The organism is Salipiger bermudensis, assembly GCF_019801965.1.
GTDB classification, from domain to species: domain Bacteria; phylum Pseudomonadota; class Alphaproteobacteria; order Rhodobacterales; family Rhodobacteraceae; genus Salipiger; species Salipiger bermudensis_A.
Genome location: NZ_JAHVIA010000011.1, coordinates 1 through 56,027, shown reverse-complemented (window position 1 = coordinate 56,027; position 56,027 = coordinate 1). Strand labels below are relative to the sequence as shown.

The window sequence follows — 56,027 nt, the reverse complement described above, 5'->3', positions numbered from 1 at the left end:
CGCCCAGAGCAGGGCCGAGAGCAGGAAGGTGACGGGGAGCGCGAGCTTCATGCCATGCGCTCCAGCGCCTCGGCGGCGAGCCGGGCAAAGCGCAGCGCCGCCGGAACCGCGCCGAACGGATTGACCGGGGGCAGGACCTCGAAGCGCCCCTCGGCCACCGGCGCGAGCCGGTTCCACAGCACCGAGCGCCGCAGCCCCGGCGCCGCCTCGGGCGGGATCGGACCGACCGAGAGGATGCGCGCCTCGGGGCGGGCGGCAAGCCGCTCGAGCGGGGTCGGCGCGGCGAAGCTGAACTCGGTGGGTGCGGTCCAGGCGTTCTCGAGCCCGAGGAGCGTCGCGACATTGCCGAACATGCTGTCGGGCCCGAAGGCGCGGAAATGCCGCGCGTCGCCGATCTGGACGATATAGACCGGCCGGTCGCGCAGCGGCGCTAGCCGCGCGCGCAGGGCCTCGAGCGTCTGAATGGCATCGCGTTCGACCGCGCGCGCCGCCGTCTCGCGGCCAAGCCTTTCGGCCAGCGCGTGCGTCGCGGATACCGCGAGGGGGACGGGCGATTCACCGGTATAAACGGCGTGTGACATCACCGGCGCGATGGCCTCCAGCCGGGGCGCGATCTGCGCGTACCACGGCGAGGTCAGGATCAGCGTCGGGCGGGTGAGCTGCAGCAGCTCGAAATTCGGCGACCCGCGCAGGCCGAGATCGGTGACGCTCTCGGGGACGCTCGGCTCGATGGCGTCGGCGCGAAAGCGGATCAGCTCGCAGGCGGCGACCGGCGTCACCCCGAGCGCCAGCGCCGACTCGAGCATCGCCCAGTCGATCGCCGCGACACGCTCCGCTTTCGCGCCGGCCGAGAGCGCGGGCGCCGCGGCGAGGGCCAGCGACGACAAAGCGCCGCGCAAAACCGCGCGGCGCTTCAGGGTTGGTACAAAAGAGATCACCACTTCCAGGTCAGGCGGGCCTGCACGGTGCGTCCGTCGCCGTAGTAGCAGCCGAAGGAGCCGCAATTGGCGACATAGGCCTCGTCAAAGAGGTTCGACACGTTGACCGACAGCCCGAGATCCTCGGTCAGGGCGTAGGAGGCCTGAAGGTCGACCAGCGTCACGTCCTCGAGATCGTAGCTGTTGGCCGCATCACCGTAGCGCGCGCCGATGTAGCGCACGCCGCCGCCGAGTTGCAGGCCATCGAGCGTGCTGCCGGAGGCGAACTCGTAGTTCAGCCAGAGGCTCGCATTGTGCTCGGGCGCGTTGGCCAGCGCGTTGCCGGCGTTGTCGCCGCTCAGCACCTTGGTGTCGTTCCACGTGTACTGGCCGCGGATGTTCCAGCCCTCTGCCAGATCGGCGGAGCCTTCGAGCTCGATGCCGCGCGACAACACCTCGCCCTCCTGCCGATAATCACCGATGCCGTTGCTGTCGGTATAGGCCGAGAGCACGTTCTCCTGCCGCAGGTTGTAGACCGCCGCGGAGAAGAATCCGTCGAAGCTGAGCGGCTGGTACTTCACGCCCGCCTCCCACTGCCGCCCGCGGGTCGGCTCGAAGGCCGTGCCGCTGTTGTCGGTGCCGATCTCGGGATCGAAGGAGGTGGCATAGCTCAGGTAGGGCGCAAGGCCGTTGTCGAACACATAGGAAATGCCGGCGCGACCGGTGGTGGCCTCGTCATCCTGATCGACCGACGAGCTGCCGGCGAAGTTGGTGTAGGTGCTGCCGGTCTGGCTGGTCCAGTCGTGGCGCAGGGCGATACTGGCGCGCCAGTTTCCCAAGGCCATCTCGTCCTGTGCGTAGAGGCCGATCTGCTCGAGCGTCAGGTCGTCGGCCGAGACATACCACGCATCGCTCAGGTTGGCGCCACCATAGCTCGGATCCGAGTAGCTGATCGAATCCGCGTACTTGAAGCCGCTCTCGCTTTCGACACCGTAGCGCCGTGCGTCGAGGCCAAGCACTAGCGTGTGCGCGACGGCCCCGGTGTCGAAGCGACCGTTCAGGCGCAGGTCGAGATTGCGGGTGTAGCTGTCTTCCGAGGTGGTGTTGGCGCCTCTGTTGATGGTGTCGCCATCCGCGTCGAGCCCGCTGACATAGAAGCCGGTATAGTCCCAGTCGAACTTCTGGTAGCGGAAATTGGCCTCGACCGACCACGCTGCGTTGAGCTCGTGACGGGCGGAGAAGCCGAGGTTGAGCATTTCGCGCTCGCTCTCGTCATCGCTCGGGTCGCCCGCATAGAAGCTGCGAAGGTCCTCGTCATCGACCTCGCCGACAAGCCCGTAGGGCACGCCCGCCGGGGTGATCGGGCTGTCCTTCAGCCAGGAGCCCAGGAATTCGATCTGGCTGGCGGCGGTCGGTGCCCAGCGGGTGGCGAGGCCGATATACTTGCGTTCGTTGGTCAGCTCTTCGACGTCTTCCTCGCTGTCGCGCGCGACGGCGGTGATGCGGGCGGCGAAGGTGTCGGAGAAGGCGTGGTTGTAATCGACGAAACCCTCCGTGGCCTTGGGATCGCCGATGCCGACGCCGAGCTCACCGAAGCTGAGGAATTGCGCCCGCTTCTGGATCTGGTTGATCACCCCGCCGGGAATGCCGGCGCCGTAGAGTGCCGAGGACGGCCCCTTGAGCACCTCGACGCGCTCGAGCGAGTAGATCTCGAAGGCCGGCGCGCCGAGATCGCGGATCAGGCGCAGCCCGTTGAGATATTGCGCGTCCGAGCCGTCGAAGCCGCGGATGGTCGGCGCATCGAAGCGCGGGTCGGTGCCATAGGGCTGCGCCGTCAGGCCGGCGGTGTAGCCCAGCGTGTCGCCCAGCGTGGTGGCGCCCTGATCCTCGATCTGCTCGCCGGTGATCACCGAGATAGATTGCTGCGTCTCGAGGATCGGCGTGCCGGTCTTGGTGGCGGTGGCGGCGGTGCTGGCGACGTAGCCGGGCACCGGATCGGAGGGATCGGCGCTGCCGTCGACGACCAGCGTGCCGAGGTCGTAAAGGTCTGCGGTGGATTGCGCCGTGGCGGCACTGGCCAGCGCCAGAAGGCTTGCGCCCGCGACGAGGGCGGCTCGAATGGGATGGGTCATGTCACTGTCCGGAGCGTTGCTGTTATTTCCCGATCAAATAGATCGGATATTAGTGGCCTGCTTGTATGGGACCGGCGGGCTTTGAAGCATCCGGGACAAATCTGCGCCGCCGCCACTCGCCCGGGGTTTCGCCATGCCGGGCCCGGAAGGCCCGCGTGAGATGGGCCTGATCGGCAAAGCCGCAGGCGGCGGCGATCTCGGCGAGGCTCAGCTTCGCGTCGGGCATCATCGCCTCGGCGGCATCGATCCGCAGCGTCATCAGCCATTTCTGCGGCGTCTGGCCCCGGCTGGCGCGGAAGCCGCGGGTCAGCCAGCTCTCCGACAGACCCGCCACCTCGGCCAGCTCGGCGCTGGTGATGCGCCGGTGCAGCGCCGCGCGGGCGTGGGCCTCGAGGCGCTGGAGGAGATGCGGCGGCAACCCGCCGCGCTCGCCACCGGGGGCGGGCGGGCCGAGATCGAGCACCTCCGAGAGCAGCGACGAGAGCAGACCATCGCTCGACAGATCGGGGCGCAGCGGACGCTCGACCTCGTCGGCGATCATCCGTGCCAGCGCCTCGATCATCGGCGTGGCGCGCGCAAGGCGGGGTGTCGTCAGAGCCTCGCGCGGCTGGTCGCGGAGGCGCTGGCGCAGGGGGCCTGAATCGAGGTGAAGGTCGAGATGCGCGAAACTGCCGCCGGTCTCGAAGCGGCTCCAGAGCGGCACATGCGCCGGAACGTACATCACCGAGACATCGCCCTGCCACGGCTCGCCGTCAGAAGCCCGCAGCTGCAATCCCTCGCCGCCGCCGAGAAAGACCACGAGCCGGGGATCCGGGGCGCTGTAGAAGCCACCGCCGCCAGCCTCGCCATGCACGTGCCAGACATCCGCGATCACCCCCGGCCACCTCCGCCAACGGAGCGGACGCAGCGTGCGGATGGCACGGGTTTCGGCGGTCATGCGGGGCATGAAGGTCATTGGGAGGCGCTCGGCAGGGAGGTTGGATGGCAGCCTGGCGGACCGTCCTGCGGCTTGCTGAGCGACACCCTGATCGCATTTCTTAGTGGAATAGTCAAGTAATGCGCCGACGCCCCACGGCTGGCCTCCGGACCGATGCAGATGAAAGAGCTCCGGCACAGGCCCGGCGTCCTGAGATCAATCCCGACGCTGGGTCGCGCGACAACCTGCGCCGCTCTGCATGGCCCGCGGTCAGGACCAGTAGGCGGCGGAGACGAATTCCCCCTTCTGCAAGCCCTGCTCCGGCAGCCAGGCGCGCGCGTCGAGCGCCTGGGCCTTCTCCCCCGCAAAGAACACGTAGCGATCCGCAGCCGGCACACTCAGCGCCTTGAGCGCGGCGAGCGGCGTCTCGTCGCCGCCCCGCAACACCCAGCGCAGCGACACGCCCTCGGGATGGCGCACGGGCTGGATGTCGGCGGCCTCCGGCACGAAGAGCACGGCCTCGCCACGGGTGTCGGCGGGCATCGCCTCGAGGATGCGGATCATCACCGGCATCGCGGTCTCGTCCCCGACGAGCCCCATCCAGCCGGCCATCTCGGGGATACCGCCACCGCCGGGGCCGGTCATCGCGATCTCGGTGCCGGGAGCGATCCGGTCGCACCAGTCCGTCACCCGCCCGCCCTCGTGGCGGAACACGTCGAAGGTCATGCGGGCGGCGGCCCCTGCGCGCTCGATGGCCCGCGTGGTGTAGACCGGCCGATGCCAGGCCGTCATGCCGCCGGGCCAGCGCGTGGCGCCGCTGGCGTCGGTCTCGGGCCAGCCCGCGCCCTCGGGGCCGAAGAGCAGGCGGAAATGCAGCCCACCCTCGGCGAAACGCGCCAGGTCCGGCCCCTCCATCACCACGCGACTGTAATTCGGCGACAGGCGCCGCGCCGAGACCACAGTTGCGCGCGACTGGTTGCCCGGCTGGCGCCCCGCCAGATCCTCCTGCCAGCGCGGCACGACGCCATGCTCCGCGAGCCGTTCGGCCAGCAGATCGCGCGCGAGCTGCAGCGCCACCGCGTCGGGGCTGTCCAGCCGCAGCCGCGTGCCGGCGCCGTCCGGCGTCACCGTCAGGGAGCCGCGCGGCAGCGCGATGGTGAGGCTGTCAGCGGTCTCGGTGACGGGCCGTTCGGCCCGCGCAGCAAGGCTGCGGAAGGTCGAGATCGCGGTGGGACTGTCGATTTCAAGCGTGGCATCGGCGCGCTGCATGGGAACCTCGGCGGATCTGTCATCGCGCCGCCGCGGTCACAGATGATGCGGGCAGGGCGCTGACGTCATGTTGGGGAGAGGGGGATCACGAGGGATCCAGCTGGGCACGGCCTGGCTCGGCGCAATCTCGTCGAGCGGGCGGAGCGTGTCAAGCGATGCGGGTTGCCCAAACGCAAAGAGGCGGGCCCCTTCGGGTCCGCCCTTGCGTGGCTACGTCCCTGGCTGCCTTGGCTTGGTGGCGACGTCGCTGCCTTTGAAAGGTCGCTGCGTAGCTGCCGAGCTGGGTCGCTTGGTGCGTTGCTCTTGGGCCCTGACTACGCCCCGGCACGGGAGCCGTCAAGAGAAAAGCGAGCAAAAACAATTAGTTGAGTTATTTTGTCGGGCTTTACAGCCAGGTATTTAAATCAGGGCTCATGGCCGGAAGCTGGCGCGTGCGAATTTCTCTTTCGGCTCAAATCCCTAGCCGTCCCCTCCGAAGCGGACGGGCGCGACCGGCGCGGCACCGGTGGAGCGCCGCGCCGGTCTCGTCTCGGCAACCTCCGGACAGTTGCAGCCGCCATGCGGCTCTGGCACAACCTCGGAACCGGCCACGCCGAGGGCTCGATGCCTCACGCGACGCCCCGTAAGCAGGGCCGTACAAGGCCCGCACCGCACCGCTGCTCCCGACAGAGAGAGGACACCCCGATGCCGTCTGCGAAGGATCAGCTTCCGGTTCACCTGCTGACCGGCTTCCTGGGGGCAGGCAAGACCACCCTTCTGAACCGGATGATGGCAGATCCGGCGCTGCGGGACACCGCGCTCGTCATCAACGAGTTCGGGTTGGTCCCGGTGGATCATGATCTCGTGCGCGAGGGCCGGGAACGGCCGGTGGTGACCACCGCAGGCTGCATCTGTTGCACCGTCGGCAGCGATCTGCGCGCCTCGCTCGAGCAGTTGCTGCACGGCCGCAAGACCGGTGAACTGCCGCCCTTCCGCCGGGTCATCGTCGAGACCACCGGGCTCGCCGATCCGGCGCCGATCATCAACAGCCTGATTCCCGGCGGCATCGACGCGCGCTCGCTGGCCGATCACGCGGTGGCGCGCGCCTTCCGGCTGTCGGGCGTGATCGCGGTCGTCGATGTCGAGGGCATCGGGGCCGCGCTGGCGGCGCATCCCGAGAGCGTGAAGCAGATCGCCTTCGCCGACCACGCCATTCTCACCCGCACCGATCTCTGCCCCGCAGGCGACTGGCCCGAGCGGCTGCGCGCGCTCAACCCCGCGATCGAGCTTCATGATGCGGCGGATCCGGGCTTTGATCCGGCGCGGCTGCTGACCCCCGGAAGCTATGCCGCCTTCGGCAAGGGAGAAGGCGTCACGCGCTGGCTCGCGGCAGATCGGCGGTCGGGCGCGCATCCCGACGGCGCGCATTTTCACGGCCTGAACCGCCACGGATCGGTGCTTGCGGTGCCGCTGACCTGCGAGAGCCCGCTGCGGCCCGCGGAGCTGCAGCGCTTCCTGTCGCGGGTCACCGCGGCGCCGGACGCGGGCCTGCTGCGGATCAAGGGCCTCGTGGCGCTGCAGGACGATCCGTCCCGCCCGGTGGTGGTCCATGTCGTCGGCCACCGGATCTACCCGGTGCGGCGTATCGAGCACTGGCCCGACGGCGTGGCGGAGAGCCGTCTGGTGGTGATCGGCACGGCTCTGGACGAGGATGCCCTGCGCAGGGACTTCGCGGCGCTCTGCGGGATTGCGTCGGGCTCAGCCAGCCTGCACCTGGCGCTCCGGCGCCCCTAGACGGAGGCGGGCGCCGCCGGATCGCGGCGCCCCTCCCGGGTCACTCGAGGCAGTCGCTCAGGCTGGTCGCAAGGTTTCGCAGCACCTGCGGGTAGAGATCCGGGCCGGGCGTCAGCTCGGTGCCCAGCGGGTCCATCACGCCGGTCCGGGCATCGGTGCCGCGGAACACGGTGGCGATCAGGTTGGCATCGTATTGCGGCTCGCTGAAAGCGCAGGTCACGCCCAGCTCGGCAACCTTGCCCTGGATCTCCTCGATGCGCGCCGGGCTCGGATCCGAGGCATCGGCAAGGGTGATCGAGCCGGCGGCGGGAATGTCGAAGCGGGTCTCGAAATACTGGTAGGCATCGTGGAAGACCACGAAGTTCTCGCTGCGAAGCGGCGCGAGCGTCGCGGTGATTTCGCCGATGAGGGCCTCGAGCTCGGCCTTCCCGGCCTCGGCATTGGCGGCGTAGGTGCCGGCATTCTCCGGGTCGAGCGCCGAAAGCTCTGCCGCGATCACATCGAGCCAGACCTTGCCATTTTCAGGGTCGAGCCAGGCATGCGGATCGTTGCCATGATGGTCATGATCATGGTCTTCATGCTCTGCATGGTCCTCATGATCATGGTCTTCGTGATCGTGATCGTCGTGCTCCGCATGGTCGTCATGATCATGGTCGTCATGATCGTGATCGTCATGCTCGGCGTGCTCCTCATGGTCATGGTCGTCATGATTATGATCGTCGTGTTCGGCGTGCTCCTCGTGATCGTGGTCATGCGCCTCGAAGGTCACGCCTTCGCGGAACGCCAATTCGGTCGTGCCGTCAGTCTCGATCAGTTCCACCACCCGGGCATCCGACGCAAGCGCCTCGATCGATCCGGCCATCCACGGCACCAGCGCCTCGCCGATCCAGAACACCGCGTCGGCCTGGTCCAGAGCCCTTGCCTCGGAGGGGCGCAGCGAATAGCCGTGCGGCGACGCGCCGGGCTGCACCAGCAGATCGGGGCTGCCGAGATCGCCCATCACGATCGACACCAGCGAGTGGACCGGCGGGATATCGGTTGCGACCGACGGCACGTCGGCGCCGGCCGCGCCGGCCAGACCGAGGGCGGAAACGGTCCCGAGGAAGAAGGAAGAACGCATGGGATACTCCGCGTTATGTTGTAACATCGTGACGACCCGTATATGGAATACTATAACATAGCAAGACGGGTCTTCGAGGGCGCAGAATGGAATCGGTCGGAATGACGGCGCATGATCACGGAAGCTGCAAAGCCGAACGGCTCGCGGCCGCGCATGGCTTTTGCGATGCGCACCGCCTGCATTTCACCGCGGTACGGCGGCGCGTCTTCGAGATCCTGCTCGACGAGCACAAGGCACTCGGCGCCTACGACATCCTCGCCCGTCTGAAGGCGGAAGGCTTCGGCTCGCAGCCCCCCGTCGCCTATCGAACGCTCGACTTTCTCGTCAAGCACGGCTTCGTGCACCGGATCGAACGGCTGAACGCCTATGTCGCCTGCGTCCATCCTTGCGAGACCCACGACCCGGCCTTCATGATTTGCCGGCTATGCAACACCGTGGCCGAGACCAGCGCGCTGCCGTCGCGCGGGATGCTCGGCCCGGCGGCCCGCGAGGCCGGTTTCGAGATCGAGCAGACCGTGGTCGAGGCCATCGGGGTCTGCCCGAGCTGTCGTGCGGAAGGAGTGGCCGGATGAGCCTGTTTGAATTTTCCAATGTCACGCTGCGGATCGGCGACACGACAATCCTGACGCATGTCTCCATGCGGATGGAGCCCGGCGAGATCGTCACCATCGTCGGGCCCAACGGCTCGGGAAAGTCGACGCTGCTGCGGCTTCTGATCGGCTCGCTCGCGCCCACCGGCGGGCGCATCAGCAAGGCGCCGAAGCTGCGCATCGGCTATGTGCCGCAGCGGCTGGCCATCGACCCGACGCTTCCGATGACCGCGGCAAACCTGCTGGGGCTGCGCCGCAAGGTCAGCACGGCGGAGATCTCGCAGGCGCTGGAGGAGGCCGGGGTCGGCGGGCTCGAGCGGCGGCAGGTCAGCGACCTGTCGGGCGGCCAGTTGCAGCGGGTGATGTTGGCGCGGGCGCTGCTCGGTGCGCCCGAGCTTCTCGTGCTCGACGAGGCCACGCAAGGGCTCGACCAGCCCGGCACCGCCGCCTTCTACCGGCAGATCGAGGACGTGCGGCGCAGCCGGGGCTGCGGCGTCCTGATGGTCAGCCACGACCTGCACGTGGTGATGAGCACGAGCGACCGGGTGATCTGCCTCAATGGCCATATCTGCTGCGAGGGCGAGCCCAGCCACGTGGCCTCCGCGCCGGAATACCGGGCGCTGTTCGGCGAGGGCACGCGCGGGGCGCTGGCGCTCTACACTCACCATCACAACCACCGCCACGACTGTGGTGCGAGCGAGGCGGCAGAATGAGCCTGTTGGACGATTTCATGATCCGCGCGGTGCTGGCGGGGCTTGGCCTTGCGCTCGCGGCGGCGCCGTTGGGCTGTTTCGTGGTCTGGCGGCGCATGGCCTATTTCGGCGACGCCACCGCGCATGCGGCGATCCTCGGCGTGGCGCTGGCGCTCGGCTTCTCGGTATCGATCTTCAGCGGCGCGCTGGTGGTGGCGCTGATCATGGCGCTGACCGTCTCGACGCTCAGCGGCCGGGGCTTCGCGATGGACACGATCCTCGGCGTTCTGGCGCACTCGGCGCTGGCCTTCGGACTGGTGGGCGCCTCGTTCCTGAGCGGCGTCCGGATCGACCTGATGGCCTATCTCTTCGGCGACATCCTCGCGGTGATGCCCTCCGATCTGGTGGTGATCTGGGGTGGCGCCGCGCTGGTGGTCGGGCTCATCACCTGGCGCTGGTCGGCCCTGCTGACGGCGACGCTCAACCCCGATCTCGCCCGCGCCGAAGGCATCGATCCCGACCGCGAGCAGCTGGTGCTGACGCTGGCGCTGGCGATCACCGTGGCGGTCGCGATCAAGGTGGTGGGCGCGCTGCTGATCACCGCCATGCTGATCATCCCGGCCGCGGCGGCGCGGCCCTTCAGCCGCTCCCCGGTGAGCATGGCCGGGTTGGCGCTGGTGATGGCGGCGGTCTCGGTGATCGGTGGCGTGCAGGCGTCCTACCAGCTCGATTCCCCGACCGGACCGACCATCGTCTGCGTCGCGGCAACGCTCTTCCTGCTGTCGCTCTCCACCTCACGGCTGGGCCGGCACCACTAGCGCCGGCCCCGGGCTCAAACCGTCCGGGCCCCGGAGGCCGGTCGATAGGCGGTGTCCCGCCGCAGCGTGGCGCGCTCGACCTCGCCGAGATGGGCGAGCGCCGCATCGGTATCGCCACCATGGCGCGCCAGCGCGCGCTGCCAGAGCCGCAGCGCCGAGCGCGGCGACCAGGGCAGGGCGGCCTGCGCCAGCCAGCGGCGCAGGTCCGGGGGCAGACGGTCGAAACGCGCCATCGCATCGCCTTGCCGGCTGCGCCGCTTCAGGCTGCTGCGCAGGTTGCTGATGCGCGCAGCCATCAGGCCGCCTCGGTAGCGCGACGCCAGCCCGGGAAAGGATCCTCGAGCGTTGTCCAGAGCTCTGGCGTGAAGCCGGTATCCGCCTTCACCAGCGCCGCATCGAGCGCCGCAGTGATCGCCGCCCTGTCCATCCCCGCGCCGATGAAGACCAGCTCCTGACGGCGGTCGCCGAAGGGCTCCTGCCAATGCTGTTCGAGATAGGCGCGCGCCTGCGGATGATCCGGGCGGCGGCTTTCCGGCACCGTCGCCCACCACATGCCCATCGGCTTGATGGTGCTGAGCGCACCGGCCAGCGAGAACTCCGCCAGCCAATCGGGCCGGGTGGCGATCCAGAAATGCCCCTTGGCGCGGATCACCCCCGGCAGCGGCCCGTTCAGCACGTCGTGGACCCGCTGCGGATGGAACGGCCGGCGCGCCCGGTAGACGAAGGAGGAGACCCCGTATTCCTCAGTTTCGGGGACATGGTCATTGAAGCCGTAGAGCTCCTTGGCCCACATCGGGTGCAGGTGCGCCTTGTCGAAATCGAAGAGCCCGGTGTCGAAGATGCGCTCCTGCGGCACCCGGCCGTAATCGGCCTCGATGATCTGCGCGTCGGGGTTCAGGGAGGTGACAATCAGGCGGGCGGCATCGCGCCGCTCGGGACCGGCGTCGCCGGCCTTGTTCAGCACCACGATGTCGGCAAACTCGATCTGGTCGACCAGCAGGTCGACAAGCGTGCGCTCGTCCTCGCTGCCCAGGGACTCGCCGCGGTCGCGGAGGAAATCGTGGCTGGCATAGTCCGACAGCAGGTTCACCGTGTCGACCACTGTCACCATCGTGTCGAGTCGCGCCACGTCGCTCAGGCTCGCGCCGGTCTCGTCGCGGAAATCGAAGGTCGCCGCCACCGGCAGCGGCTCGGCGATGCCGGTGCTTTCGATCAGCAGGTAATCGAACCGGCCCTCCTCGGCGAGCCGGCGCACCTCGACCAGCAGGTCGTCGCGCAGGGTGCAGCAGATGCAGCCATTGGTCATCTCGACCAGCTTTTCTTCCGTCTGGCTGAGATCGGCGCCGCCTTCGCGCACCAGATCGGCATCGATGTTCACCTCCGACATGTCGTTGACGATCACCGCGACGCGGCGACCCTCCCGATTGTTGAGAACCTCGTTCAGCAGGGTGGTCTTACCGGCCCCGAGAAAGCCGGAAAGAACGGTGACAGGCAGGCGCGAATCCGGAGCGGGCATCGAAGTCTCCTACGTTATGCAATGTTATATCATAACGTATACACCTGCGACGGACGCGCTCGCAACCCGGTTTGTGATTCCGATGAGCGAAGCCACGCTTGAGGATGCCCGCACCTGTCCACGCCACGGCAACAAGATCCGGATCATCGCCCGTAAGACGCATTGCCGAGCGAGCAACTGCGGCGCGCTGCGCGCTTGCCGATGCGTGAAAGGGCGGCCCCGGAGGGTCGCCCTTTTCCTCACCTGGCCCTTTTCCTCAGCTGGGATGTCGAAGGCCGGCCCGGCCAAGATGCCTCCGCATGGCGGAGCTCGCGCGCTAGATCAGCAGCACGTCCGCATCGGTGACGACCGAGTCGTAGAACGTCACCGTGGTGGCGCCGTAGGTCATCACCGTGTTGTCGCCGACATAGGAGAAGGCCACGACATCTGCGATGTCGACCCCTCCGGGAGCTTCGGTGAGATAGACCTGATCGAGCCCCTCCTCGAAATCGAAGACCTTGTCGTTGCCGTCGTCGGCATCGAACACAAAGACGTCCATCCAGCCTTCGTCATCGTCGCCGGGCGCGCTGTTGCTGAATTGCGGATTGTCTCCGTAGAGAACATCGTCTCCGTCGCCGCCGATGATGGTGTCGTTGCCGTCCTGACCGTAGAGCCGGTCATTGTCGGAGCCGCCCATGAGCGCGTCGTCGCCATCGCCGCCATAGAGACGGTCCTCTCCCTGACCGCCCAGCAGGACGTCTTCGCCCGCGCCGCCTTCGAGACGGTCATTCGATGATCCGCCGTCGAGAGTGTCGTCGCCCGCGCCGCCTTTCAGGAGATCACGGTTGGCACCTCCGAAGATCAGGTCGTTGTCATCATTGCCGAGAATGGTGTCGTTGCCGCCGCCCGCGAAGACGGTGTCGTTGCCCTCGAGCGCGTCCAGACGCTGCGGCCGCGAGTCGAGCTCGATGTAATCATCCCCGGGCGTCGGCGGAAATCCGGGCGGTGGGGGAATGATGATGATTGGGTCAGTTGCCATGACAGGTCCTCCTCTTCATGAAGCGGCCCGGCCTCGATCCCGTCACGCGCGAGACCGTCCATATGCAGGAGCCGTGCACGCTGGCGCGAGTTTACCACCACCGCGGCTATTGTTTCTTGATGCGGCGCAATGACGGGTATTTATCAGCACTGTTTTTCAGAGACGCCGCGCCTCATCGGTGCGGGCTGATGTCTGGCAGCCCTGCTGGGCCCCTACTCCGACAGGGCGGGCCGCCCCCTTGCGCCGGAAATAGCCCGCTGAAACACCATCCGAGCAAATCCAGAGCGTGCTTTCGGGAGCGCCGAGACTATTAGATGCGTCAATTTTCTACCCCAGCATTATCATAGCCGGATATATTCCCGGCTCGCCGCGACTGTCTTAGGCTCTGTCTCGCAACACGAGAGGAACCAAGATGGGCGCGCTTGACGGCATCCGAGTACTGAGCTTCAACCACTTCCTGTCCGGCCCCGCCGCGGCGCAGCATCTGGGCGATATCGGCGCCGACGTGATCACCGTCGAACCGCTGGGCGGCGCGTTCCAGCGCAACTGGGCGGTGGCCAACCGCTTCGTCGATGACACCTCGGTCAACCACATCACCACCGGGCGCAACAAGCGCTCGATCGCGGTGGATCTGAAATCGCCTGAGGGCATCGCCACGGTAAAGCGCCTGATCGAGACCGCCGACGTGGTGATGGAGAACTTCCGCCCCGGCACGCTCGACAAGCTGGGCCTGTCGGAAGCCGAGATGCGCAAGGTGAACCCGCGCATCATCTACGCCACCACCACCGGCTACGGCGTCGACGGCCCCTATGCCAAGCGCCCGGGGCAGGACGTGCTGCTGCAGGCGATGACCGGGCTTGCCGCCCATACCGGCAGCATGGAGAGCGGCCCCGTCGCCGTGGGCTCGGTGCCGATCGACCACCACGCCGCAGCACTGACCGTCGCCGGCATCATTGCCGCGCTCTTCGAGCGCGAGCGCACCGGCACCGCGCGGCGGGTCGACGTTAACATGCTGCAGGCCGCGATGGACCTGCAGGGCGAGTCGATCACCGCGTGGATGAACGGCGCCGACCGCGCCGGGCCGCGCGGCGAGGAGGGCATGGCCAACTGGTTCAGCCCCGCACCCTACGGCATTTACGCCGCCAGGGATGGCCACGTGATGATCTCCATGTCGACTCCGCCGCAGCTCGCCGGCGCGCTCGAGCTGCCTGCACTGGCCGAGCTCTCCGCCGATGACGGCTTTTCCAAGCGCGGCGAGATCTCGCGGATGGTGGCCGAGGGCATGGCCCGGCTCAGCCTCGACGAGGCGGTTGCCAAACTCACCGAGGCCGGCGTCTGGCACGAGGTCGTGCAGGATTACGATGGGCTCAAGAACAACCCGCAGGTCGATCACCTCGCGGCCTTCACCGAAACCCCGAGCGCCGGCGGCACGCCGCTGGTCATGCTCTCGCACCCGGTGCGCTACGACGGCGAGACCCCGCCGGTGCGGCTCGCCCCGCCCGCGCTTGGCGGGCAGAGCCGCGAGGTGCTGGCCGAGGCCGGCTTCGAGGCGGGCGAGATCGACCGGCTGATCGCCGAGGGCGTGATCGTGCAATCAGACAAGATGCGCGGCTGAGCCCGCGCCAAGAGACCAACAGGAGCAGACAAGATGGATTTCGCAATCTCCGACGAGATGAAGATGGTCACCGACGCGGTCGGCCGCTTCGTGCGCGAGAAGGTGCAACCCCTCGAGCAGGAAACTGAAGAGGCCGCCAAGATCCCGCCCGAGAAGCTGGCGGCGGTGAAGGCCGAGGCGCAGCAGCTGGGCTTCTACGCCATGAACATGTCGGAAGAGGTCGGCGGCGCGGGGCTCGGCGTGCTCGACATGTGCCTCGTCGAAGAGCAGCTCGGCCAGACCTCGGACGCGCTGATCCGGCGCATCTTCGGGCAGGTCTACCCGATGCTCGAGCAGTTCGAGGGCAAACTGCGCGACAAGTATCTCTACCCCACCGTCAAGGGCGACAAGATCTGCGCCATGGCGATCACCGAGCCGGGCGCCGGCTCGGACGCGGCGGCGATCAAGACCAACGCCTATCTCGATGGCGATGAGTGGGTGCTGAACGGCACCAAGCACTTCATCTCGGATGGCGACATCGCGGATTACGTCATCGTCATGGCGCTGACCGATCCCGAGAAGGGCGCCCGTGGCGGCATCAGCCTGCTGATCGTCGACAAGGGCACGCCGGGCTTCAGCGTGGCGCGCAATCAGGCGATGATGGGCCACCGCGGCTACGGCCATGCCGAGCTGAATTTCGATGATGTGCGCATCCCGAAAGGCAACGTGCTGGGCGAGGTCGGCAACGGCTTCAAGGTGATGATGGCCAATGTGGGCGGCATCCGTCTCGGCCATATCGGCGCCCGCGCCGTCGGCATGGCGAGCCGCGTGCTCGAGATGATGCGCGAGCACGCCGCCACACGGAAGCAGTTCGGCCAGCCGATCGGCGATTTCCAGATGGTGCAGCAGATGATCGCCGACAGCGCGATGGAGATCTTCGCCACCCGCATGATGGTGCTCAACACCGCCTGGGAGCAGGATAACGGGCTCGACCCGCGTGACAAGGTGTCGATGGTCAAGGTGCAGGCTTCCGAGATGCTGGGCCGGGTCGCCGATCGCGGCATCCAGGTCTTTGGCGGCTACGGCTTCACCAAGGAGCTGCCGCTCGAGCGCATCTACCGCGATGCCCGCGTCACCCGCATCTATGACGGCACCTCCGAGGTGCACCGCATGCTCATCGCCCGCTCGGTGATCAAGCGCGGCCTGACCCTCTGAGCCAAGGAGCCTCTCGCATGACCGATCTTCCCGCCAAAGGCGATGCCATCACCTTCCGCAAGACCATGACCGTGGCCGAGCAGGGCTTCTTCACCGGCATCACCGGCAACATGACCAAGACCCATGTCGACCGCGCCCACGCCAAGGGCGCGGGGCTGACCGACATGTCGGTTTTCGAGCTTGCCGCCGCCGGCCTTCTGACCACCGCGCTTGGCCGCCTCGCCGGCCCCGCCTGGCGCATCGGTGACTTCTCGGTGGCCTTCGGCCGGGCCTTTCCGGTCGGCAGCTCGATCGCCGCCACCGCGACCGTCACCGAGGCCACACCCCAGGCCATCGCCTGCGATCTGAGCATCGCCGTCGAGGGTGACGAGGTCATCACCGGCAGCGCGCGCATGGTGCCGCTGGGGGCCTGAGCATGTATGACATCCGCAATATCGACGAGCTGGAGGTGGGCGACCGCGTCTCCGTCTCGAAGACCATCACCGAGGCCGATGGCGCGATGTATATCGCCGCCACAGGCGATTTCGGACCGGTGCATGTCGATGAAGGCTATGCCTCGACCACCCGCTTCGGGGAGCGCCTTGCGCCCGGAATCCTTGTCGCCGGCATCTGCACCTCGGTGCTGACCGCCGAACTGGTGGGCACCGTGGGCGTGTCGATCCGCGACAGCTTCTGGTTCACCGGCGCGGTGCGCTACGGCGACACCATCACCTTCGACATCTGGATCTCCTCCAAGGACGAGGAGAACCGCACCGTCGACTGGCAGGCCTCGGCCAAGAACGAGGAGGGCGTCGAGGTAATGAAAGCCGACGCCACGCTGAAATTCCCGAGAAAGAGAGTCACCGCATGACCATCACGGCCAAGGATCTTCGCGGCATCACCGTTGCCACCGTGCTGCCCTTCGACGAGCAGGGCGCCATCGACTGGGACGGCTACGCCGCCGTGCTCGACCACTGCGCAAAGCCCGAAACCACCGACTGCGTCTTCGTCAACGGCCACGCCGGTGAAGCCACCGCGCTCACCGACGCCGAGAAGCTCGAGGTGATCAAGCGCACCCGCGCGCAGATCTCCAAGGACCAGCCGCTGCTCGCCGGCGTGGTGCCGACCGGCATCCCCGACGCTCTGCGCCAGGCCGAGGCGCTGCGCGAGGCGGGGGCCGACGTGGCGGTGATCTTCCCGCCCGAGGCGCTGGGGGGCGGCAACGCCAACACCTCCGCCGCGGTGAAGATGTACGAGCTGCTGGCCCGCGAGCTGCAGATGCCGCTGTCGCATTTCCAGTTCCCCATCGCCTCCGGCTTCGGCCTCGCCACGCCGGTGCTGGCCGAGATCGCCCAGATCCCCGAGGTGGTGGCGATCAAGGAAGGCTCGGCGACGCTGCTGGCCTATGACGAGAACCGCCGCGCGGTGCAGGCCGCCGATGGCAACACCGCCATCCTGCCGTCGAACTTCCACTGGTTCTTCGCCCAGGTGGCGCTTGGCGGCGACGGCATCCTGTCGGGTCTCGCGAGCCTCGTGCCGGGCCTGCTGGCCGACCTGTGGAAAGCCTCGGAAGAGATGGACCTCGCCAAGATGCGCGCCGCCAATGACCGGCTCTACCCGGTGGTGCGCGCAATCTACGGCCCGGCGCCGGTGATCGACATGCATACCCGCATGAAGGACGGGCTGCAGATGCTCGGCGTGATCAAGAACGCCGACCCGCGCCTGCCGCTTCTGCCGCAATCCGAAGAGGTCCGCGAGGGCGTGCGCAAGGCGCTGATCGCGGCCGAGGTGCTGTGATGGGCGCGGCGGAGAATGGCGGGCTCTATGCCGCCACCATCTGCCCGATGACCGAGGAGGGCGCGCTCGACCGCGCCAGCCTCGAGCGGCATTTCGAAACCGTCCTGTCCGATCCCGGGCAGGCGGGGCTTCTGCTGAACGGCCATGCGGGCGAGGGCATCCACATGTCGCGCAGCGAGCAGGCCGAGGTGGTGCGCATCGCCCGCGAGGTCGCGGGCAAGCGCCGCATCCTCGCCGCGGTGAGCGGCGAGAACACAGCATTCGCGGCGGCCGACGCGCAGGCCGCGCTCGATGCCGGGGCCGATGCGGTGATGGTCTTCGCACCGTTCTCCTGGGCGCTCGGCGCCGACCCCCGCGCCATCGTTGCCCATCACAAGGGCATCGCCGAGGCCACCGGCGCGCCGGTCTACCTGTTCCAGGGCTCGGTGGGCTCGTTCAAGCTCGCCTACACCCCCGACGTGCTGCGCCGCCTGCTCGAGATCGACAGCGTTGCCGGCATCAAAGAAGGCAGCTGGGAGACCAAGTCCTACGAGGTCACCCGCCGCATCGCCCGCGAGATGCGCCCCGACGTGGCCGTCATGGCCTCGGGCGACGAGCATCTCTTCCCCTGCTTCATGATTGGCAGCGACGGCTCTGCGGTCAGCCTCTCGGCGCTTGTGCCCGAGCTGATCACCGCGCTCGATACCTCGGTCCGGCAAGGCCTCATCGCTCCGGCGCAGGAGATCCACGCCGCGCTCTTCGGCCTTGCACGCCTGATCTACGCCGCGCCCGGCCATCTTGCCGCCGCGCGCCTCAAGGCCTGCCTCGCCGAGCTGGGCCGCATCGACACCCCCGCCTGCCGCGCCCCGACCCCGCGCATCGAGAGCGACGAGCTCGACGCGCTGATGACCGCGCTGCGCCCCTGCCTGGAGCTGATCCCATGAGCCAATTGCAAACCCATATCGTCTTTGTCGATGTCGACCCGGAAGACGAGGCCGCCTTCGACGAATGGTACGAGACGGTGCACCTGCCCGACATCCTCGCCTGCCCCGGCTGGCTCGATGCGCGGCGCGAGAAATGCCTCGAGGGCGGGCCGCGCCACGTGGCGATCTACACGATCACCGGGCCGGAAGCCTATGAAACGCCCGAGTTCAATGCTATCAAGGGCTTCGGGCCGTTCAGCGACAAGGTGCGCAATTTCACGCGCATCCGCCTGACGCAGAGCTGAGCCGCCCTTTGGGACAGGGGAAACCGATCGGGGACATGCTGAACCTCCGTCAGCTCGAGATTCTCCGCGCCGTCGTGCAGTTTCGCACCACCGTCGGCGCCGCGGAGCGCCTCGGCATGTCTCAGCCCTCGATCTCCAACACCATCCGGCACATCGAGACGGTGCTGGGATTTCCCCTGTTCGAGCGCATCAGCAACCGGCTCTCCCCGACCGAGGAGACGCTGATCCTGCTCGAGGAATCCGAGCCGCTCTTCCTGCTGCGCGACGCGGTCAACCAGCGCGCCGCCGACCTGCGCATGGGCAAGATCGGCCGCATCCGCGTGGCTTCCACCGCCGAGCTCAGCGAGGCGGTCCTGCCGCGCGTCATCGCCGATTACGCCCGCGAGTTTCCCCGCATCCAGATCTCGCTCGAGACCCGCCCGCTCGACAGCGTGCTTCAGGTGGTCGAGAACGGCGTCGCCGACGTGGCCTTCGCGATCTCGCCCTACGAGCGGCAGGCGATGACCTACGAGCCGATCGAGACGCTGCAGGCGGTGGTGCTCTGCGACGAGAACGATCCGGTGGCCAAGCTCGACGTGGTGGCGCCCAAGGATCTCGTCGAGCGCCCGATGGTGGGCCCGCAGGTCGCCAACCGGATCGGCCTGATGATGGCCGACAGCTTCCGCGCCAAGGGGCTGGACTACCGCCCGACCATCGAGACCCGCTTCATGAACGCCGCCGCGCGCATCGTCCGCGATGGCTGGGGCGTGGCGCTGGTCGACGAGCTCTCGGCCTATACCGCGATGCGGCCGGGGCTGGTGGTCCGGCCCTACAGCGCCGACATGAGCTTTGAGCTCTCGGCGGCGATGCCCAAGAGCAAGAGCCCGTCGCGGCAGACCAAGCGCTTCATCAAGGCCTTCCGCGAGCGGGTGGCCCTGCGCCTCGCCGAGGTGCGGGCCGAGAGCCGCCGCCCGGTCAGCGACTGACCTTTCCTCTCAGCCGCCCAATCAGCGCCGCGCCGCCCTCGAGGATCAGGTTGGTCTCGTTGGTGGCGACGATGGCACGGGCGCCGAGCGCCAGCGCGTGGCTTTCGACCAGCGCCTCCGGCAGCCCCATCACCCCGAAGCCGCAGCCGTGCCGTGCCGCCGCGCTCGCGATGCGCTGAAAGGCCTCCAGCAGGGCAGGGTGGTCGATCTGCCCGCGCAGCCCGATGCCGTCGGCCAGATCGTTGGTCCCGATCATCAACATGTCGATGCCCGGGGTCGCGGCGATCTGATCGACTGCGGCCAAAGCAGGCGCACTTTCGATCATCGCGATCACCTCCACGTTGCGCTCGGCCCGCTCCACAAGCTCTTTTGCGGGAACCAGCGCGTAATCCAGCGCCGGCAGCGGGCCGGGCAGGGCGCGGCCCCCGCGCGGGGCGAAGCGGCAGGCTCGCGCAACCCGCTGCGCGTCCTCGGGGCTGTCCACATGCGGGACGATCACGCCCGAGGCGCCGCAATCGAGAACCCGCGCGATATCGGGGGAATTCGGCCCGGTGACCCGCCCAAGCACCGGCAGACCGGCGGCAAGCCCCGTCGCCGCCATCTGCCCGAGCTCTCCCAGACCGATGGGCCCGTGCTCCATGTCGGCGACGACGAAATCGAATCCCGCCCCGCGCGCCATGAGAACCGCCTCGGCGCGGCCCAGAACGCAGAAGGCGAGGCCGTAGGCCGGCGAGGTGGCGTTTTCATCCTGCCCGAGATTTGATCTGATGCTCATAAGGTGCTCTATTTTTGATCTGATGATTTTTGCGCTGGCATGAGGGTAGATCAGATTTTTCCGCGATATTCGGAAAAACGGCGGAATAAATACTTCCTATAAGGATATTTATAGCCCCCTGCCTTCATTGCCTCGCCCGGCCCGGTAACCTCCCCTGAAACCGGCGTCGGTGACGACGGGAACGACATCCGTTACCCGCGACCCCGTCGAGACAACAAGGAGGTGCGTCCATGCAAGACCGGACGACCAGCACCAGCGAGACCGCGACCCAAGCCGCCCCGTCACCGCTGCTCAAGATCCCCGGGCTGTGCCTGACCCTGCTGCGTCGCATCGTCGACGTGGTGGCGCTGCTGCTGCTGGCCTACATGGCCTGCGCCATTCTCGCGCAGATCATCGGACGCTACTTCTTCAACTACTCCATCGCCTGGAGCGAGGAGACCGCCACCTTCGCGCAGGTCTGGCTGATCCTGCTGGGCGCCGGCATCGCCATGCGCTTCAACCAGCATGTCGGCGTCGACGTGCTGATCCGGCAGGCGCCGCTCCCGGTGCAGCGGCTCTGCAACGGCGCCGGCCTGCTGCTGGGGCTGTGGTTCCTCGGGGTCGTGGTCGTCGGCTCGCTGTCGATGCTGACCATCGGCTTCATGATCAAGTCGCCGGCGCTGCAGATCCCGATGGCGGTACCCTACATGGCGTTGCCCGTGGGCTTCGGCTATTTCCTCATCGAGTTCGCCGTCACCACCCTGCCGCGCGTGCTTCACCCCGACCGGGTGGCCGCCGCCGAAGACGAGGAGGCCGCGGCATGATCTGGGCAGGCAGCGGTTTCCTCCTTCTCCTGGTCTCGGGCATCCCGATCGTTCTGGCGCTCGGCATCGCCGCGCTGGTGGCCATCGAGTTCACCACCACGGCGCCGATTTCCATCGTGGCGCAGCGGGTCTATGGCGGCATCAGTTCCTTCACCCTCATGGCGATCCCGTTCTTCGTGGCATCGGGCCTGCTGATGGAGGCGGGCGGCATCGCAAGGCGCTTCGTCAACCTTGCCGGCGCGCTGGTCGGCTGGATCACCGGCAGCCTCTACCTCGTCGCAATCGTGACCGGCACCGGGTTGGCGGCGATCTCCGGCTCGGGCTCGGCCGATACCGCCGCGATCAGCGCGGTGATGACGCCGGAGATGCGCAAGCGCGGCTACGATATCGACCTCGCCTCGGCGGTGATCGCCGCCTCCGGCTCGCTGGCCTCGGTGATCCCGCCCTCGATCGTGATGATCGTCATCGCCATCACCGCCAACCAGTCGATCGGCGCCATGTTCCTCGGCGGCATCGTTCCGGGGCTCCTAGTGATGACAGGCCTGATGCTCGGCTGCTGGCTCTTCGCCAAGCGCGGCGGCGAGGCCTATCGCGACCGCGAGCCCTTCACCCTCGGCCGGCTGGGGCGCAGCTTCCTCGAGGCGATGCCGGGCATGCTGGTGCCGGTGGTGATCCTCGGCGGCATCGTCGGCGGCGTGTTCACCGCCACCGAGGCCGCCTGCGTGGCGCTCTTCACCACGCTGATCGTGACGATGTTCATCTACCGCGAGATCACGTTCCGTGACCTGCCGCGCATCTTCCTGCGCGCCATCAGCCTCTCGGCCACGGTTCTGATCATCGTCGCCACGGCTTCGGTCTTCACCTGGATCATCGCCACGCAGGGCTTCCCGGCCATGCTGCGCGACTGGCTCACCGGCGTCACCGACAGCGCCATCGCCTTCCTGCTGATCGTCAACGTGCTGCTGCTCGTGGTCGGCATGTTCATGGAGAGCATCTCGGCGGTGCTGATCCTGCTGCCCATCCTGCTGCCCATTGCGCAGAGCTACGGCATCAACCCGGTGCAGTTCGGTGTCATCACCGCGCTCAACCTGTCGATCGGCCTGATCACGCCGCCCTACGGCATCTGCCTCTACGTCGCCTCGACCGTGGCAGGCCGCCGCATCGAGCAGGTCTCTCGCAAGGTCTGGCTGCCGCTCGGCTGCATGATCGTGGCGCTGCTGCTGGTGACCTTCGTTCCCGCAATCTCGCTCTGGCTGCCCTCGGTCCTGCTGTGACCCCGGGCCGCCGGAATTCTCCCCTAACCAACCAGAAGAAAGTGACAAAAGAGATGTCCAACAGAGTTCTCGCCGCCCTGGCCACCCTGGCCGCGCTCGCAGCGGCCCCGGTCGCCGCACAGGACTACAGCTTCAAGGTCGCGCATACCAACGCCGCCGGCGAAGTGCAGGACATGGGCCTGCAGAAGATGAAGGAACTGCTCGAGGCCAAGACCGACGGCGCCGCCACGCTCGAGATCTTCGCCGGCGGCCAACTCGGCGACGAGCAGCAGACCGTCGAAAGCGTGATGCTCGGCTCGCTCGACATCGGCATGACCTCGAACGCAATGCTGTCGAACTACGTCAACGACTACAAGGTCTTCGACCTGCCCTTCCTGTTCCCCTCGATCCCGGCGCTGGGTGAGAAGGTCGACGCGAACTTCGACATGATGGAAGACAGTGCCAACGGCGCCGGCTTCCAGCTTCTGGCCGTGTTCTCCTCGGGCATCCGCCACCTGATGACCTCCGAGCCGGTCGAGAGCATCGCCGATCTCGAAGGCATGAAGATCCGCACCATGCAGAACCCGATCCATGTCGAGGCGTTCCGCGCCTACGGCGCGAACCCGACGCCGATGTCCTACTCCGAGCTTTACGGCGCGCTGCAATCGGGCGTGGTCGACGGTGCGGAAGGCGCCTCCACCGGCTATGACGGCATGAAGTTCTACGAGGTCGCGCCGTCCTTCGCGCTGGTCGGCTGGCTCAACATGACCGCCCCGGTCACCATGAAGAAAGACGCCTTCGACGCGCTGCCCGAAAACATCCAGACCGCGCTGATGGAAGCCGGGTCGGAAGCCGCCAGCTGGCAGCGCCAGTATGTCGTCGATCAGGAGCAGCCGCTGCTCGACAGCTTTGCTGAAATGGGTGTCACCATCACCGAGCCCGACACCACCCCGTTCATCGAGGCCTCGCAGCCCCTTTACGAGAGCCAGCTCACCACCGATGGTCAGAAGGCGCTGTTCGACGCCCTCACCTCCGAGTGAGCCACCAAGGTCTGCGGCGTCGTTCTCCCCCGGCGCCGCAGGCCGACCCAATACCGACAGGACAAGACACACATGCTCGATCTCGCCATCCGCAACGCCGAAATCGTCACCGCCGCCGACCGCATCCGGGCCGAGATCGGCATCCGCGACGGCCGCATCGTCAGCATCGCCGAGGACGTGGGCGACGCGAAGGAAGAGATCGACGCCGCGGGGCTGCTGGCCCTGCCGGGCGGCATCGACGCGCATGTGCATCTCGAGCAGCCGCAGGGCGGCGGCGTGGTGATGGCCGACGGGTTCGAGAGCGGCACGCGCTCGGCCGCCGCCGGTGGCAACACCACCGTGATGCCGTTTGCGCTGCAACAGAAGGGCCAGTCGCTCCGCGACGTGGTGCAGGCCTATCACGAGGCGGCCGACGGCAAGTGCCATGTCGACACCTCGTTCCACCTGATCATCACCGATCCCACGCCGCAGGTTCTGGGGCAGGAGCTGCCGGCGCTGGTCAAGGCCGGCTATACCTCGTTCAAGGTCTTCATGACCTATGACGACATGGTGCTGAACGATGCCGAGCTGCTCGAGGTGTTCGACGTGGCGCGGCGCGAGAAGGCCATGGTCATGGTCCATGCCGAGGGCTACGATGCCATCCGCTACATGGCCAAACGCCTCGAGGAGGCCGGCAAGACCGCGCCCTATTACCATGCCGAGAGCCGCCCGCAGTCGGTTGAGCGCGAGGCCACGCACCGGGCGATTTCCCATGCCGAGCTGACCGATGTGCCGATCACCATCGTGCATGTCTCGGGCCGCGACCCGATGGAGCAGATCCAGTGGGCCAAGCGCCGCGGCATGAATGTCTGGGCCGAGACCTGCCCGCAATACATCGCCCTGACCGCTGACGACCTGAAGGGTCTGAACATGGATTTCGAGGGCGCGAAATACGTCTGCTCGCCGCCGCCGCGCGACAGCGACAGTCAGAAGGCGATCTGGGAGGGGCTGCGTGACGGCACCTTCGATATCTTCTCCTCCGACCACTGCCCGTTCCGCTTCGAGGATGCCAAGGGCAAGGATGTGGAGGGCGCGCGCACCTCGTTCCGCTGGGTGCCGAACGGCATCCCGGGCATCGAGACGCGGATGCCGATCCTGTTCTCGGAAGGGGTCTCTAAGGGGCGCATCGGACTCGAGCGCTTCGTGGCGCTGACCGCGACCAACCCGGCGAAGCTCTTCGGCCTCTATCCGCGCAAGGGCAGCATCGCCGTGGGTGCGGATGCCGACATCACGCTCTGGGATCCCGAGCGCGAGGTGACGATCTCGCAGAACCTGATGCACCACGACTGCGACTACACGCCCTACGAGGGGCTCGAGGTCAAGGGCTGGCCGGTGCGCACCATCCTGCGCGGCAAGACGATCTTTGCCGAGGGCGAGGTGATGGGCGCGCGCGATGCCGGGGTGTATCTCGAGCGCGGGACCAGTCAGGCGTTCGGGGGGTAATCACCTCCGAGCGTGGCCTGCGCGGAATCAAGGCCGCAGGCCGCCGCGCATCGCCGGTCCGCCCCCGGGACCGGCGATTTGGTTGGGCCAGGTGCTCAGCTTCGAGGTCCTTCAGACGTGGCCGGGATAAATCGAGGGATCCTGAAATCCGGATCGCCAGTCCGCGGACCGGAAATGCGCGGCGGGCGTCACCCTTTCGCGTGGCCGGGATCGGCAATGTCGGGCGTTACCGACCCAAGGCCCTCACCCCTCCGGCGCGATCCGCGACACCAGGTCTTCCATCATCGCGGCGTTCTGCATGCGCAGGATCGCCTCGGCCGCCGTCGCGTCCTGACGGCGCAGCGCGTCGACCAACAGCTGCATCTCCTCGGCCATCACCCGGCGCCGCCCGGTGCCGTAGCCGAAGCCGCGGCGGAAGGCGAAGATCGTGTCCCAGCCGCGCTGGAACACCCGCAGCGCCTCGCGGTTGCCGCCGAACTCCACCAGCCGCGCGTTGAAGCGGCGATTGGTCTCGATGGCGGCGATGTCCTCGCCGGCCTCGATCTGGGCGCGATATTCCGACGCCAGCGCCTCGAGCTCGCGGATCCGCTCCAACGTCAGCGCCGCCATGCCGCGCCGCACCGCGAAGACCCGCAGCTCGGTGTTCAGCTCGAAGAGGTCGGTGATGTAGGCGCGGTCGAGCTTGCGCACGGTGGCGCCGCGGTTGGGCTCGATCGCCACCAACCCCTCGCCCTCGAGTTTCCGCAAGGCCTCGCGTAGCGGCATCGTCGAGAAGCCGAGCTGCTTGGCCAGCTCCGCCGTCTTGAGGCGATCCCCCGGCGCGATGCGCCCCGAGAGAATGTCCTCGCGGATCAGGCGCGTGGCCTGATCGACGGAGTTCTGGGCGGGATCGAGGGTCAGCGCGTCGGCGGGATCGTTGGGCATGGCGGGAGCTTCCGTCAGGGGGTCTTGCGGATCAAGGAGATATGCTCGGCGTCGATCAGCAAAGTGCCGTCGGCGCGATGCAGCCGCACCGCTTCGGTGATAATTCCGGCAGGGCGCGAGCCGCTTTCGCGCTTGGCCGTAAAGTCCATTTCCACATAGACCGTGTCGCCCGCCACGATGGGGTGCTTGAAGCGAACGTCGTTCCAGCCGAGCGAGGCGATCGAGGTTTCCTCGTAGAGCCTGAGTTCGGTCTTCAGCCCCTCCATCAGCGACAGCCCGTAGAGCCCATGCGCGATGATGCCGGGAAACCCGGCCTTCTTGGCATAATCCTCATCGGTGTGCAGCGGGTGGAAATCGCGGGTCAGGCGGCAGAAATCGGCAATGTCCGCCACCGTGATCCGGTACGACGGCGTGGTGTAGGACGCGCCGATCTCGACGTCTTCATAATAGAGGTTCATGCGTAGGCCTTCTGGACTTGCCGCGCGATGATCATGCGCTGGATCTGGTTGGTGCCCTCATAGATCTGGCTCAGACGCACGTCGCGGAACAGGCGCTCGACGCGGAACTCGCGCGAATAGCCGTTGCCGCCGTGGATCTGCAAAGCGTTCGAGATGTGCACCTGCGCCATGTCGGTGGTGAAGAGTTTGGCCTGCGCCGCCTCGAGCGCGATCGGCTGGCCGGCGTCGTAGAGCTTGGCGGCGTTGTGGATCAGCAGCCGCGCGGCCGAGATGTCCTTGGCCATGTCGGCGATCATGAACTGCACCGCCTGATGCTCGAAGATCGGCTTGCCGAACTGCTTGCGGTCATTGGCATAGGCGATGGCATCCTCCATCGCCGCCTGCGCCATGCCAAGCGCCATCGACGACATCATCAGGCGCGAGAAGTTGAAATTCTCCATTGCCATCTTGAAGGCGCCGTGCTCGGGCCCGATCAGATTGGAAACCGGCACCCGCACGTCATCGAAGCTGACCATGCATTCGGCGAGGCCATGCATCCCCAAGAGCTCCTCCGACTTGCCGCGCGACACGCCGGGACGGTCGGTCTCGACGAGGATGCAGGAGATGCCGCGATGGCCGGCCTCGGGATCGGTCTTGGCAAAGACCATGATCACATCGGCGACCTGCCCGAAGGTGACCCAGGCCTTGGTGCCCTTGATCACGTATTCATCCCCGTCGCGCCGCGCCGTGGTGGTCATCGCCGCCACGTCCGAGCCGTGATCGGGCTCGGTCACCGCGGTGGCGGGAATCACCTTGCCCTCGAGGATGCCGGGAATCAGCGCCTTGTGCTGGTCGCTGCCGTGATGGTCGAGAAACAGCGCGGCCTCGACCGGGATCGCGAAGGCATTGCCAACCGCGCCCGAGCCGCGCGCGATCTCTTCCATGACGATGCAGGCGGCCATGGCATCAAGCCCGACGCCGCCCGCCTCCTCGCGCAGCGCGACGCCAAAAAGCCCTTGCTCGGCGAGGGCTTCGTAGACCGCGCGCGGGAAAACATCATCGCGGTCGATGGCAGCGGCGGCGGGGGCGACAACGTCGTCGGAGAGCCGGCGGGCGGTCTCGCGGACCATGCGCTGCTCTTCGGTGTAAAACTGATCCAAAGTGATCTCCGATCTGTTGGATATGATATGATCTGATCAACAGCTACACAGCCCGGTGCGCCGCGGTCAAGCCGAGGCCACCCCGGCGTGGAACGCATCCGAGGGATCGCGGTCGAAAAAGTAGACGATGACGTTCTTCGGGTTCGCGCCATAGGCACGCACCGCCGCCTCGGTGATCGCGCGGGCCGCTGTTTCCTTTGCATTTTGCGCGCGAGGGAAGGCATGGACTTTTATGAAAATGCGGAAACTTTCAGCGTTTTTGCCATATTTTCCAGCATGTCCGTAGGAATAGTCGGGGGCGGAAAAATAATAGCAGGTGACGATTTCCGGCTTGATGTCGAAGGCCTGACAGAGACCATCGGTCATGTCTTTCGTCGCAACCTCCCGTATTTCCTGAGTTGCGTCGCGGTCGATGATTTCGATGAAGGGCATGGTGCGGCTCCTTGGCGGCAGGGGAGAAATGGGCTCGCCGGCAAGCTGACGAGTTGACTCATTATCTGATCAGATCAAACGTGAGTGCAACAGATTTGGATCGGCACTGCCGAGATCGGAAAGGACCGGAATGACCTTCAAGGGGAGCTACACCGTCTGCGTGACACCGTTCGATGCGGAAGGCCGCGTCGATCTTCAGGCGCTGCGGGGCTATGTCGACTGGCAGATCGAAGAGGGCGTGCACGGCCTGATCCCGCTCGGCAGCACCGGCGAGTTCCTGTCGCTCACCCGCGACGAGCGCGCCGCCGTCGCCGAGACCGTCATCAAGCAGACCGCCGGCCGCGTGCCCGTGCTGATCGGAACCGCCGCCGAATGGACCGACGAGGCGGTCGAGATCAGCCGCGAGGCCGAGGCGCTCGGCGCCGACGGCGTGATGCTGGTGCCGCCCTATTATTCCTCGCCCACCGACGAAGAGCTCACCGTGCATTTCACTCGCGTCGCCGAGGCGCTGTCGATCCCGGTGATGCTCTACAACAACCCGTTCACCGCCAATGTCGACCTCAGCGCCGCCCTCGTGGGCCGGCTCTCCGAGGTCGAGAACATCTCCTACATCAAGGACACCTCGAAAAACGTGCACCGGGTGACCGAGCTGCTCGAGGCGTGTCAGGGCCGGATGACGGTGTTTGCCGGCTATTATCCCTGGGAGAGCTATCTTGCCGGGGCCGAGGGCTACAGCTCGGTGATGTCGAACATCTCGCCGAAGCTCTCGGCGCTGACCTTCGAGCGCACGGTCGACGGCTCCGGAGAGGGCCGCGACCTCTACATCAAGACCCTGCCGCTGATCAACGCGCTGGCGGGTGACCTCTACGTCTCGGCCACCAAGGCCGCGATGACGATGATCGGCCGCCCGATGGGCGACCCGCGCCCGCCGCGCCTGCCTCTGCCCGAGGCCAAGCGCGCCGAGCTGGAAACCATTCTGAAAGATCTCGGGCTGCTGGCGGAGGCCTGATCCCGGCGTCCGCGCCGGGGGAGAATGTCCGCCCCAACAGAGACAAACCCAACAGGGAAGACCAACATGAAACTCACCAACCTCGCCCTTTGCATCGCGCTCGGCGCGACCGCCGTCGCCGCCCCGGCCTTCGCGCAGGACATCACCCTCAAGGCCAGCCACAACGCCAATGCCGACGAGCCCTATGGCGTCGGCATGCGCAAGATGGCAGAGATCCTCGAGGAGAAGTCCGGTGGCGCCGCCACCATCGAGGTCTATGACAATGCCACGCTCGGCGACGAGATGGAGAGCATCCAGGGCACCCAGATCGGCACCGTCGACATCGCCGTGACCGCCAACTCGACGCTGGCCAACTTCGTGCCCGACCTGTCGGTGTTCTCGCTGCCCTTCCTGTTCGACGACGCCGAGCAGATGGACCGCGCCCTGAGCAACCCCGAAGTGCTCGACGCCATCGGCGGCGCGCTCGACGCGCAGGGCTTCCACCTGCTCGCGGTGTTCTCCGCCGGCACGCGCCACATCATGACCAAGGAGCCGATCGAGACCCTGGCTGATCTCGAGGGCATGAAGATCCGCACCATGCAGAACCCGGCGCATGTCGATACCTTCAACGCCTTCGGCGCCAACGCCACGCCCATCGCCTATACCGAGCTCTACGGCGCGCTCGAAACCGGCGTGGTCGACGGGGCCGAGGCCGCCAACACCAATTTCTACTCGCAGAAGTTCTACGAGGTCGCGCCCGACTGGGCCGTGGTCGGCTGGCTCGAGCTGGTCGCGCCGGTGATCATGGGCAAGGCCGCCTACGAGGCGCTGCCGGATGACGTCAAGGCCGCGCTCGACGAGGCCGGTCTCGAGGCCGGCAAGGCCGAGCGCGCCGCCTATCTCGCCAGTGACAACGCCCGGTTCGCCGATCTCGAGGCCGTCGGTGTCAAGATCACCCGCCCCGACACCACCGCCTTCCGCGAAGCGGCGGCGCCGGTGCAGGAGAAGTATCTCGAGACCGACGCCCAGAAGGAAATCTTCGAGCTCGTGAAATCGGTCGAGTAATCTCCCAACTCGACCCCACTCCCCCGGCCGCGCTCACCCGCGGCCGGGGCTTCTCGTAAGGAAAGCCCGCGCATGTTCGCCCTTCTCGAACGCCTCTGCCTTGCCCTGCGCTTCGTCGTCTCGGGCGTGGTGATCCTGCTGTTCACCGTGATGATGATCTCGGTGCTGGTGCAGGTCGGGGGGCGATACGTCTTCAACTACTCCATCGCGCAGGCCTCCGAGATCGCGACCTTCAGCCAGATCTGGCTGGTGCTGCTGGGCTCCGGCGTGGCCGTGGCGCGGGGCCAGCACGTCGCCATCGACATGCTCCCCGCGAAGCTGCCGCTGCCCGCCGCCCGCGTCGCGCTGGTGGCCATCGCGCTGGTGGTCGCGGCGTTTCTCGCGGTGCTGGCCTATGGCAGCCTGCCGCTCCTGCGCATGGGCGAATTCCAGAGCTCGCCGGCCCTGCGCGTGCCGATGAAATACATCTATATCTGCCTGCCCTTCGGCGCCGGCTACATGGTGCTCGAGCTGCTGCTTGCCGTCATCCAGCGCTGGGACAATCCGTTCCCGCCGCCCGAGCCCGATGCCGAGGAGGCGATCTGATGCTGGTGATCGCTGCCGCCTTCGTCTTCCTGCTGGCCCTTGGCGTGCCGGTTGTCTTCGTGCTCGGCGCCTCGGCGGTGCTGGCGCTAGTGATGACAACCGACGTGCCCGTCGCCATCGTCAGCCAGCGCGTCTTCGCCGGGCTCAACTCCTTCACCCTGATGGCGATCCCGTTCTTCGTCTTTGCCGGCGTCATCATGGACGCGGGCGGCATCTCGCGCCGCATCGTCGATTTCGCCTCCGCACTGATCGGCTGGGTGGTCGGCAGCCTCTACCAGGTAAGCTGCGTCGCCGCCGCTGGCCTCGCCGCGATCTCGGGCTCGGGCTCGGCCGACACCGCTGCGATCTCGGCGATCATGCAGCCGCAGCTGCGCCGGCGCGGCTATGACGTCGATTTCGGCGCGGCGCTGATCGCCTGTGCCGGCTCCATCGCGCAGGTCATCCCGCCGAGCCTGACCATGGTGATCCTCGCAGTGATCTCCAACGTCTCGATCGGGGCGCTGTTCATCGCCGGCGTGCTGCCGGGGCTGATGTGCATCGTGATGCTGATGATCATCGCCTATTTCCAGGCCCGCAAGGGCGGCGCGGCCTATCGCGAGACCGAGCCCTTCACCCTCAAGCGGCTGGGCCGAACCGGCTGGGCGGCGCTGCCCGCCGCCGGGATGCCGGTGCTGATCCTTGGCGGTATCCTGGGCGGGGTCTTCACCCCCACCGAGGCCGCCGCGATCTCCGGCTTCTACGGGCTTCTCGTCGGGCTTTTCGTCTATCGCGACCTCAAGATCTCCAAACTGCCGGGGCTGATCCTGCGCACCGCCTCGCTCTCGGCCGCCGTCATGCTGATCATCGGCACCGCCAGCGTGTTCTCCTGGCTGATCGCAAATGCCAACGTGCCGCGCATCCTCGGCGACTGGATCGCCAGCGTCTCGACCAGCACGCTGATCTTCCTGATCATCGCCAACCTGCTGTTCCTCTTCGTGGGCATGTTCCTCGAAACCATCGCCGCGATCCTGATCATCGTGCCGGTGCTGTCGCCGATCGCGGCGCAGATGGGGGTCGATCCGATCCACTTCTCGCTGCTCGTCATCCTCAACTGCGCCATCGGCACCGTGACCCCACCCTACGGCGTCTCGCTCTTCGTGTCGTCGAGCGTCGCCGGGCGATCGGTGCTGCAGGTGTCGCGCCGCCTCGGCTGGCCGCTGGCCGGGCTCTTCGCCATGCTGCTCGCGGTGACCTTCATCCCCGACCTGTCGCTGTTCCTGCCGCGGCTCTTCGGGCTCATCGAATAATTCTTTCAAGGACAAGACCATGACCAAGCTCAAAGTCACCATCGCGGGCATCGAGTTCGACGCGCGCTTCGAGGAAGAGGCCGCGCCCAAGACCGTCGCCGCCTTCCGCGCCCAGATGCCCTATACCAGCAAGGTGGTGCATGTGCGCTGGTCCGGCGAGGGCGTGTGGATCCCCCTCGGCGAGACCGATTTCGGCGTCGAGTACGAGAACCACACCAGCTTCCCGGCGCCGGGGCAGTTCATCCTCTATCCCGGTGGCATCTCGGAAACCGAGATCCTGCTGGCCTATGGCGGCGTGCATTTCGCCTCCAAGATGGGGCAACTCGCGGGCAACCATTTCATCACGCTGACGTCGAACCTCGACAAGCTGAAGGAAATCGGGCCCAAGGTGCTGTGGGAGGGTGCGCAGGACATCCATTTCGAGGAAGTCTGACGACCTGAAGGACGGATCATGACGGTGACACCGATCAGCTACGGCGCGAGGCTGCGCCACCTTGCCGCCGAGCGCGGCAGCGCCGAGGCCGTGCGCTTCCTGCCGGCGAAAGGCGCGGAGCAGTCGCTGAGCTGGGAGGCGCTCAACGTCCTGACCGACCGCTTCGCCCGCGCGCTGATGGCGCGCGGCGTGGGGCAGGGCGACGTGGTCGCCTTCGCCCTCGGCAACATCCCCGCCCATCTGGCGATGGCCATCGCGATCTGGCGCTGCGGCGCCACCACCATGGTGCTCGATCCCGGCATCCTGCCCGAGACCGCGCAGGCCATGAAGGCGCGCAGCGGCGCGGCGCTGGTCATCGCGCAGCGCCCGGGCACAGGCGACGTGACGTTGGCCGAGTTCGAGGCCGAGGCCGAGGCGCTGCCCGAAACTCCCGTCGAGGATCGCATCTCGACCCCGGGCAAGATCGTCCTGTCGGGCGGCTCCACCGGCCTGCCCAAGATGATGTGCGACGAGCGCCCCTTCACCCGCGTGCCGGGCTCGAGCTGGGGCCGCGTCGCGCCGCGGCTCGGTTTTCGCTGCGATCAGGTGCAGCTGGTCTGCGGGGCGATGTCGCATAACGCGCCCTTCACATGGGCACAGAACGGGCTCTTCGAGGGCAACCGGCTGGTGCTGATGGAGCGCTTCGACGCGGTGCGCGCGCTGCAGGCCATCGACCGCTTCGAGATCGGCTTCGCCATGCTGGTGCCGACGATGATGGTGCGGATGATCGACCATCTCGAGGAAAGCGGCGCGACGCTTTCCAGCCTGCACGCACTCTACCACACCGGGGCGCCCTGCGCGGCCTGGCTCAAGCAGGCGTGGATCGACGTGCTCGGCCCCGAGCGCGTCACCGAGATGTATGGCTCGGGCGAGAACACCGGCCAGACCACGATCACCGGCACCGAATGGCTCGCCCATCGCGGCTCGGTCGGTTGCGGCTTCGAGACGGAGATCCGCATCTACGGCCCCGACGGCACGCTCCTGCCCGTGGGCGAGACCGGCGAGATCTTCATGCGCCCCGCCGATCTTGGCGCGCGCAGCCACTATACCGGCCCCGACGCGCCGCAGCCCGAGCGCGATGCTGACGGCTTCCAGAGCATCGGCGATGTCGGCTGGCTCGACGCCGACGGCTTCCTCTATCTCGGCGGGCGGCGCGACGACGTGATCAACACCGGTGGCGTCAAGGTCCATCCCGAGACCGTCGAGGCGGTGCTGCTGCAACATCCCGAGATCCGCGACGCGGTGGTGTTCGGCATCGATGACCGGGAATGGGGCCAGCGGGTGGTGGCCTGCGTCGTGCCGAAGGGCAGCGCGGCGCCCGACCAGCGGGCGCTGCACGATTACTGCGCCGCCCACCTGAGCCCGCAGGAGATCCCCAAGCAGGTCAAGCAGTGCGAGGCGCTGCCCCGCGACGGCTTCGGCAAGATCCGCCGCAAGGCGCTCCGCCGGGATTGGACCCCCGGCGGCTGACACTGCCGCAACTGGCCGGGCTCAGCGCTCGATCTCTTGCGCCACCTGTCCGTAGGCCAGCAGCGCGAAGAGGCCGGTACCCCCGAGGATGTTGCCCATCAGTGTGGCCCCGAGCAGCGACACGACCTCAAGCGGCCCCACCTCTCCGCTCAGCAGCAGCAGGAACATCTCGGCCGAGCCGGCGATCACGTGGGTGAAGCCGCCCATCGCGATCAGGTAGGTGAACATGACGATCACCAGCACCGACGCCCCCCGCGCCGAGGGCATCATCCAGACGATCGCGGCAACGTAGAAGCCCGCCGGCACCCCGAGGGTGAACGCCTCCCAAGGCGTGTGCTCGGCGAAGTGGCGCGAGATCGCGATCATGCCCTGCACGTGCTCGGGCGGGATCGAGCCGCCCCAGACCGCGAAGGCGATGGCCAAGAAGGTGCCGACGAAATTCGCCACCAGGATCACCGCCCAGAGCCGCGCGGTGCACCAGAGCATCTTCGGTGTCCGCTGCACCAGCAGCGGCAGGATCGCGGTGAGCGTGTTCTCGGTGAAAAGCTGCAAACGCCCGAGGATCACCAGAACGAAGCCCACCGAATAGCCGAGATTCTCGATCGCGGCCTGATAGGGGTGGCCTTCAAACATCGTGTGCAGGATGCCTTCGGCGGTCACCGAGGCGGTGATCCCGAGGCCCGCCGCCACGCCCGACCACCAGAGCGAGGAAACCGGCCGCTCCAGCTCGTCCACGCCCTCCTCGTGTACGATGCCGTAGACCGAGACGGCGCTGAGGCCCTGGTTGTCGGCGATATCCTTCTTCTCCTGTTCGGAGGGGTGAATATCCTCGCTGGGAGGGGCGGTTCTTGGCATCTCTGCGGGCCTTTCGATTGCGGAGGGCCGCCATCGGCCCGTCCTGCCGTCATCTCGCGTGCTGCGGATCGATGCTTGGCGTTTCAGTGAGTGGAGCTAGCTCCGGGAAAGCAAAAGGGTATCTCGGGCGAGGCCAGCTGCCCGGCCCCGCCTCGGACGCGGCCTCGACGCCGCCCGCACAACCGCGCAAGCGGCACGCGAGGCGCACCGTTCCGGGGCTCGAGACGCCCTGCGAAACCACGTTAAACGCGCGAAAATCGGTTTGGTTTCATGAGCCTGTTCGATTGTCATCATGAGTCTCAAATCGCTTTGCTCGGCCCTTTCCCGCCCTAGCATTCCCTCCATCATCGTCATCCGGCGCGGCCGCCTCCCGCCGCGGCCGACCCCACGCGAGAGGAAGGAACTCTTATGAGCCCACCCATCGATTTCAGCCTGCGCCGCCGCACCCTTCTGGCCGGCACAGCCGCCGCAGCCGCCTTCTCCGCCGTCAACCGTGGCGGTGCCGCGGCCCAGAGCAGCGCCGCGCCCGCCGGTCCCGAAACCTCCACCGTCACGCTCACGGTGAATGGCGAGCCGCGCGAGCTGACCGTCGACAACCGCACCACGCTGCTGGATGCGCTGCGCGAGCACCTCAAGCTCACCGGCACCAAGAAGGGCTGCGACCACGGCCAGTGCGGCGCCTGCACCTGCACGGTGAACGGCGAGCGCATCAACTCGTGCCTGAGCCTCGCGGTGATGCATGACGGCGACGAGGTCGAGACCATCGAGGGCATCGGCCAGCCCGAGAATCTCGATCCGATGCAGGCGGCCTTCGTCGAGCATGACGGTTTTCAGTGCGGCTATTGCACACCGGGCCAGATCCAGTCGGCCCGCAAGGTCATCGAGGAGATCCGTGCCGGCATCCCGAGCCACGTCACCGGCGACCTGACCGCCGAGATCGCCATCACCGATGCCGAGATCCGCGAGCGCATGTCGGGCAATATCTGCCGCTGCGGCGCCTATGCCAACATCCTCGCCGCCATCACTCAAGTTGCGGAGGAAAGCGTATGAGAGCCTTTTCCTACGAGAAACCCGCCGATCCCGCGGCTGCCGCGGCCCGCGCCGCAGAGGTCGAGGGCGCCAAGTTCCTTGCTGGCGGCACCAACCTTCTCGACCTGATGAAGCTTGAGATCGAGACCCCGCTGCACGTCATCGACGTCAACGGCCTTGGCCTCGACGAGATCACCGAGACCGAGGAGGGCGGGCTGCGCATCGGCACGCTGGTGACCAACACCGCGCTCTCCGCCGACGCCCGCATCCGCCGCGATTACCCGCTGCTGACCCGTGCCATCGCCGCAGGGGCCACCGGCCAGCTGCGCAACAAGGCGACCACCGGCGGCAACCTGCTGCAGCGCACGCGGTGTCCGTATTTCTATGACACCAACCAGCCCTGCAACAAGCGCGTGCCCGGCTCCGGCTGCGCCGCGCTCAGCGAAGGCGCCTTTTCGCGCCAGCTGGGCGTGATCGGCACCTCGGATGCCTGCATCGCGACCCATCCGTCCGACATGGCGGTGGCGATGCGCGCGCTCGACGCGGTGGTCGAGACGGTGACCCCCACCGGCATGACCCGCGAGATTCCGCTCGAGGAGTTTCACCTGCTGCCCGGCGACACGCCGGAGCAGGAGACCGCGCTGATGCCGGGCGAGCTCATCACCCATGTGCGCCTGCCCGCGCCGGTGGGCGGCGTGCAGGAGTATCACAAGGTCCGCGACCGCGCCTCCTATGCCTTCGCGCTGGTCTCGGTGGCGCTGATCCGTCAGGCCGACGGCTCCGGCCGGGTGGCGCTTGGCGGCGTGGCCCCTAAACCGTGGCGCTCCGACGCCGCCGATGCCGAGCTGCCCAACGGTGCCTCCGCGGTGATGTCGGTGCTGCTCGACGGCGCCCGGCCCACCGAGGAGAACGCCTTCAAGATCACCCTCGCCGAGCGCACGCTCGCGGCCATGCTGAAGGAGTCCTGAGATGGAATTCACCAAACCGGTCGAAAGCAATCTCTTCGACAACGCCAAGGTCGTGGGCAAGCCGATGCAGCGCATCGACGGCCCGCTCAAGGTCACCGGCACCGCGCCCTACGCCTACGAGCGCAATGACGCGGCCCCCGATGCGCTCTATGGCTACCCGCTGGGTGCCGGCATCGGACATGGCCGCATCACCCGGATGGATGCCGAGGCCGCGCGCAACGCCCCCGGCGTGCGCGCCGTGGTGACCACGCTCGAGATCGACCCGCTCGAGAAGGGCATGAACAACGTCGCGCGCCTGTTCGGCGGCGACGAGGTGCAGCACTATCACCAGGCCGTCGCCGTGGTGGTGGCCGACACGTTCGAGCAGGCCCGCGCCGCCAGCGCCCTGATCGAGGTCGAGTACGAGGAGGGCGCCCCCGCGGATCTCGATCTCGACGCCGCCTTCGAGCGGGTGCAGGGCACCGGCGAGCCCGACACGCTGGTTGGCGATGTCGACGCCGCCTTCCGCGATGCCGCACAGGTCGTCGACCAGATGTATCACACGCCCGGCGAGAGCCACACGATGATGGAGCCGCACAGCTCCACCGTCGACTGGTCGGGTGGCGAGGACATGACGGTCTGGACCTCGAACCAGATGATCAACTGGAACCACCAGTCAATCGCCACTACCTTCGGCATCGACCAGGAGCGCATCCGGGTCGAGAGCCCCTACGTGGGTGGCGGCTTCGGGTCCAAGCTTTGGCTGCGCGCCGACGCGGTGCTGGCCGCCCTCGGCTCGCGCGCGGCCGGTGTGCCGGTGAAGCTGGCGCTGCCACGCCCGATGGTGATGAACAACACCACCCACCGCTCGGCCACCGTTCAGCGCATCCGCCTCGCGGCGGGGACCGATGGCAAGCTCACCGGCATCTGGCACGAGGCCGCGGCCTATTGCCTGCCCGGCGGGCGCGGCGAGAACGCCACCGCGCAGACCCCGGTCTTCTACGCCGGCGAGACCCGCCGGGTGAAGAACCACGTGGTCGACATGCCGCTGCCCGAGACCGCCGACATGCGCGCCCCGGGCGAGGCTTCCGGCCTGATGGCGCTCGAGATCGCGATGGACGAAATGGCCGAGAAGCTGGGCATGGACCCGGTGCAGTTCCGCATCGTCAATGACACGCAGGTGAACCCGTCCGACCCGGACATCCCGTTCAGCGACCGTCATTTCGTCGAGTGCCTCGAGCGCGGCGCCGAGGCCTTCAACTGGTCGCAGCGCAACACCAGCCCCGGTGGTCAGCGCGACGGCGACTGGCTGATCGGGCACGGCGTGGCCGGGGCCTATCGCGGCGCGCTGGTGATGCCCTCGGGCGCGCGGGCGATCCTCGATGGCGGCAAGCTGATCATCGAGACCGACATGACCGATATCGGCACCGGCTCCTACACCATCCTGGCGCAGACCGCCGCCGAGACCATGGGCATGGATGTGGCCGATGTCGAGATGCGCATGGCCAACAGCGCCTACCCGGTCTCCTCCGGATCCGGCGGCCAGTTCGGCGCGCCGAGCTCGACCTCGGGCGTCTATGCCGCCTGCATGGCGCTGCGCGAGAAGATCGCCGGCAATCTCGGCCTCGATGAGGCGGAATTCAACGGAGGCCGCGTCACCGGCGGCGACACCGACATGGCGCTCTCGGAGATCAATGAAGAGGTCTCCGCCGAGGACGCGATCCAGTGGGGTGATTTCCAGAAGGGCTACGCCATGGGCACCTTCGGGGCGCATTTCGTCGAGGTGGGCGTGCATGCCTATACCGGCGAGACGCGGGTGCGCCGGATGCTCGCGGTCTGCGATGCCGGTCGTATCATCAACCCGATCACCGCCCGCAGCCAGGTCATCGGCGGCATGGTGATGGGCGTCGGCGCGGCGCTCTCGGAGGACATGGCGCTCGACACCGGGCGCGGCTTCTTCGCCAATCATGACATGGCGAATTACGAGGTCGCGGTGCATGCCGACATCCCCGAGCAGGAGGTCATCTTCCTCGACACGCTCGACGCGGTGGCGACGCCGCTCAAGGCCAAGGGCGTCGGCGAGCTGGGACTCTGCGGCGTGGCCGCGGCCATCGCCAACGGCGTCTACAACGCCACCGGCGTCCGCGTGCGCGACTACCCGCTGACGATGGACAAGTTCATCGATCGCCTGCCCGCCGTCTGAGCGGACAGGCCGTGACGGCAGCACGGGGCGACCTTGCAAGGGGTCGCCCCGTTTCGCTTGGCCGCGACACCGCAGGATACCGCGATTGATGCAGGCTTCTCATGAGTGAGTGTCAGTCGGCGTCGGTTATCGTCGCGCCCCGATCGGCCTAGATTGTTGCCAGACGGACGGGCAGCCGAAAGCGCGCCCCGCTCCGACCTGAGACACGGGCCCCGACGGGCCGAACCGGAAAGGAGATCACCATGATCCTGCAAGAAACCGATACCCTGCCGAACGGCGTCGCCATTCCCAAGCTGGCGCTCGGCACCTGGATGATCGACGACGACAAGGTCGCAGACGCGGTCGTGGCCGCCGTCAAGCTCGGCTACCGCCACATCGACACCGCGCAGGCCTATGGCAACGAGCGCGGCGTGGGCGAGGGCATCCGCGCCTGTGGCGTGGCACGCGAAGAGCTCTTCGTGCAGACCAAGCTCGCTGCCGAGATCAAGGATTACGACGGCGCCAAGGCCGGCATCGAGGACTCGCTCAGGACCCTCGGGCTCGACTATATCGACCTGATGATCATCCACAGCCCGCAGCCTTGGGCCGACTGGGCCGGCGAAGACCGCTTCTTCGAGGGCAACCTCGCGGCGTGGAAAGCGCTGGAAGAGGCCGTCGAGGCCGGCAAGATCCGCGCCATCGGCGTGTCGAACTTCCAGAAACAGGACCTCGACAACCTGCTGCAGAACGCCACCATCAAGCCGATGATCAACCAGGTCCTGGCCCATGTCGGCAACACGCCGTTCGAGCTGATCGACTATTCGAAGTCGAATGGCATGCTGGTCGAGGCCTACTCGCCGATCGCCCACGGCAAGATCCTCGACAACGAAGAGGTTGGCGCCATCGCGCAGAAATACGGCGTGAGCATCCCGCAGCTCTGCATCCGCTACGTGCTGCAGCTGGATCTCCTGGCGCTGCCGAAGACTGCGAACCCGGACCACATGAAGACCAATGCCGACGTCGATTTCGAGATCACCGACGCGGATATGGACACGCTGAAATCGCTGACCGCCAAGGATTACGGCGACGCGAGCGCCTTCCCGGTCTACAGCGGCAAGCACTGAGCTGACGCTCCAGAACGAAAAACGGGGCCGCGATTTGCGGCCCCGTTTGCATGTCGGGCGGTTGGGTCCGCGCTGCGCGCGAGACGCGATCGGAAAACGGCGTCGCCGGCGGGTCTCCCCGCCGGCGTTTTCGTGTCAGGCGCCGTATTGCTCGTCGGACACCTTCTCCATCCAGGTCACCGGCGAGCCGTCGATGCTCTCCTGGATGGCGATGTGCGACATGGCGTTCTTCGGCGAGGCGCCGTGCCAGTGCTTTTCACCGGCCGGAAAGAACACGACGTCGCCCGCCGTCACTTCCTCGATCGGGCCGCCGTCGCGCTGCACCAGGCCGCGGCCGTAGGTGATGATGATGGTCTGGCCCGCGGGGTGGGTGTGCCACGCGGTGCGCGCGCCGGGCTCGAAGGTCACGTGCGCGCCCGAGGTGCGGCCCGGCTCATCGGCCTGGAACATCATCTCGAGGCGGACGGTGCCGGAAAAGGTTTCTTCCGGACCTTTTTGCGAGGGCATGCTACCACAGCGAATGATTTTCATGGGGAGATCTCCTTCTTCCAATTGCTGCGCTGGTCTCAGCGCAGCTTATCAAAACGGTAGGTGAGTGCGGGGCCACCGGGCTGGACATAGGCCAGCTCGACCGTGGCCATAGCGAAAGGCTCGACATAGCGGCCATTGCGCAGCCCGCCGCAATCGAGCGGCTCGAACCCGATGTCGCGAATGAGGCCGCCGGCAATCTGCTTGGCGCCGTCATCGTCGGCATAGGTGAGCACCTGCGGCGCGGGCGCCTGCCCCTTGCGGGCATAGACCGGCGCGAAGCTCTCGGAGGGTGTCGTGTTGAAGCACGAGACCCATCGCGTCTTGGGCCGCTTGCGGGCCAGTTCCTCGGCGCCGGAGGAGGTCGTGCCGACCACCAGGTCGCGGTCGAACGCGTCGAGCGGCACGCAGCAGTTCAGCACCACCTTGCCATCGAGCGGACCGGCCTGGTCCAGAACATCGTCGATGCGGCTCCAGTGCACCGCCAGCAGCAGCACGTCGCCGTGGCCCACCGCTTCGGCAACCGAACCGTATTGCCCGCCAGTTTCGCGGGCGAGGCGCTGCAGCTTGCTGTCGCTGCGGGAGTAGGAAAACAGAACGTCATGCCCGGCGGCGGCCCAGTGCTGACCGAGCTTGCCGCCCATCAATCCGGATCCCAGAATGCCAATCTTCATAATCTGCTCCTTGAACTGCGAGGGGGGCGTCTCCGCCCCCCTCCTGTCTTTGTTCGCGATTTACGAGCCGCGGTTCTCGAACACCTCCTTGGCGACTGGCAGGGCCGAGAAGACCTTGGGCCAGCCGGCGTAGAAGGCGAGATGCGAGAGCATCGCGCCGGCCTCGTCCTGGGTCAGGCCGTTGTCCATCGCGCGGTTGAGGTGGAAGGTCATCTGCTCCGGCTGGCCGGCGGCGATCAGCGCCGCCACGGTGACCATGCTGCGGTCGCGCGGCTCGAGCGCCGGGCGGCGCCACAGGTCGAGGAAGAGCATCTGCTCGGTGGTGTCGACCACGCCCTGGCTGACATCGCCATACATGCCCGAAACCATTTCCTGGCGGCTTGCTTCGGCCTCTTCATCGTAGCCCAGCAGCTCGGGGTCGACAGCGGGAAGATCCTCGGCGGTCACGCCGCGGGCCTCGTAGACCGGTGCCATCGCCTCGGCGGCGGCGGTGGCGTTGCCCCAACCGGTGTAGAAGGCGAGGTGGGTGATGGTTTCCGACAGCTCCGCCGGGGTCACGCCAGCGTCGAGCGCCAGCTCGACATAGGAGCCGAGATTCTCGGTCTCGTGGCGGGTCATCAGGGCTGCGAAGGTTACCAGCGCGCGGTCGCGCATCGACATCTGTTCACCGGACCAGACCTCGCCGATCAGGCCATCGGTCGAATAGGCTTCCAGCGCCGGCGCGACCTGGCCCACGGCGTCCGGTAGGGTGGTCGAGACATCCTGCGCCGACGCGGACGTGGCGGCAAGGGCGAGCGCCGAAGCGGCAATATAGCGTTTCATCTTGGAGGCTCCTCTGTCGGGTTGCGGTCTCTGCCTGACAGATGTGGCGCGGATTGCCCCTGCGTTAATGGCCGATGTGATGATCGCACTCATGATCGCGCCTCATCAATGCTCAGCCCCGCTCCCGCAGCGCCGCCAGCACCACCTCGAAGGCCGAGGAGGGGCGTTGGCGGCTCGGGTAATAGAGGTGAAACCCGGGGAAGGACGGGCAATACGCGTCGAGGCAGGTGCGCAGCGCGCCGCTCTCGATATGCGGCAGGGCCAGCCGCTCCGGCACCAGCGCCAGACCGTGCCCGTCGAGCGCCGCGCGCAGCACCGGGTTGATGGTGTTGAAGCAGGTCTGGCCCGAGACCTTGACGCGGATCTCGTTGCCCTCGGCATCCTCGAATTCCCAAGCGTAGAGCGCGCCATGGGTCGAGAGCCGCAGGTTGATGCAGCGGTGCTCGCTGAGCTCCGTCGGCTCCTGCGGAATGCCGGCGATCTCGAGATAGCCCGGCGCGCCGACGCAGATCATCCGCTCGTCCGGGCCGATCCGCATCGAGATCATGCCCTCGCTGACCTGCTCGCCATAGCGCACCCCGGCATCGCATTGCGACGAGGCGAGGTCGGTGTAGCCGTAATCCATCACGAACTCGACATTGACCGAGGGGTATTCCTTCAGCACCGGCGAGAGCTTGGGCCAGAGGATCGACTCGATGGCGTATTCGACGGCGACGATCCGCACGGTGCCCGTCGGCTGATCGCGCGAGTCGTTCAGCGCCTGCAGCCGCGCCTCGATCTTCTCGAAGCACGGGTTGAGCGTGGCCAGCAGGTCCTCGCCCTCGAGCGTCGGCGCGACGGAACGCGTGGTCCGCGTCAGAAGGCGCAGCCCGAGCCGCTGCTCCAGCCCCTTGATGGCATGGCTCAGCGCCGATTGCGACACGTTGAGCCGCGCCGCCGCGCGGGTGAAGCTGCGTTCCTCTGCGACTGCGGCCAGCGCGATGAGGTCGTTGATATTCTCACGGATCATGGGGGACGGATCGCCGTTGCGGATGGAAATGGGAGTCTCTCCCCTGATTATATATGCGCGAGATTCATCGCGTCCACTGATTGTGCAGCCCCGCTCCGGAGGCTGCACGGCGCCGGTCGCGGCTCAGTCTCCGAGGTAGTCCTCGTCGGAGACCAGCTCGCCCCAGGTCACGGCGGAGCCGTCTTCATTGGCCTGGATGGCATAGTGGGTGACCGACGTGGTGTCGGTGGCGCCGTGCCAGTGGTTCACGTCCGCCGGCGCGAAGACCACGTCGCCGGTGCGCATGATCTGCTTCGGCTGGCCCTCTTCCTGGTACCAGCCGGTGCCGGCGGTCACGACGAGATACTGGCCGATCGGGTGGGTGTGCCATGCCGAGCGCGCGCCGGGCATGAAGATCACTTCGCCGGCGCTGACATCGTTCATGTTGGGGCCGAAGACCGGGGCCACGAAGACCGTGCCGGTGAAGGTCTCGTCGCTGCCGATCTGGCCGCCGCGCTCGAGGCCGGTGGTCTGGGTCATCTCCTGCGCCGAGGCGAAGCCTGCGGTGGCGAGCACGAGGGCGGCTGCGGTGAAGGTGCGTGTCATGTCTGGTCGTCTCCGTTGGTTGCGAGAGGCGGCCGGAGGGCCTGGGGCGCGCGGGTTGGCCCGCGCCCTTGGCATGAGAATTAGGGTCGGATCCGGGAGGAATAATACCGGGGCCGCATTAGCGCTCATGAGGCGGTTTCATGAGCCGGACTGGCCCGCTCTGCCCTGCGTCACGCCGCGCACGAGCGTGGAGGCGCTGCTCCAGACCGCGCTGTGGCGATAAGCCCGCGCAATCTCCGCAGGTTGGAGTCGCATCTGAACGGTTGCACTGCTAAACTTCGAGTAGAAATATTTTTGCACACCCAACCATTTAATCCATCACTGAATGAGGTGGGACGAAATGCCAAGGTATGACCACAGGGCTCTGAAATTCGGGCTCGCCTTGTTTGCCGCAATTGCACTGACCGCCTGCAACGAGGATGACGCCGAAAGCGCCGCGCCATCCGGCACGCTCCCCTCCGTCGTCGTCGCCGAGGTCGTCTCGCGCGATGTTGTCGAGACCGAGCGCTTCATCGGCCGGGCCGAGGCGGTCGATACCACTGACCTGCGCCCCCGCGTCGAGGGCTTCCTCGAGGAGCGGCGGGCCCGCGACGGCGAGCGCGTCGCCGAGGGGGACACGCTCTTCAAGATCGAGCCTGCACCCTACGAGGCCGCCCTGGCACAGGCCGAAGCTTCGGTCGCCGAGGCGGAGGCAGCGCTGCAGTTGGCCGAGGTCGACCTGGCCCGCAGCACCCAGCTGCTCGAGCGCGACACGATCTCGCAGGCCGATTACGATGCCAGCGTTGCCAACCGGGCCACAGCGGAGGCAAGGCTCCAGGCCGCAGAGGCCCGCCGTCAGGAGGCCGAGATCCGGCTCGGCTACACCGAGATGAAGGCGCCCTTCGACGGCCGCATCGGCAGCATCGAGTTCAGCCAGGGCGAGGTGGTCGGTCCCGCCAGCGGCTCGCTGGCCAACATCACCCGCATGTCGCCGATCAATGTCAGCTTCGGTCTGTCAGAGCGCGATCTCGTCGAGCTGCTCGACTGGGCGGGCCAGGAAACCCGCGATCTCGGAGGCGGCGATGCGGCCCTGGTTCGGGTGCAACTGCCGACCGGGCGGATGCATGATGAGGAGGGGCGGCTGATCTTCGTCGACAACCGCATCGACCCGGCCACCGGCACGATCACGGTCCAGGCCGAATTCCCCAATGCCTCCGAGACCCTGGTTCCGGGCATGTTCGTCAATGTCGAGATCGGCCAGCGCGAGCCCGAGATCCGCAACACGCTGCCGCAGGCGGCGCTGCAACAGGACCAGCAGGGCAGCTACGTGCTGGTGGTCGGCGAGGGCGATCTCGTCGAACAGCGCTATGTCCGGCTGGGCAGCAATTTCGGCACCGACGTGGTGGTGCTTTCGGGGGCCGAAGAGGGCGAGCGGGTGATCGTCGAGGGACTGCAACGGGTCCGGAACGGTCAGCCGGTCGAGCCGGTTCCGGCGGCTGCGCCGGCCGGGGCCAGCGCGACGGAGGAGTAGGCCGTGTTCTCGTCGTTCTTCATCGACCGCCCGAAATTCGCCCTCGTCATCTCGCTTGTGATCTCGCTCTTCGGCCTGATCTCCTACATCACCCTGCCAGTCGAGAAGTTCCCCGACATCACGCCGCCGGAGGTCAATGTCTCGACCGCCTTCCTCGGCGCCAGCGCCACCACCGTGGAAGAGTCGGTCGCCGCGCCACTGGAGGAGCAGGTCAACGGCGTCGACGACATGATCTACATGTCCTCGAGCAGCGCCGATTCCGGGCTCTACAACATGACCGTGACCTTCGCGGTCGGCACCGATCCCGATATCGCGACCGTCAACGTGCAGAACCGGGTCTCGCAGGCCAACAGCAAGTTGCCCTCCGACGTGGTGCGCAACGGCGTCTCGACCAGCAAGTCGAGCAGCAACATGCTGCTGATGGTCACGCTCTATTCCGAAGACGGCAGCTATGACGAGCTGTTCCTGTCGAACTACGCCAACATCAATCTCCGCGACCCGCTGGCCCGGGTGCCCGGCGTCGGCCGGGCCGACGTTCTGACCAACCTGAAATACTCGATGCGGGTCTGGATGGACCCCGAGCGCCTCGCTGCCCTTAGCATGACGCCGAGCGATTTCATCGCGGCGATCCGGGATCAGAATGCCATTGTCCCCGCGGGGACAGTGGGCGGACCTCCGGGCGGCGACGATCCGCAGCTGACCTACACCGTCACCGCGCAGGGCCTCCTTGCCGAACCGGAAGAGTTCGAGGAAATCGTGCTGCGCACCGGCGCCGATGGCGCACAGGTGACCGTGGGCGATGTCGCCCGGGTCGAGCTGGGCTCACAGTTCTACACCTATTCCGGCTCGTTCAACGGCGTGCCCTCCTCGGTGATCGGGGTCTACCAGGCCCCCGGCGCCAACGCCGTCGCGGTCTCCGAAGGGGTGATCTCGACCATCGAACGCCTCGCCGCCTCGCTTCCCGAGGGGATGAGCTACGCGGTGACCTACAACAACACCGATTTCATCGAGAGCTCGATCAACGACGTCATCCAGACCCTCCTTCTGGCGCTCGTTCTGGTGCTGGCAGTGGTCTACATCTTCCTCGGCAGCTGGCGCGCGACGCTGGTGCCGGCGGTCGCCATCCCGGTGTCGCTGATCGGCGCCTTCGCGGTGATGCAGGCGGCGGGGATGAGCCTCAACACGATCTCGCTCTTCGCCCTCGTGCTGGCGATCGGCATCGTGGTCGACGATGCCATCGTCGTGGTCGAGAACACCGAGCGCCTGATCGCCGAGGGGCTGGCCCCGAAAGAGGCGACCCGGCAGGCCATGCGCGAGGTCACGACGCCGGTGATCGCCACCACGCTGGTGCTGCTGGCGGTGTTCGTCCCCGTGACCTTCATGCCCGGCATCACCGGCCGGCTCTACAGCGAGTTCGCGATCACCATCTCCGGTGCCGTGGTGATCTCCTCGCTCAACGCGCTCACCCTGTCGCCGGCGCTCTGCAGCCTGATCCTTCGGCCGCGCAAGGGCGAGCCGCGCGGCTTGCTGCGCGTCTTCGAAGGCGCAATCTCGGCCACCCGAAGCGGCTATGTCGGCATCGTTTCGCGTCTTGCACGGATCTCGATCATCGGCATCGTGCTGGTCGCCGTGGTGCTCATCGGACTCGGCGGCCTGTCGCGCGTGGCGCCCACCGGCTTCATCCCCAACGAGGATCAGGGCACCTTCGCGGTCGACATCCAGCTGCCCGACGCGGCCACGCTGGCCCGCACCGAGGCGGTCTCGCGCGAGGTCGGAGAGATTGTCGCCAACACACCGGGCGTCAAGGAATACGTCACCGTGAACGGCTTCTCGATCCTGTCGGGCGGGGCCGCCGCGAACGGCGCCTTCCTCGCCGTGGTGCTCGATCCGTGGGACGAGCGCACCGATCCCGCGCTGCACGCCGAGGCGATCCGCTCCCGGGTAGAGCGCCAGTTGCAGCAGATCCCGCGCGCCTCGATCATCACCTTCAGCCCGCCGCCGATCCCGGGCCTCGGAAGCGGTGACGGCGTCTCGATGCAGATCCAGCAGACCGGCGCAGGCACGCCGCAGGATCTCGACGCGGTGGTCAAGTCGATGATCTTCGCCGCCAACCAGCGCGACGAGATCGCCCGCAGCTACACCACCTTCCGGGCCAACGTGCCGCAGCTCTTCGTCGATCTCGACCGCGAGCGCGCCAAGACGCTGGGGGTCAATGTCTCCGATGTCTTCACCGCGCTACAGGCCTATCTAGGCTCGGTTTACGTCAACGATTTCAACCTCTTCGGAAGGGTCTACCAGGTCAAGATCCAGGCCGAGGGCGAATTCCGCGACACCGCGGACGATATCGCCAATCTCTACGTGCGCTCGCAGAGCGGGGAGATGGTGCCGCTGCGCACGCTGGTCACGGTGGAAAATACCGTCGGCCCGATGAACCTGCCGCGCTACAATCTCTACCGCTCCGCCGCGCTGACCGCCAACACCAGCCCCGGCACCTCGACCGGGGAGGCGATCGCCGTGCTCGAGCAGGTGGCGGCCGAGACCCTGCCGCCGGGCTACAGCTTCGAATGGACCGGCTCGGCCCTGCAGGAGCAGGAGGCGGGCGGCATCGTGGTGATCATTCTCGGACTCGCAGTGGTCTTCGCCTATCTCTTCCTCGTCGCCCAGTACGAGAGCTGGACGATGCCGCTGGCGATCCTGCTCACCGTGCCCCTCGCGCTCCTGGGCGCCTATGTGGCGGTGCTGATCGCGGGGCGCGACGTCAATCTCTACACCCAGATCGGGATGATCATGCTGATCGGGCTCGGGGCCAAGAACGCCATCCTGATCGTCGAATACGCGATGCATCTGCGCGCCTCGGGCAAGTCGATCTTCGACGCCGGCACCGAGGCGGCACGGCTGCGCTTCCGCGCCGTGATGATGACCGCGCTGTCCTTCCTTCTGGGCGTGGTGCCGCTGGTCGTCGCCTCGGGTGCGGGTGCGGGCAGCCAGCAGGCCATCGGCATCGCGGTGTTTGGCGGCATGGCCTTTGCCAGCAGCTTCGGGGTCGTCCTGACGCCGATCCTCTACGTGGCGCTACAGGCGGCGCGCGAGCGGGTTTCGGGGAACTATCACGGCATCCACGGCAAGTCGGAAGATACCGCTGAGACGCCCCCGGCGGAGCCTGACAGCGCGGTCTGATCCCAGGGCCGAGCATCGCGCGCCGGCGGGCAGGGGAGTTGAGCTTGTCTCTCGCCCGTGCCAACACTGAACGATCACAACAAGGCGCAGGATGACGGACCATGGCACGCGGGGCGGTACAGCAAAACCGATCTGAGATGATCTGCGGGGCCCTTCGGTCAGCCATCCTCGAACGCGCGCTGCTGCCGGGAATGAAGCTGCCGGAGGATTCCCTCGGCGAGCGCTTCGGCGCCAGCCGCACCATCATCCGGCAGGCGCTGGAGCGGCTCGCCGCCGAGGGGCTGGTGGAGCTGCGCCACAACCGGGGCGCCGCCGTCGCAACGCCCAGCCTCGAGGAGGCGCGCGATCTCTTCGAGCTGCGCACCCACACCGAGGACCTGGTGATCACCCGGCTCGCCTCCGGTCTGACCGAGGAGCAGCGCAGCCGGCTGGCCGAGCACATCGCCCGCGAGGAAGCGGCGCTCGGCGGGCCCGAGCCGCTGTCGATCCGGCTGGCGACCGAGTTCCACATCCTGATGGCAGAGCTGACTGGAAGCCCGGTCCTGTTCCGCTACGTCAAGGAGCTGAGCTATCGCTGCGGCCTGACCCTGTCGCAATACTCGCGCCCGCATTCGAGCAATTGCGGCATCCAGGAGCACCGCGACATTCTCTCGGCATTGCAGGACGGCGACGTGGAGAGGGCCCGCGCCATCGCACGGGCCCATCTCGATTCCGTCTCGTCGCGGGCGCAGTTCGACACCGGCGGCAAGAACGGCTTCTCCTATCTCGACGCGCTAGAGCCCTACGCCTCTGGCGTGCGCGACCCGGGCTGATCCGCGGGCCGCGCAGGGAGGGCGTAGGCCTCAGGCCTCGATGCCGCGCGCGGTCAGGATGCGCTCGGCGCTGTCGTTCCAGACATCCATCTTCACGATCTTGCCGTTCTCGACCACGAAGCGGTCGACGTAGCGGTTGCCTTCGAACGGGGTGCCATCGGGCCACTCGCCGTAGAGATACCCGGTGGAATAGACCACCACGCCCTCGGCCCCCTGCGCCACGTCGAACTGGCGCATGTCCTTCTTCACCCAGGCGTAGCGCATCGCGTTGAAGCCGGCCGGACCCGATGGGTGATGGTAGACCCGGCCGCCGGTGAAGGTGATCGTCACCTCCTCGGCCATGTAGGTGGCGGCACGTTCGGGGTCGGGGACCATCGAGGCTTCGAGGTAGTCGTGGACGATCTGCGCCTCGGGGGGCAGCGTGTCGTAGTCGAGCGCAAGCGTGGCTGTCATGGAGATCCCTTTCGTGTTGATGCGGCTCAGGCTGGCATGATTCGCAGCCCGGGGAACCTGTCGGCGATCATTTCATACAAAAATTGCATGCGATTTGCCTGCGGAATGTGCAGGCGATTCCGGAAATCCGATTTCCGGGGTGTTTTTTGCCCAGGCGCTTTGACGGGGCGGCCGGCTGCGGGCGGTTATGAGGGCACGAAGACGACACCACAAAGACCGTCACACCGACAGCCGGAGGCCTTCATGCCCACACGATTCACCTTCACCCGCCGCGCGGCCCTCGCCGGCGCCACCGCTCTCTCGATGCTGGCAAGCCTGCCGGCGTCGGCGCAGGAAGAGCCGATCAAGATCGGCCTTGTCGCAGCGCTCAGCGGCCAGTCCGCCAAGTCCGGCGAAGCGATCACCCGCGGCATCGAGATGGCCATGGACGAGATCAACGCCAAGGGCGGCGTCCTCGGCCGGCCCCTGGAGCTGATCAGCCGCGACGACGAGGCCAATCCCGGCACCGGCATGGTCGCCGCGCGCGAGCTGGTGCAGCGCGAAGACGTGGCCGTACTGATGGGCGGTCTCGATACGCCGGTCTCGATGGCGATCGTGCCCTTTGCCAACCAGGCGAAAGTGCCCTTCGTCGGACCCTGGGCCGCGGGCACGGGCATTACCGTGAACGGCGCCGAGGAGAATTACGTCTTCCGTGTTTCGGCGGTGGACGAGTATGTCGACGAAGCCATCACCGAGTATCTCGTCAGCGAGTACGGCTCCGAGAAGCCGGGCATGATCCTCATCAACAACCCCTGGGGCGAGTCGAACGAGGACGGGCTGACCAAGGCGCTCGAGGCGCGCGGCATGGAACACGCCGGCATCGAGAAATTCGAGAGCAACGACGTGGACGTGGTGCCGCAACTCACCCGCCTGCGCGAGAACGGCGCGGACGGCCTGTTCCTCGTCGGCAACGTCGGCCCCTCGGCGCAGGTGGTGAAGTCGCTCGACCGGATGGGCTGGGACGTGCCCGTGGCCTCGCACTGGGGCCCGTCGGGTGGCCGCTTCACCGAGCTGGCCGGCCCGAGCGGCGAGAAGGTCCACTTCATCCAGACCTTCCTCTTCACCTCGGAAGAGCACCCGATGTTCCAGAAGCTCCAGGACAAGTATCCCGAGATCCAGAGCCTCGCCGACGTGACCCCGGCCACGGGCATCGCAAATGCCTATGACGCCACGCTGCTGATCGCGGCGGCCATCGAGGCGGCGGGCAGCACCGAGGGTCCGGCGATCCGCGAGGCGATGTACGGCATCAGCGGCGTCGAGGGCGTGATCAAGACCTACGACCAGCCGTTCTCGCCCGACAACCAGGATGCGCTCGGCCCGGACGACTACATCTTCGCGCATTTCGTCGAGGGCGAGATCATCCCGCTCGAGGAATGATCCGCGCCACGGCCTGAAACGGGCGCCTCCGGCCAATGCGTGCCGGGGGCGCCGCCCTTCCTCCCCCCTTTTCCGTGGAGAGCCGGAATGTCCCTTTTCGTCGCCGCCGTCCTTACAGGGCTGGGTCTCGGAGCCATGTACGGGCTGATCGCCCTCGGCTTCCAGATCACCTATTCCGTCTGCTCCCGCGTGAACTTCGCGCAAGGCTCCATGGTCATGCTCGGCGCGGTGCTGGGCTATGTCCTGACGGTGCGCTGGGGCCTGCCGGTCTGGATCGGCTACCCGCTGGCGCTGCTGGGCTGTGCGCTCATAGGCATGCTGGTGGAACTGTGCCTGATCCGTCCCTTCGCCATCCGCGGCAACGAGGGCTGGCTGATGTCCACGGTCGCAGGGGGCATCCTGCTCGACAACGCCGTGCTCTTCACCTTCGGGAACGAGCCACGCAGCCTGCCGTCGCCGCTGGTCGGGACCAGCTGGCAGATCCTCGGCACCGGCATCTATCCGCTGCAGCTGCTGATCCCGCTGGTGGCCATCGCGCTGGCCTTCGGGTTGCAGATCCTGTTCCGTCGCACGCGGCAGGGCAGGGCGCTCCTTGCCGTGGTGCAGAACCCCGAGGCGGCGCGGCTCATGGGCATCAACACCACCGCCATGATCTCGGGCAGCTTCGCGCTGTCGTCGATGCTGGCAGGCGCGGCGGGGCTGCTGATCGCGCCGCTCTTCTCGGTGCATTCCGACATGGGCACGCTCTTCGGCATCAAGGCCTTCGCGGTCGCCATCCTCGGGGGCATGACCTCGGCCTGGGGCGTGATGATCGCCGGCTTCCTCTATGGCCTGGTCGAGGGCATGACGACCTCGTTCCTCGGGTCCTCCTGGACATATATCGTCGTCTTCGCCCTGCTGATCGCCGTGCTCGCGGTGAAACCGGGCGGGCTGTTCGGCGCCGCCAAGCTCAAGAAGGTCTGAGCCATGACGACCAAACCCTCCGCACCCCGCACCGGCCTGACCGACGCCCGGATCATGGACATCGCGCTGGTCGCCCTGACCTGCGGCGCGCTGGCGCTGCTCAACGTGGTGGGGGGCTACACGCTCTTCGTCATTGGGCTGGTGGCGATCTGGACGATCCTCGGCACCGGGCTCAACCTGCTCTTCGGGTTGACCGGCCTCGTCTCGCTCGGGCAGGTCGGCTTCCTTGCCATCGGCGCCTATGCCCATGCCATCGCGCTGCAGGCCGGCCTGAGCTTCTGGCTCGCCCTGCCGCTGGCCACCGCGGTCAGCGCGGCGGTGGGCTGCCTGCTGGCAGTTCCGGCGGTGCGCATGGCGGGGCCGTTCCTGGCGATGGTGACGATCGCCTTTGCCTTCATCATCGAGCACCTCGTGATCGAATGGCGCGGGCTGACCGGCGGCCAGAACGGCCTGATGGGCTTCGACGCCCCCAGCATCGGCGGGATCGCCTTCGGCGAGAAGGAGTTGGTCATGCTGGCCATCGTGCTCGCCGGGGCGCTGCTTCTGGCCTATCGCCGCGTGGCGGTCAGCGGCTGGGGCATGGCGATGGTCGCCCTGCGCGACCAGGAGATCGCCGCCGGAGCGCTCGGCTTCAATCCTTTCCGGACCAAGCTCGCGGCCTTTGCCGTGGCGGCAGCGGCGGCAGGGCTCGCCGGCGGGCTCTTCGCCCAGCTCATGCAGTTCATCGCGCCGAGCAACTTCATGCTCTCGCAATCCATCCTGTTTCTCTTCGCCGTCATCCTCGGCGGGTCGGGGACGGTACTCGGCCCGCTGGTCGGGGCCGCCGTGGTCGTCTTCCTGCCCGAGGTGCTGGCAGGGATGGCGGAATACCGGCTGCTGTTCTTCGGCGCGCTGCTGGTGGCCGTCCTGCTGCTGGCGCCGCAGGGGGTGGTCGGCCTCGTCGCGCGCGTGCTGCCGCGCCGCCGCCATGCCGTTGATGCCGTGTCGCCGGAGGCGATGTTTCAGACCATCACCCCGGCGGATCCGCAGGGGCTGCAGGTGAGCGGCCTCGGGATCACCTTCGGCGGGGTGCGCGCCGTGGTCGATGCCAGCTTCACCGCCGCCCCGGGCGAGGTGACCTCGATTATCGGTCCCAACGGCGCCGGCAAGACGACGCTGCTCAACATGATCTCGGGGTTCTACGTCCCGGGCACCGGCACGATCCGCACCCGTGACACCGAGATCGCCGGCTGGTCGCTGCATGACACCGCCCGGCTCGGGGTGGCGCGGACCTTCCAGGCGACGCGGCTCTTCGGCAGCCTCTCCGCCGAGGAGAACGTCATCGCCGGGTTCCCGCGGGGCCGCTTCGGGGCGCCCTTCGCCCCATTGACCACCCTGGAGAACCGCGCCGCCGCGCGCGGGCTGCTGGCGCTGGTCGGCTACACCGGAGACCCCGAGACCCCCGCCGCCGACCTGCCGCACGTGGACCGGCGCCTCGTCGAGATCGCGCGCGCACTGGCCATGCGTCCGCACGTGCTGCTGCTCGACGAGCCTGCCGCCGGGCTGATGCACGGCGACAAGATGGCTCTTGCCGCGCTGCTCCGCCGGCTTGCGGACACCGGCATCGCGGTGGTGCTGGTCGAGCACGACATGGACATGGTCATGGGCATTTCCGACCGCATCCTCGCGCTCGACGCCGGCCAGCCCATCGCTTTCGACACGCCGGACCGCATCCGTGCCAACGAGAAGGTCATCGCCGCCTATCTCGGCGAGGGCACGCTCTCGGCCCCGCCGCGCAAGCTGGCGCACCAGCCGGGCGCGATGGACGCGCTGATCACCAGCGAGCTCACCGCCGGCTACGGAGCCGCCGACGTGCTTCAGGGGCTGCGCATCCGCGTCGGGCAGGGCGAACTGGTGGCCCTTCTGGGCGCCAACGGCGCGGGCAAGTCGACCTTCCTGCGCACCGTCGCGGGGCTGGTCCAGCCCACGGGCGGCAAGATCATCATGAACGACGCCTCGATCCACGGTCTGCCGCCGCACCACATCGTCGAGCACGGTCTGGCGCTGGTCCCCGAAGGGCGGCAGGTCTTCCCCGACCTCACCGTGGCCCAGAACATCGAGCTGGGCGCCTACCGCCGCAAGGAGCGTCCCGGCCCCGAGGAACTCGAGGCGATCCTGCGCCGCTTCCCCCGCCTGCGCGACCGGCTCGACACGCCTGCCGGGCTGCTCTCGGGCGGCGAGCAGCAGATGATGGCCATCGCGCGCGGCCTCATGGCGAAGCCGAAGCTGCTGCTGCTCGACGAGCCGTCGCTGGGCCTTGCCCCCGCGATGACCGAGGAGCTCTACGCCATCCTCGCCGAGCTGCGCGACGACGGCATGACCATCCTGCTGGTGGACCAGATGGCGACGCTGGCGCTGGCGGTGGCCGACCGCGGCTACGTGCTGGAGCAGGGGCGCATCGTGGCGGAAGGTCCTGCCGACGAGCTGCGCGCGGACAAGGCCCTGATCGACGCCTATCTCGGGCAGGGCGAAAGCGCCGAGGCAGCGCAATGACCCCCGACCTCGTCATCCGCCAGGCCCGTATCGCGGACGGGGCCGCGCCGGTCGACATCGCGGTGAAGGACGGAATGATCTCCGGGATCGCCCCGCGGATCGGCTCGGACGCGCCCTGTCTCGACGCCGCTGGCGGGCTGCTCATCCGGGGGTTCGCCGACAGCCACCTGCATCTCGACAAGGCCTGCATCCTGGACCGCGCGCAGAACCGGACCGGCACGCTCAAGGGCGCGCTCGAGGCCGTCACGGCGGCCAAGCGCGACTTCACCGCGTCTGATGTATATGCCCGGGGGGCACGGGTGCTCGACGCGGCGATCGGGCAGGGCACGACGCTCATCCGCACCCACGTGGAGATCGACCCGGCCATCGGGCTTGCGGGGTTCGATGCCATCCGGCAGCTCAAGGCTGATTACGCCTGGGCGCTTGACCTGCAGATCTGCGTCTTTCCGCAGGAGGGTCTGCTGAACTATCCGGGCACCGAGGCGTTGCTGCGCGCCGCGCTCGACGCGGGTGCCGACCTGCTGGGGGGCTGTCCCTATACCGACACCGACCCCGAGGGGCACATCGCCCGGGTCTTCGGCATGGCACGGGAATATGATGTCGATCTCGATTTCCACCTTGATTTCGACCTCGACACAAGCTGGCGGCATCTCGACGAGGTCGCACGGCAGACCATCGCGCACGGGATGCAGGGGCGGGTGGCCATCGGCCACGTGACCAAACTGTCGATGCTTCCGCCCGAAAGGCTGGCAGAGAGCATCGCGCTGATGAAGGATGCTGGCATCGCGCTGACCGTGCTGCCAGCGACGGACCTCTTCATCACCGGGCGCGACCATGACCACGCCGTGCCGCGCGGCGTCGCGCCGGCGCACAGGTTTCATGCGGGGGGCGTCTGCTGCACGGTGGCGACGAACAACGTGCTGAACCCCTTCACCCCCTACGGCGACTGTTCGCTGCCACGCATGGCGAACCTTTTCGCCAACGTGGCGCAGCTGGGCACCGGGGAGGAGTTGTCGGCCTGCTTCGCGATGATCAGCGCCGCGCCGTTCCGCCTGCTGGGCCGCGACGCGCGCATCGCCGAGGGCACGCCAGCCGATCTGGTGCTGCTGCCGGGCAGCTCGGCCGCGGCAACCGTGGCCGAGATCGGGAGACCGCTGTGGGGGATGAGGGCGGGCCGGATGACCTTCGAGGCGCCGGCACCGAGGCTGCTGGGGCCGCGGCGTGACGCGCAAACGGTGCGCGATTACAGCCTGATGTCGTCGGGACGCTGATCGCCCGGCAGCTTCGCGCGCTCGAGGATGATCTGCGAGATCGCCCGAGCGCGCACCGTGTCCAGCGCGGCGATGATCGGTGCCGCGCCGAACTGGTTCATCGTGATCACCGACCTCAATGTTGAGCACGCTCGCGATCTCCGCCGCCTCGCGCGGCTTCACATTCTGGTAGAGCGATACCAGCCGGTCGAGAATCAAAGACATCGGTCAGACAGACAGAACGCCATCTCATCGGCCATGGTCTTTAATGTATTGAATTCATTGTCTTCAGAATATTGCAGGGCTTTTGTTTAACATAATCCCTATTACAGGATTCATGAGTTCACAGAGGTGCGCGCTACCCTCAAGTGCGACTCCCATTAGAAAACAGATGGTTATCTAATGGAGAGAGCCTGCCATGGGAGCGGTATACACGCAACTGAGCGTCAAGGAACGTGTTCAGATCGAA

The 56,027-nt window shown here is 67.2% G+C and carries 55 protein-coding genes (1 of these 55 running past the window's edge); 33 read left to right on the top strand and 22 right to left on the bottom strand.

The features are described from left to right. The 5 genes from fhuB to KUV62_RS21060 form a co-directional block, all read right to left on the bottom strand. Positions 1-51, bottom strand: partial view of a Fe(3+)-hydroxamate ABC transporter permease FhuB gene (gene fhuB / locus KUV62_RS21080; protein ID WP_222605726.1) — the beginning only. 1,887 nt of this gene lie to the left of the window's left edge; only the first 51 of its 1,938 coding nucleotides appear in the window; its start codon is at positions 49-51; the stop codon falls past the left edge of the window. Next, positions 48-887, bottom strand: a complete 840-nt coding sequence (locus tag KUV62_RS21075) for an iron-siderophore ABC transporter substrate-binding protein (protein ID WP_222605725.1) — start codon at positions 885-887, stop codon at positions 48-50. The genes fhuB and KUV62_RS21075 overlap by 4 nt, the downstream gene beginning before the upstream one ends. Positions 888-934: 47 nt before the next feature. Then, complete coding sequence (locus KUV62_RS21070; RefSeq protein ID WP_222605724.1) at positions 935-3,049, bottom strand: TonB-dependent receptor; 2,115 nt, start codon at positions 3,047-3,049, stop codon at positions 935-937. Between the two features lie 49 nt (positions 3,050-3,098). Then, positions 3,099-4,004, bottom strand: coding sequence for a helix-turn-helix domain-containing protein (locus tag KUV62_RS21065; RefSeq protein ID WP_222605723.1), 906 nt, complete (start codon positions 4,002-4,004; stop codon positions 3,099-3,101). A 231-nt stretch (positions 4,005-4,235) separates the two neighbouring features. Next, a complete protein-coding gene (locus tag KUV62_RS21060) occupies positions 4,236-5,234 on the bottom strand; it encodes a siderophore-interacting protein (RefSeq protein ID WP_222605722.1) in 999 nt (332 codons plus the stop codon). A gap of 684 nt (positions 5,235-5,918) precedes the next feature. On the opposite strand from KUV62_RS21060, the gene KUV62_RS21055 reads away from it, so the two are divergent. Continuing rightward, positions 5,919-7,007, top strand: a complete 1,089-nt coding sequence (locus KUV62_RS21055) for a CobW family GTP-binding protein (protein ID WP_222605721.1) — start codon at positions 5,919-5,921, stop codon at positions 7,005-7,007. A 40-nt stretch (positions 7,008-7,047) separates the two neighbouring features. On the opposite strand, the gene KUV62_RS21050 is transcribed toward KUV62_RS21055, so the two are convergent. Further along, the gene (locus KUV62_RS21050; RefSeq protein ID WP_261395813.1) at positions 7,048-8,127 is read right to left on the bottom strand and encodes a zinc ABC transporter substrate-binding protein; all 1,080 of its coding nucleotides are present in this window, start codon (positions 8,125-8,127) and stop codon (positions 7,048-7,050) included. Between the two features lie 86 nt (positions 8,128-8,213). Between KUV62_RS21050 and KUV62_RS21045 the strand changes: the two genes are divergently transcribed. Genes KUV62_RS21045 through KUV62_RS21035 form a run of 3 tightly spaced genes read left to right on the top strand, consistent with a single transcriptional unit; the run spans position 8,214 to position 10,227 of the window. Beyond that, positions 8,214-8,699, top strand: coding sequence for a Fur family transcriptional regulator (locus KUV62_RS21045; protein ID WP_222605719.1), 486 nt, complete (start codon positions 8,214-8,216; stop codon positions 8,697-8,699). Then, positions 8,696-9,430 carry a metal ABC transporter ATP-binding protein gene (locus KUV62_RS21040; protein ID WP_222605718.1) on the top strand — a complete coding sequence of 245 codons (735 nt, stop codon included), beginning with the start codon at positions 8,696-8,698 and terminating at the stop codon, positions 9,428-9,430. The genes KUV62_RS21045 and KUV62_RS21040 overlap by 4 nt, the downstream gene beginning before the upstream one ends. Before the next feature lie 2 nt (positions 9,431-9,432). Further along, entirely contained in the window at positions 9,433-10,227 is a 795-nt protein-coding gene (locus tag KUV62_RS21035) for a metal ABC transporter permease (protein ID WP_222605789.1), read from the top strand. A 14-nt stretch (positions 10,228-10,241) separates the two neighbouring features. Here the strand turns inward: KUV62_RS21035 and KUV62_RS21030 are convergent, their stop codons facing one another. The 3 genes from KUV62_RS21030 to KUV62_RS21020 form a co-directional block, all read right to left on the bottom strand. Then, positions 10,242-10,523, bottom strand: a complete 282-nt coding sequence (locus KUV62_RS21030) for a DUF6525 family protein (RefSeq protein ID WP_222605717.1) — start codon at positions 10,521-10,523, stop codon at positions 10,242-10,244. After that, positions 10,523-11,743 (bottom strand): zinc metallochaperone GTPase ZigA, encoded by a 1,221-nt coding sequence (gene zigA, locus KUV62_RS21025; RefSeq protein WP_222605716.1) that lies wholly within the window; start codon positions 11,741-11,743, stop codon positions 10,523-10,525. Before zigA ends, KUV62_RS21030 begins: the two co-directional genes overlap by 1 nt. A gap of 316 nt (positions 11,744-12,059) precedes the next feature. Continuing rightward, the gene (locus tag KUV62_RS21020; protein ID WP_222605715.1) at positions 12,060-12,761 is read right to left on the bottom strand and encodes a calcium-binding protein; all 702 of its coding nucleotides are present in this window, start codon (positions 12,759-12,761) and stop codon (positions 12,060-12,062) included. 412 nt (positions 12,762-13,173) lie between these two features. On the opposite strand from KUV62_RS21020, the gene KUV62_RS21015 reads away from it, so the two are divergent. From KUV62_RS21015 to KUV62_RS20980, 8 genes are read left to right on the top strand one after another with little or no spacing between them, the layout of a single operon-like run. Beyond that, positions 13,174-14,376: a CaiB/BaiF CoA transferase family protein gene (locus KUV62_RS21015; protein WP_222605714.1), complete on the top strand. Its 1,203-nt coding sequence runs from the start codon at positions 13,174-13,176 to the stop codon at positions 14,374-14,376. A 33-nt stretch (positions 14,377-14,409) separates the two neighbouring features. Next, positions 14,410-15,570, top strand: a complete 1,161-nt coding sequence (locus KUV62_RS21010) for an acyl-CoA dehydrogenase family protein (protein ID WP_222605713.1) — start codon at positions 14,410-14,412, stop codon at positions 15,568-15,570. A 17-nt stretch (positions 15,571-15,587) separates the two neighbouring features. Next, complete coding sequence (locus KUV62_RS21005; RefSeq protein WP_222605712.1) at positions 15,588-15,983, top strand: hypothetical protein; 396 nt, start codon at positions 15,588-15,590, stop codon at positions 15,981-15,983. Positions 15,984-15,985: 2 nt separating this feature from the next. After that, positions 15,986-16,420, top strand: coding sequence for a MaoC family dehydratase (locus KUV62_RS21000; protein ID WP_222605711.1), 435 nt, complete (start codon positions 15,986-15,988; stop codon positions 16,418-16,420). After that, entirely contained in the window at positions 16,417-17,346 is a 930-nt protein-coding gene (locus KUV62_RS20995; RefSeq protein ID WP_222605710.1) for a dihydrodipicolinate synthase family protein, read from the top strand. Before KUV62_RS21000 ends, KUV62_RS20995 begins: the two co-directional genes overlap by 4 nt. After that, positions 17,346-18,269: a dihydrodipicolinate synthase family protein gene (locus KUV62_RS20990; protein ID WP_222605709.1), complete on the top strand. Its 924-nt coding sequence runs from the start codon at positions 17,346-17,348 to the stop codon at positions 18,267-18,269. Before KUV62_RS20995 ends, KUV62_RS20990 begins: the two co-directional genes overlap by 1 nt. Further along, positions 18,266-18,553, top strand: coding sequence for a DUF4286 family protein (locus KUV62_RS20985; protein ID WP_222605708.1), 288 nt, complete (start codon positions 18,266-18,268; stop codon positions 18,551-18,553). The genes KUV62_RS20990 and KUV62_RS20985 overlap by 4 nt, the downstream gene beginning before the upstream one ends. A gap of 35 nt (positions 18,554-18,588) precedes the next feature. After that, positions 18,589-19,518, top strand: coding sequence for a LysR family transcriptional regulator (locus KUV62_RS20980; RefSeq protein WP_261395812.1), 930 nt, complete (start codon positions 18,589-18,591; stop codon positions 19,516-19,518). Here KUV62_RS20980 and KUV62_RS20975 read toward each other — a convergent pair. Beyond that, a complete protein-coding gene (locus KUV62_RS20975; RefSeq protein WP_261395811.1) occupies positions 19,508-20,293 on the bottom strand; it encodes an HpcH/HpaI aldolase family protein in 786 nt (261 codons plus the stop codon). The two genes, KUV62_RS20980 and KUV62_RS20975, sit on opposite strands and share 11 nt — an antisense overlap. A gap of 230 nt (positions 20,294-20,523) precedes the next feature. On the opposite strand from KUV62_RS20975, the gene KUV62_RS20970 reads away from it, so the two are divergent. The 4 genes from KUV62_RS20970 (at position 20,524) to hydA (ending at position 24,871) form a co-directional block, all read left to right on the top strand. Then, positions 20,524-21,096: a TRAP transporter small permease gene (locus KUV62_RS20970; RefSeq protein ID WP_222605707.1), complete on the top strand. Its 573-nt coding sequence runs from the start codon at positions 20,524-20,526 to the stop codon at positions 21,094-21,096. Continuing rightward, positions 21,093-22,370 carry a TRAP transporter large permease gene (locus KUV62_RS20965; protein ID WP_222605706.1) on the top strand — a complete coding sequence of 426 codons (1,278 nt, stop codon included), beginning with the start codon at positions 21,093-21,095 and terminating at the stop codon, positions 22,368-22,370. The genes KUV62_RS20970 and KUV62_RS20965 overlap by 4 nt, the downstream gene beginning before the upstream one ends. Before the next feature lie 53 nt (positions 22,371-22,423). After that, complete coding sequence (locus KUV62_RS20960; protein WP_222605705.1) at positions 22,424-23,389, top strand: TRAP transporter substrate-binding protein; 966 nt, start codon at positions 22,424-22,426, stop codon at positions 23,387-23,389. A gap of 72 nt (positions 23,390-23,461) precedes the next feature. After that, positions 23,462-24,871 carry a dihydropyrimidinase gene (gene hydA, locus KUV62_RS20955; RefSeq protein WP_222605704.1) on the top strand — a complete coding sequence of 470 codons (1,410 nt, stop codon included), beginning with the start codon at positions 23,462-23,464 and terminating at the stop codon, positions 24,869-24,871. Between the two features lie 243 nt (positions 24,872-25,114). Here hydA and KUV62_RS20950 read toward each other — a convergent pair whose 3' ends face one another. The 4 genes from KUV62_RS20950 to KUV62_RS20935 form a co-directional block, all read right to left on the bottom strand. Next, positions 25,115-25,795 carry a GntR family transcriptional regulator gene (locus tag KUV62_RS20950; RefSeq protein ID WP_222605703.1) on the bottom strand — a complete coding sequence of 227 codons (681 nt, stop codon included), beginning with the start codon at positions 25,793-25,795 and terminating at the stop codon, positions 25,115-25,117. 14 nt (positions 25,796-25,809) lie between these two features. Beyond that, positions 25,810-26,253 (bottom strand): MaoC family dehydratase, encoded by a 444-nt coding sequence (locus KUV62_RS20945; RefSeq protein ID WP_222605702.1) that lies wholly within the window; start codon positions 26,251-26,253, stop codon positions 25,810-25,812. Continuing rightward, positions 26,250-27,392, bottom strand: a complete 1,143-nt coding sequence (locus tag KUV62_RS20940) for an acyl-CoA dehydrogenase family protein (RefSeq protein WP_222605701.1) — start codon at positions 27,390-27,392, stop codon at positions 26,250-26,252. Before KUV62_RS20940 ends, KUV62_RS20945 begins: the two co-directional genes overlap by 4 nt. 66 nt (positions 27,393-27,458) lie before the next feature. Further along, positions 27,459-27,824 (bottom strand): tautomerase family protein, encoded by a 366-nt coding sequence (locus KUV62_RS20935; RefSeq protein ID WP_222605700.1) that lies wholly within the window; start codon positions 27,822-27,824, stop codon positions 27,459-27,461. Positions 27,825-27,954: 130 nt separating this feature from the next. On the opposite strand from KUV62_RS20935, the gene KUV62_RS20930 reads away from it, so the two are divergent. The 6 genes from KUV62_RS20930 to KUV62_RS20905 all read left to right on the top strand — a co-directional run bounded on the left by KUV62_RS20930 (position 27,955) and on the right by KUV62_RS20905 (position 33,690). Further along, positions 27,955-28,833: a dihydrodipicolinate synthase family protein gene (locus tag KUV62_RS20930; protein ID WP_222605699.1), complete on the top strand. Its 879-nt coding sequence runs from the start codon at positions 27,955-27,957 to the stop codon at positions 28,831-28,833. A 66-nt stretch (positions 28,834-28,899) separates the two neighbouring features. Next, positions 28,900-29,877 (top strand): TRAP transporter substrate-binding protein, encoded by a 978-nt coding sequence (locus KUV62_RS20925; RefSeq protein WP_222605698.1) that lies wholly within the window; start codon positions 28,900-28,902, stop codon positions 29,875-29,877. A gap of 72 nt (positions 29,878-29,949) precedes the next feature. After that, positions 29,950-30,462, top strand: coding sequence for a TRAP transporter small permease (locus tag KUV62_RS20920; protein ID WP_222605697.1), 513 nt, complete (start codon positions 29,950-29,952; stop codon positions 30,460-30,462). Beyond that, positions 30,462-31,748: a TRAP transporter large permease gene (locus KUV62_RS20915; RefSeq protein WP_222605696.1), complete on the top strand. Its 1,287-nt coding sequence runs from the start codon at positions 30,462-30,464 to the stop codon at positions 31,746-31,748. Before KUV62_RS20920 ends, KUV62_RS20915 begins: the two co-directional genes overlap by 1 nt. Before the next feature lie 19 nt (positions 31,749-31,767). After that, on the top strand, positions 31,768-32,181 hold the full coding sequence (locus KUV62_RS20910) for a DUF3830 family protein (RefSeq protein WP_222605695.1): 414 nt from the start codon (positions 31,768-31,770) through the stop codon (positions 32,179-32,181). A gap of 18 nt (positions 32,182-32,199) precedes the next feature. Beyond that, on the top strand, positions 32,200-33,690 hold the full coding sequence (locus KUV62_RS20905) for an AMP-binding protein (protein WP_222605694.1): 1,491 nt from the start codon (positions 32,200-32,202) through the stop codon (positions 33,688-33,690). Positions 33,691-33,711: 21 nt separating this feature from the next. On the opposite strand, the gene KUV62_RS20900 is transcribed toward KUV62_RS20905, so the two are convergent. Continuing rightward, entirely contained in the window at positions 33,712-34,545 is an 834-nt protein-coding gene (locus tag KUV62_RS20900; RefSeq protein ID WP_222605693.1) for a formate/nitrite transporter family protein, read from the bottom strand. A 408-nt stretch (positions 34,546-34,953) separates the two neighbouring features. On the opposite strand from KUV62_RS20900, the gene paoA reads away from it, so the two are divergent. The 4 genes from paoA to KUV62_RS20880 all read left to right on the top strand — a co-directional run bounded on the left by paoA (position 34,954) and on the right by KUV62_RS20880 (position 39,827). After that, entirely contained in the window at positions 34,954-35,595 is a 642-nt protein-coding gene (paoA, locus tag KUV62_RS20895; protein WP_222605692.1) for an aldehyde dehydrogenase iron-sulfur subunit PaoA, read from the top strand. Beyond that, entirely contained in the window at positions 35,592-36,542 is a 951-nt protein-coding gene (locus KUV62_RS20890) for an FAD binding domain-containing protein (RefSeq protein ID WP_222605691.1), read from the top strand. Before paoA ends, KUV62_RS20890 begins: the two co-directional genes overlap by 4 nt. A 1-nt stretch (position 36,543) precedes the next feature. After that, on the top strand, positions 36,544-38,724 hold the full coding sequence (paoC, locus tag KUV62_RS20885; protein WP_222605690.1) for an aldehyde oxidoreductase molybdenum-binding subunit PaoC: 2,181 nt from the start codon (positions 36,544-36,546) through the stop codon (positions 38,722-38,724). A 242-nt stretch (positions 38,725-38,966) separates the two neighbouring features. After that, a complete protein-coding gene (locus KUV62_RS20880) occupies positions 38,967-39,827 on the top strand; it encodes an aldo/keto reductase (protein ID WP_222605689.1) in 861 nt (286 codons plus the stop codon). A 135-nt stretch (positions 39,828-39,962) separates the two neighbouring features. Here the strand turns inward: KUV62_RS20880 and KUV62_RS20875 are convergent, their stop codons facing one another. From KUV62_RS20875 to KUV62_RS20855, 5 genes are all read right to left on the bottom strand, one after another. After that, entirely contained in the window at positions 39,963-40,358 is a 396-nt protein-coding gene (locus KUV62_RS20875) for a cupin domain-containing protein (RefSeq protein ID WP_222605688.1), read from the bottom strand. Positions 40,359-40,393: 35 nt separating this feature from the next. After that, positions 40,394-41,029 (bottom strand): NADPH-dependent F420 reductase, encoded by a 636-nt coding sequence (locus KUV62_RS20870; protein ID WP_222605687.1) that lies wholly within the window; start codon positions 41,027-41,029, stop codon positions 40,394-40,396. Between the two features lie 60 nt (positions 41,030-41,089). Beyond that, positions 41,090-41,851, bottom strand: coding sequence for a carboxymuconolactone decarboxylase family protein (locus KUV62_RS20865; protein ID WP_222605686.1), 762 nt, complete (start codon positions 41,849-41,851; stop codon positions 41,090-41,092). A gap of 112 nt (positions 41,852-41,963) precedes the next feature. Further along, positions 41,964-42,860: a LysR family transcriptional regulator gene (locus KUV62_RS20860; protein WP_222605685.1), complete on the bottom strand. Its 897-nt coding sequence runs from the start codon at positions 42,858-42,860 to the stop codon at positions 41,964-41,966. A 123-nt stretch (positions 42,861-42,983) separates the two neighbouring features. Then, complete coding sequence (locus KUV62_RS20855) at positions 42,984-43,445, bottom strand: cupin domain-containing protein (RefSeq protein WP_222605684.1); 462 nt, start codon at positions 43,443-43,445, stop codon at positions 42,984-42,986. Positions 43,446-43,785: 340 nt separating this feature from the next. Here KUV62_RS20855 and KUV62_RS20850 point away from each other — a divergent pair, with 340 nt between their 5' ends. The 3 genes from KUV62_RS20850 (at position 43,786) to KUV62_RS20840 (ending at position 48,944) form a co-directional block, all read left to right on the top strand. Beyond that, the gene (locus KUV62_RS20850; protein WP_222605683.1) at positions 43,786-44,955 is read left to right on the top strand and encodes an efflux RND transporter periplasmic adaptor subunit; all 1,170 of its coding nucleotides are present in this window, start codon (positions 43,786-43,788) and stop codon (positions 44,953-44,955) included. 3 nt (positions 44,956-44,958) lie between these two features. Beyond that, entirely contained in the window at positions 44,959-48,132 is a 3,174-nt protein-coding gene (locus KUV62_RS20845) for an efflux RND transporter permease subunit (RefSeq protein ID WP_222605682.1), read from the top strand. 137 nt (positions 48,133-48,269) lie between these two features. Continuing rightward, complete coding sequence (locus KUV62_RS20840; RefSeq protein WP_222605681.1) at positions 48,270-48,944, top strand: GntR family transcriptional regulator; 675 nt, start codon at positions 48,270-48,272, stop codon at positions 48,942-48,944. 30 nt (positions 48,945-48,974) lie between these two features. Here KUV62_RS20840 and KUV62_RS20835 read toward each other — a convergent pair whose 3' ends face one another. After that, a complete protein-coding gene (locus tag KUV62_RS20835; RefSeq protein WP_222605680.1) occupies positions 48,975-49,397 on the bottom strand; it encodes a nuclear transport factor 2 family protein in 423 nt (140 codons plus the stop codon). Between the two features lie 243 nt (positions 49,398-49,640). On the opposite strand from KUV62_RS20835, the gene KUV62_RS20830 reads away from it, so the two are divergent. The 4 genes from KUV62_RS20830 (at position 49,641) to KUV62_RS20815 (ending at position 55,579) form a co-directional block, all read left to right on the top strand. Then, entirely contained in the window at positions 49,641-50,813 is a 1,173-nt protein-coding gene (locus KUV62_RS20830) for an ABC transporter substrate-binding protein (protein WP_222605679.1), read from the top strand. 87 nt (positions 50,814-50,900) lie between these two features. Beyond that, positions 50,901-51,776: a branched-chain amino acid ABC transporter permease gene (locus tag KUV62_RS20825; RefSeq protein ID WP_222605678.1), complete on the top strand. Its 876-nt coding sequence runs from the start codon at positions 50,901-50,903 to the stop codon at positions 51,774-51,776. A gap of 3 nt (positions 51,777-51,779) precedes the next feature. Further along, positions 51,780-54,308: an ATP-binding cassette domain-containing protein gene (locus tag KUV62_RS20820; protein ID WP_222605677.1), complete on the top strand. Its 2,529-nt coding sequence runs from the start codon at positions 51,780-51,782 to the stop codon at positions 54,306-54,308. Then, positions 54,305-55,579, top strand: coding sequence for an amidohydrolase family protein (locus tag KUV62_RS20815; RefSeq protein ID WP_222605676.1), 1,275 nt, complete (start codon positions 54,305-54,307; stop codon positions 55,577-55,579). The genes KUV62_RS20820 and KUV62_RS20815 overlap by 4 nt, the downstream gene beginning before the upstream one ends. On the opposite strand, the gene KUV62_RS22740 is transcribed toward KUV62_RS20815, so the two are convergent. Continuing rightward, complete coding sequence (locus tag KUV62_RS22740; protein WP_261395810.1) at positions 55,552-55,680, bottom strand: hypothetical protein; 129 nt, start codon at positions 55,678-55,680, stop codon at positions 55,552-55,554. The two genes, KUV62_RS20815 and KUV62_RS22740, sit on opposite strands and share 28 nt — an antisense overlap. Positions 55,681-56,027 lie beyond the last annotated feature (347 nt).

Coding starts and splice junctions, on each gene's coding strand:
- KUV62_RS21070 (WP_222605724.1), bottom strand. CDS start 3,049: ATGACCCATCCCATTCGAGCCGCCCTCGTCGCGGGCGCAAGCCTTCTG.
- KUV62_RS21065 (WP_222605723.1), bottom strand. CDS start 4,004: ATGACCTTCATGCCCCGCATGACCGCCGAAACCCGTGCCATCCGCACG.
- KUV62_RS21060 (WP_222605722.1), bottom strand. CDS start 5,234: ATGCAGCGCGCCGATGCCACGCTTGAAATCGACAGTCCCACCGCGATC.
- KUV62_RS21055 (WP_222605721.1), top strand. CDS start 5,919: ATGCCGTCTGCGAAGGATCAGCTTCCGGTTCACCTGCTGACCGGCTTC.
- KUV62_RS21050 (WP_261395813.1), bottom strand. CDS start 8,127: ATGCGTTCTTCCTTCTTCCTCGGGACCGTTTCCGCCCTCGGTCTGGCC.
- KUV62_RS21045 (WP_222605719.1), top strand. CDS start 8,214: ATGGAATCGGTCGGAATGACGGCGCATGATCACGGAAGCTGCAAAGCC.
- KUV62_RS21040 (WP_222605718.1), top strand. CDS start 8,696: ATGAGCCTGTTTGAATTTTCCAATGTCACGCTGCGGATCGGCGACACG.
- KUV62_RS21030 (WP_222605717.1), bottom strand. CDS start 10,523: ATGGCTGCGCGCATCAGCAACCTGCGCAGCAGCCTGAAGCGGCGCAGC.
- zigA (WP_222605716.1), bottom strand. CDS start 11,743: ATGCCCGCTCCGGATTCGCGCCTGCCTGTCACCGTTCTTTCCGGCTTT.
- KUV62_RS21020 (WP_222605715.1), bottom strand. CDS start 12,761: ATGGCAACTGACCCAATCATCATCATTCCCCCACCGCCCGGATTTCCG.
- KUV62_RS21015 (WP_222605714.1), top strand. CDS start 13,174: ATGGGCGCGCTTGACGGCATCCGAGTACTGAGCTTCAACCACTTCCTG.
- KUV62_RS21010 (WP_222605713.1), top strand. CDS start 14,410: ATGGATTTCGCAATCTCCGACGAGATGAAGATGGTCACCGACGCGGTC.
- KUV62_RS21005 (WP_222605712.1), top strand. CDS start 15,588: ATGACCGATCTTCCCGCCAAAGGCGATGCCATCACCTTCCGCAAGACC.
- KUV62_RS21000 (WP_222605711.1), top strand. CDS start 15,986: ATGTATGACATCCGCAATATCGACGAGCTGGAGGTGGGCGACCGCGTC.
- KUV62_RS20995 (WP_222605710.1), top strand. CDS start 16,417: ATGACCATCACGGCCAAGGATCTTCGCGGCATCACCGTTGCCACCGTG.
- KUV62_RS20990 (WP_222605709.1), top strand. CDS start 17,346: ATGGGCGCGGCGGAGAATGGCGGGCTCTATGCCGCCACCATCTGCCCG.
- KUV62_RS20985 (WP_222605708.1), top strand. CDS start 18,266: ATGAGCCAATTGCAAACCCATATCGTCTTTGTCGATGTCGACCCGGAA.
- KUV62_RS20980 (WP_261395812.1), top strand. CDS start 18,589: ATGCTGAACCTCCGTCAGCTCGAGATTCTCCGCGCCGTCGTGCAGTTT.
- KUV62_RS20975 (WP_261395811.1), bottom strand. CDS start 20,293: ATGAGCATCAGATCAAATCTCGGGCAGGATGAAAACGCCACCTCGCCG.
- KUV62_RS20970 (WP_222605707.1), top strand. CDS start 20,524: ATGCAAGACCGGACGACCAGCACCAGCGAGACCGCGACCCAAGCCGCC.
- KUV62_RS20965 (WP_222605706.1), top strand. CDS start 21,093: ATGATCTGGGCAGGCAGCGGTTTCCTCCTTCTCCTGGTCTCGGGCATC.
- KUV62_RS20960 (WP_222605705.1), top strand. CDS start 22,424: ATGTCCAACAGAGTTCTCGCCGCCCTGGCCACCCTGGCCGCGCTCGCA.
- hydA (WP_222605704.1), top strand. CDS start 23,462: ATGCTCGATCTCGCCATCCGCAACGCCGAAATCGTCACCGCCGCCGAC.
- KUV62_RS20950 (WP_222605703.1), bottom strand. CDS start 25,795: ATGCCCAACGATCCCGCCGACGCGCTGACCCTCGATCCCGCCCAGAAC.
- KUV62_RS20945 (WP_222605702.1), bottom strand. CDS start 26,253: ATGAACCTCTATTATGAAGACGTCGAGATCGGCGCGTCCTACACCACG.
- KUV62_RS20935 (WP_222605700.1), bottom strand. CDS start 27,824: ATGCCCTTCATCGAAATCATCGACCGCGACGCAACTCAGGAAATACGG.
- KUV62_RS20930 (WP_222605699.1), top strand. CDS start 27,955: ATGACCTTCAAGGGGAGCTACACCGTCTGCGTGACACCGTTCGATGCG.
- KUV62_RS20925 (WP_222605698.1), top strand. CDS start 28,900: ATGAAACTCACCAACCTCGCCCTTTGCATCGCGCTCGGCGCGACCGCC.
- KUV62_RS20920 (WP_222605697.1), top strand. CDS start 29,950: ATGTTCGCCCTTCTCGAACGCCTCTGCCTTGCCCTGCGCTTCGTCGTC.
- KUV62_RS20915 (WP_222605696.1), top strand. CDS start 30,462: ATGCTGGTGATCGCTGCCGCCTTCGTCTTCCTGCTGGCCCTTGGCGTG.
- KUV62_RS20910 (WP_222605695.1), top strand. CDS start 31,768: ATGACCAAGCTCAAAGTCACCATCGCGGGCATCGAGTTCGACGCGCGC.
- KUV62_RS20905 (WP_222605694.1), top strand. CDS start 32,200: ATGACGGTGACACCGATCAGCTACGGCGCGAGGCTGCGCCACCTTGCC.
- KUV62_RS20900 (WP_222605693.1), bottom strand. CDS start 34,545: ATGCCAAGAACCGCCCCTCCCAGCGAGGATATTCACCCCTCCGAACAG.
- paoA (WP_222605692.1), top strand. CDS start 34,954: ATGAGCCCACCCATCGATTTCAGCCTGCGCCGCCGCACCCTTCTGGCC.
- KUV62_RS20890 (WP_222605691.1), top strand. CDS start 35,592: ATGAGAGCCTTTTCCTACGAGAAACCCGCCGATCCCGCGGCTGCCGCG.
- paoC (WP_222605690.1), top strand. CDS start 36,544: ATGGAATTCACCAAACCGGTCGAAAGCAATCTCTTCGACAACGCCAAG.
- KUV62_RS20880 (WP_222605689.1), top strand. CDS start 38,967: ATGATCCTGCAAGAAACCGATACCCTGCCGAACGGCGTCGCCATTCCC.
- KUV62_RS20875 (WP_222605688.1), bottom strand. CDS start 40,358: ATGAAAATCATTCGCTGTGGTAGCATGCCCTCGCAAAAAGGTCCGGAA.
- KUV62_RS20870 (WP_222605687.1), bottom strand. CDS start 41,029: ATGAAGATTGGCATTCTGGGATCCGGATTGATGGGCGGCAAGCTCGGT.
- KUV62_RS20865 (WP_222605686.1), bottom strand. CDS start 41,851: ATGAAACGCTATATTGCCGCTTCGGCGCTCGCCCTTGCCGCCACGTCC.
- KUV62_RS20860 (WP_222605685.1), bottom strand. CDS start 42,860: ATGATCCGTGAGAATATCAACGACCTCATCGCGCTGGCCGCAGTCGCA.
- KUV62_RS20855 (WP_222605684.1), bottom strand. CDS start 43,445: ATGACACGCACCTTCACCGCAGCCGCCCTCGTGCTCGCCACCGCAGGC.
- KUV62_RS20850 (WP_222605683.1), top strand. CDS start 43,786: ATGCCAAGGTATGACCACAGGGCTCTGAAATTCGGGCTCGCCTTGTTT.
- KUV62_RS20840 (WP_222605681.1), top strand. CDS start 48,270: ATGATCTGCGGGGCCCTTCGGTCAGCCATCCTCGAACGCGCGCTGCTG.
- KUV62_RS20835 (WP_222605680.1), bottom strand. CDS start 49,397: ATGACAGCCACGCTTGCGCTCGACTACGACACGCTGCCCCCCGAGGCG.
- KUV62_RS20830 (WP_222605679.1), top strand. CDS start 49,641: ATGCCCACACGATTCACCTTCACCCGCCGCGCGGCCCTCGCCGGCGCC.
- KUV62_RS20825 (WP_222605678.1), top strand. CDS start 50,901: ATGTCCCTTTTCGTCGCCGCCGTCCTTACAGGGCTGGGTCTCGGAGCC.
- KUV62_RS20820 (WP_222605677.1), top strand. CDS start 51,780: ATGACGACCAAACCCTCCGCACCCCGCACCGGCCTGACCGACGCCCGG.
- KUV62_RS20815 (WP_222605676.1), top strand. CDS start 54,305: ATGACCCCCGACCTCGTCATCCGCCAGGCCCGTATCGCGGACGGGGCC.
- KUV62_RS22740 (WP_261395810.1), bottom strand. CDS start 55,680: ATGAACCAGTTCGGCGCGGCACCGATCATCGCCGCGCTGGACACGGTG.